The sequence below is a fragment of the Geodermatophilus africanus genome (assembly GCF_900107105.1).
Taxonomy (GTDB): domain Bacteria; phylum Actinomycetota; class Actinomycetes; order Mycobacteriales; family Geodermatophilaceae; genus Geodermatophilus; species Geodermatophilus africanus.
The window spans coordinates 227,953-283,447 of the sequence record NZ_FNOT01000006.1; the positions used below are offsets into that span (position 1 = coordinate 227,953).

General features: G+C 76.0%; 62 protein-coding genes (2 of these 62 running past the window's edge). 21 read left to right on the top strand and 41 right to left on the bottom strand.

Annotation, left to right across the window (positions count from 1 at the left end; all coding sequences use genetic code 11):
- Positions 1–234, bottom strand: partial view of a demethylmenaquinone methyltransferase gene (locus tag BLW63_RS13475; protein ID WP_091156877.1) — the beginning only. It extends 492 nt beyond the left edge of the window; the window shows 234 of its 726 coding nt (coding positions 1–234); its start codon is at positions 232–234; its stop codon lies off the left edge, out of view.
- A gap of 35 nt (positions 235–269) precedes the next feature.
- Here BLW63_RS13475 and BLW63_RS13480 point away from each other — a divergent pair, with 35 nt between their 5' ends.
- Positions 270–1,544 (top strand): isochorismate synthase, encoded by a 1,275-nt coding sequence (locus tag BLW63_RS13480; protein WP_170856756.1) that lies wholly within the window; start codon positions 270–272, stop codon positions 1,542–1,544.
- 458 nt (positions 1,545–2,002) lie between these two features.
- On the opposite strand, the gene menD is transcribed toward BLW63_RS13480, so the two are convergent.
- Both menD and BLW63_RS13490 read right to left on the bottom strand, forming a co-directional pair.
- Positions 2,003–3,703 (bottom strand): 2-succinyl-5-enolpyruvyl-6-hydroxy-3-cyclohexene-1-carboxylic-acid synthase, encoded by a 1,701-nt coding sequence (gene menD, locus BLW63_RS13485; RefSeq protein ID WP_091156881.1) that lies wholly within the window; start codon positions 3,701–3,703, stop codon positions 2,003–2,005.
- The gene (locus BLW63_RS13490) at positions 3,700–4,635 is read right to left on the bottom strand and encodes an o-succinylbenzoate synthase (RefSeq protein WP_091156885.1); all 936 of its coding nucleotides are present in this window, start codon (positions 4,633–4,635) and stop codon (positions 3,700–3,702) included. The genes menD and BLW63_RS13490 overlap by 4 nt, the downstream gene beginning before the upstream one ends.
- Positions 4,636–4,782: 147 nt before the next feature.
- On the opposite strand from BLW63_RS13490, the gene menE reads away from it, so the two are divergent.
- Both menE and BLW63_RS13500 read left to right on the top strand, forming a co-directional pair.
- Positions 4,783–5,916: an o-succinylbenzoate--CoA ligase gene (gene menE, locus BLW63_RS13495; protein ID WP_091156889.1), complete on the top strand. Its 1,134-nt coding sequence runs from the start codon at positions 4,783–4,785 to the stop codon at positions 5,914–5,916.
- A gap of 3 nt (positions 5,917–5,919) precedes the next feature.
- Positions 5,920–6,792, top strand: a complete 873-nt coding sequence (locus BLW63_RS13500; protein ID WP_091156895.1) for a 1,4-dihydroxy-2-naphthoate polyprenyltransferase — start codon at positions 5,920–5,922, stop codon at positions 6,790–6,792.
- Positions 6,793–6,893: 101 nt separating this feature from the next.
- Here the strand turns inward: BLW63_RS13500 and BLW63_RS13505 are convergent, their stop codons facing one another.
- Both BLW63_RS13505 and BLW63_RS13510 read right to left on the bottom strand, forming a co-directional pair.
- Positions 6,894–7,208, bottom strand: a complete 315-nt coding sequence (locus BLW63_RS13505; RefSeq protein WP_091156898.1) for a DUF4229 domain-containing protein — start codon at positions 7,206–7,208, stop codon at positions 6,894–6,896.
- On the bottom strand, positions 7,192–7,617 hold the full coding sequence (locus BLW63_RS13510; protein WP_244522553.1) for an Lrp/AsnC family transcriptional regulator: 426 nt from the start codon (positions 7,615–7,617) through the stop codon (positions 7,192–7,194). The genes BLW63_RS13505 and BLW63_RS13510 overlap by 17 nt, the downstream gene beginning before the upstream one ends.
- 110 nt (positions 7,618–7,727) lie before the next feature.
- Here BLW63_RS13510 and BLW63_RS13515 point away from each other — a divergent pair, with 110 nt between their 5' ends.
- A complete protein-coding gene (locus BLW63_RS13515) occupies positions 7,728–7,934 on the top strand; it encodes a hypothetical protein (protein WP_091157245.1) in 207 nt (68 codons plus the stop codon).
- A gap of 62 nt (positions 7,935–7,996) precedes the next feature.
- Here BLW63_RS13515 and BLW63_RS13520 read toward each other — a convergent pair whose 3' ends face one another.
- The 16 genes from BLW63_RS13520 to BLW63_RS13595 form a co-directional block, all read right to left on the bottom strand.
- Positions 7,997–8,233, bottom strand: coding sequence for a hypothetical protein (locus BLW63_RS13520; RefSeq protein ID WP_139263538.1), 237 nt, complete (start codon positions 8,231–8,233; stop codon positions 7,997–7,999).
- Between the two features lie 179 nt (positions 8,234–8,412).
- A complete protein-coding gene (locus BLW63_RS13525) occupies positions 8,413–8,949 on the bottom strand; it encodes a DUF6653 family protein (protein WP_091156910.1) in 537 nt (178 codons plus the stop codon).
- 452 nt (positions 8,950–9,401) lie between these two features.
- Positions 9,402–10,337 (bottom strand): c-type cytochrome biogenesis protein CcsB, encoded by a 936-nt coding sequence (gene ccsB / locus BLW63_RS13530; RefSeq protein WP_091156914.1) that lies wholly within the window; start codon positions 10,335–10,337, stop codon positions 9,402–9,404.
- On the bottom strand, positions 10,327–12,003 hold the full coding sequence (gene resB / locus BLW63_RS13535) for a cytochrome c biogenesis protein ResB (RefSeq protein WP_091156918.1): 1,677 nt from the start codon (positions 12,001–12,003) through the stop codon (positions 10,327–10,329). Before resB ends, ccsB begins: the two co-directional genes overlap by 11 nt.
- A gap of 151 nt (positions 12,004–12,154) precedes the next feature.
- The gene (locus BLW63_RS13540) at positions 12,155–12,973 is read right to left on the bottom strand and encodes a cytochrome c biogenesis CcdA family protein (protein ID WP_091156921.1); all 819 of its coding nucleotides are present in this window, start codon (positions 12,971–12,973) and stop codon (positions 12,155–12,157) included.
- Positions 12,973–13,548, bottom strand: a complete 576-nt coding sequence (locus BLW63_RS13545) for a TlpA family protein disulfide reductase (RefSeq protein ID WP_091156925.1) — start codon at positions 13,546–13,548, stop codon at positions 12,973–12,975. Before BLW63_RS13545 ends, BLW63_RS13540 begins: the two co-directional genes overlap by 1 nt.
- Entirely contained in the window at positions 13,545–14,180 is a 636-nt protein-coding gene (locus BLW63_RS13550; RefSeq protein WP_091156930.1) for a histidine phosphatase family protein, read from the bottom strand. Before BLW63_RS13550 ends, BLW63_RS13545 begins: the two co-directional genes overlap by 4 nt.
- On the bottom strand, positions 14,180–15,565 hold the full coding sequence (gene hemL / locus BLW63_RS13555; RefSeq protein ID WP_091156933.1) for a glutamate-1-semialdehyde 2,1-aminomutase: 1,386 nt from the start codon (positions 15,563–15,565) through the stop codon (positions 14,180–14,182). The genes BLW63_RS13550 and hemL overlap by 1 nt, the downstream gene beginning before the upstream one ends.
- Positions 15,562–16,065, bottom strand: coding sequence for a hypothetical protein (locus BLW63_RS13560; protein ID WP_091156936.1), 504 nt, complete (start codon positions 16,063–16,065; stop codon positions 15,562–15,564). The genes hemL and BLW63_RS13560 overlap by 4 nt, the downstream gene beginning before the upstream one ends.
- Positions 16,062–17,051 (bottom strand): porphobilinogen synthase, encoded by a 990-nt coding sequence (hemB, locus tag BLW63_RS13565; RefSeq protein WP_091156940.1) that lies wholly within the window; start codon positions 17,049–17,051, stop codon positions 16,062–16,064. The genes BLW63_RS13560 and hemB overlap by 4 nt, the downstream gene beginning before the upstream one ends.
- On the bottom strand, positions 17,048–18,586 hold the full coding sequence (locus BLW63_RS13570; protein ID WP_091156943.1) for a uroporphyrinogen-III synthase: 1,539 nt from the start codon (positions 18,584–18,586) through the stop codon (positions 17,048–17,050). The genes hemB and BLW63_RS13570 overlap by 4 nt, the downstream gene beginning before the upstream one ends.
- Before the next feature lie 85 nt (positions 18,587–18,671).
- Positions 18,672–19,610 (bottom strand): hydroxymethylbilane synthase, encoded by a 939-nt coding sequence (hemC, locus tag BLW63_RS13575; protein WP_091156945.1) that lies wholly within the window; start codon positions 19,608–19,610, stop codon positions 18,672–18,674.
- On the bottom strand, positions 19,607–20,983 hold the full coding sequence (locus BLW63_RS13580) for a glutamyl-tRNA reductase (protein WP_091156949.1): 1,377 nt from the start codon (positions 20,981–20,983) through the stop codon (positions 19,607–19,609). Before BLW63_RS13580 ends, hemC begins: the two co-directional genes overlap by 4 nt.
- A 73-nt stretch (positions 20,984–21,056) precedes the next feature.
- Positions 21,057–21,722: a redox-sensing transcriptional repressor Rex gene (locus BLW63_RS13585; protein ID WP_091156954.1), complete on the bottom strand. Its 666-nt coding sequence runs from the start codon at positions 21,720–21,722 to the stop codon at positions 21,057–21,059.
- Between the two features lie 398 nt (positions 21,723–22,120).
- A complete protein-coding gene (locus BLW63_RS13590) occupies positions 22,121–22,369 on the bottom strand; it encodes a glutaredoxin family protein (RefSeq protein WP_091157249.1) in 249 nt (82 codons plus the stop codon).
- Positions 22,359–23,900 (bottom strand): AMP-binding protein, encoded by a 1,542-nt coding sequence (locus BLW63_RS13595; RefSeq protein WP_091156958.1) that lies wholly within the window; start codon positions 23,898–23,900, stop codon positions 22,359–22,361. The genes BLW63_RS13590 and BLW63_RS13595 overlap by 11 nt, the downstream gene beginning before the upstream one ends.
- 478 nt (positions 23,901–24,378) lie before the next feature.
- Between BLW63_RS13595 and BLW63_RS27975 the strand changes: the two genes are divergently transcribed.
- The 3 genes from BLW63_RS27975 to BLW63_RS13610 all read left to right on the top strand — a co-directional run bounded on the left by BLW63_RS27975 (position 24,379) and on the right by BLW63_RS13610 (position 27,226).
- Positions 24,379–24,894: a sigma-70 family RNA polymerase sigma factor gene (locus BLW63_RS27975; RefSeq protein ID WP_244522554.1), complete on the top strand. Its 516-nt coding sequence runs from the start codon at positions 24,379–24,381 to the stop codon at positions 24,892–24,894.
- A gap of 121 nt (positions 24,895–25,015) precedes the next feature.
- Positions 25,016–26,200, top strand: coding sequence for a hypothetical protein (locus BLW63_RS13605; protein WP_091156966.1), 1,185 nt, complete (start codon positions 25,016–25,018; stop codon positions 26,198–26,200).
- Between the two features lie 120 nt (positions 26,201–26,320).
- Positions 26,321–27,226, top strand: a complete 906-nt coding sequence (locus BLW63_RS13610; RefSeq protein ID WP_091156970.1) for an HAD family hydrolase — start codon at positions 26,321–26,323, stop codon at positions 27,224–27,226.
- 156 nt (positions 27,227–27,382) lie between these two features.
- Here BLW63_RS13610 and BLW63_RS13615 read toward each other — a convergent pair whose 3' ends face one another.
- The 6 genes from BLW63_RS13615 to BLW63_RS13640 all read right to left on the bottom strand — a co-directional run bounded on the left by BLW63_RS13615 (position 27,383) and on the right by BLW63_RS13640 (position 31,993).
- Positions 27,383–28,291, bottom strand: a complete 909-nt coding sequence (locus tag BLW63_RS13615; protein ID WP_091156973.1) for a lysophospholipid acyltransferase family protein — start codon at positions 28,289–28,291, stop codon at positions 27,383–27,385.
- Positions 28,284–29,390, bottom strand: a complete 1,107-nt coding sequence (locus BLW63_RS13620; protein ID WP_091156976.1) for an NAD-dependent epimerase/dehydratase family protein — start codon at positions 29,388–29,390, stop codon at positions 28,284–28,286. The genes BLW63_RS13615 and BLW63_RS13620 overlap by 8 nt, the downstream gene beginning before the upstream one ends.
- Before the next feature lie 10 nt (positions 29,391–29,400).
- Entirely contained in the window at positions 29,401–29,499 is a 99-nt protein-coding gene (locus tag BLW63_RS13625; RefSeq protein WP_012854759.1) for a 30S ribosomal protein bS22, read from the bottom strand.
- 348 nt (positions 29,500–29,847) lie between these two features.
- Positions 29,848–30,195: a helix-turn-helix domain-containing protein gene (locus BLW63_RS27980; RefSeq protein ID WP_244522555.1), complete on the bottom strand. Its 348-nt coding sequence runs from the start codon at positions 30,193–30,195 to the stop codon at positions 29,848–29,850.
- 251 nt (positions 30,196–30,446) lie between these two features.
- Positions 30,447–31,277, bottom strand: coding sequence for a pyrroline-5-carboxylate reductase (gene proC / locus BLW63_RS13635; protein WP_091156980.1), 831 nt, complete (start codon positions 31,275–31,277; stop codon positions 30,447–30,449).
- Positions 31,274–31,993 carry a hypothetical protein gene (locus tag BLW63_RS13640; RefSeq protein ID WP_091156983.1) on the bottom strand — a complete coding sequence of 240 codons (720 nt, stop codon included), beginning with the start codon at positions 31,991–31,993 and terminating at the stop codon, positions 31,274–31,276. The genes proC and BLW63_RS13640 overlap by 4 nt, the downstream gene beginning before the upstream one ends.
- A 59-nt stretch (positions 31,994–32,052) precedes the next feature.
- Between BLW63_RS13640 and BLW63_RS13645 the strand changes: the two genes are divergently transcribed.
- On the top strand, positions 32,053–32,619 hold the full coding sequence (locus tag BLW63_RS13645; RefSeq protein ID WP_091156987.1) for a type 1 glutamine amidotransferase domain-containing protein: 567 nt from the start codon (positions 32,053–32,055) through the stop codon (positions 32,617–32,619).
- 144 nt (positions 32,620–32,763) lie between these two features.
- Here the strand turns inward: BLW63_RS13645 and BLW63_RS13650 are convergent, their stop codons facing one another.
- On the bottom strand, positions 32,764–33,558 hold the full coding sequence (locus tag BLW63_RS13650; RefSeq protein ID WP_091156990.1) for a hypothetical protein: 795 nt from the start codon (positions 33,556–33,558) through the stop codon (positions 32,764–32,766).
- Positions 33,555–34,502, bottom strand: coding sequence for a Ppx/GppA family phosphatase (locus tag BLW63_RS13655; RefSeq protein WP_170856757.1), 948 nt, complete (start codon positions 34,500–34,502; stop codon positions 33,555–33,557). Before BLW63_RS13655 ends, BLW63_RS13650 begins: the two co-directional genes overlap by 4 nt.
- Before the next feature lie 88 nt (positions 34,503–34,590).
- On the opposite strand from BLW63_RS13655, the gene BLW63_RS13660 reads away from it, so the two are divergent.
- The 3 genes from BLW63_RS13660 to BLW63_RS13670 all read left to right on the top strand — a co-directional run bounded on the left by BLW63_RS13660 (position 34,591) and on the right by BLW63_RS13670 (position 38,594).
- Positions 34,591–35,391, top strand: a complete 801-nt coding sequence (locus tag BLW63_RS13660) for a DUF3109 family protein (protein WP_091156997.1) — start codon at positions 34,591–34,593, stop codon at positions 35,389–35,391.
- A 93-nt stretch (positions 35,392–35,484) separates the two neighbouring features.
- A complete protein-coding gene (locus tag BLW63_RS13665) occupies positions 35,485–37,668 on the top strand; it encodes a bifunctional MFS transporter/dTMP kinase (RefSeq protein WP_091157001.1) in 2,184 nt (727 codons plus the stop codon).
- An 80-nt stretch (positions 37,669–37,748) separates the two neighbouring features.
- Positions 37,749–38,594: a class I SAM-dependent methyltransferase gene (locus tag BLW63_RS13670; RefSeq protein WP_091157003.1), complete on the top strand. Its 846-nt coding sequence runs from the start codon at positions 37,749–37,751 to the stop codon at positions 38,592–38,594.
- A gap of 73 nt (positions 38,595–38,667) precedes the next feature.
- Here BLW63_RS13670 and BLW63_RS13675 read toward each other — a convergent pair whose 3' ends face one another.
- A complete protein-coding gene (locus BLW63_RS13675) occupies positions 38,668–39,663 on the bottom strand; it encodes a helix-turn-helix domain-containing protein (RefSeq protein WP_244522556.1) in 996 nt (331 codons plus the stop codon).
- A gap of 103 nt (positions 39,664–39,766) precedes the next feature.
- Here BLW63_RS13675 and BLW63_RS13680 point away from each other — a divergent pair, with 103 nt between their 5' ends.
- On the top strand, positions 39,767–39,952 hold the full coding sequence (locus BLW63_RS13680; RefSeq protein ID WP_244522557.1) for a hypothetical protein: 186 nt from the start codon (positions 39,767–39,769) through the stop codon (positions 39,950–39,952).
- A 10-nt stretch (positions 39,953–39,962) separates the two neighbouring features.
- On the top strand, positions 39,963–40,172 hold the full coding sequence (locus BLW63_RS13685; RefSeq protein WP_091157013.1) for a DUF3072 domain-containing protein: 210 nt from the start codon (positions 39,963–39,965) through the stop codon (positions 40,170–40,172).
- A 146-nt stretch (positions 40,173–40,318) separates the two neighbouring features.
- Here BLW63_RS13685 and BLW63_RS13690 read toward each other — a convergent pair whose 3' ends face one another.
- Complete coding sequence (locus BLW63_RS13690; protein ID WP_091157016.1) at positions 40,319–40,999, bottom strand: response regulator transcription factor; 681 nt, start codon at positions 40,997–40,999, stop codon at positions 40,319–40,321.
- A complete protein-coding gene (locus BLW63_RS13695; protein WP_091157019.1) occupies positions 40,996–42,225 on the bottom strand; it encodes a sensor histidine kinase in 1,230 nt (409 codons plus the stop codon). Before BLW63_RS13695 ends, BLW63_RS13690 begins: the two co-directional genes overlap by 4 nt.
- A 223-nt stretch (positions 42,226–42,448) precedes the next feature.
- Between BLW63_RS13695 and phoU the strand changes: the two genes are divergently transcribed.
- On the top strand, positions 42,449–43,108 hold the full coding sequence (phoU, locus tag BLW63_RS13700; RefSeq protein ID WP_091157023.1) for a phosphate signaling complex protein PhoU: 660 nt from the start codon (positions 42,449–42,451) through the stop codon (positions 43,106–43,108).
- Between the two features lie 66 nt (positions 43,109–43,174).
- On the opposite strand, the gene BLW63_RS13705 is transcribed toward phoU, so the two are convergent.
- From BLW63_RS13705 to mshA, 4 genes are all read right to left on the bottom strand, one after another.
- Positions 43,175–43,924: a phosphoglyceromutase gene (locus BLW63_RS13705; protein WP_091157026.1), complete on the bottom strand. Its 750-nt coding sequence runs from the start codon at positions 43,922–43,924 to the stop codon at positions 43,175–43,177.
- A gap of 138 nt (positions 43,925–44,062) precedes the next feature.
- Entirely contained in the window at positions 44,063–44,572 is a 510-nt protein-coding gene (locus tag BLW63_RS13710) for a hypothetical protein (RefSeq protein ID WP_091157030.1), read from the bottom strand.
- Positions 44,541–45,083 (bottom strand): type III secretion system chaperone family protein, encoded by a 543-nt coding sequence (locus BLW63_RS13715; RefSeq protein WP_170856758.1) that lies wholly within the window; start codon positions 45,081–45,083, stop codon positions 44,541–44,543. The genes BLW63_RS13710 and BLW63_RS13715 overlap by 32 nt, the downstream gene beginning before the upstream one ends.
- Entirely contained in the window at positions 45,080–46,429 is a 1,350-nt protein-coding gene (gene mshA / locus BLW63_RS13720) for a D-inositol-3-phosphate glycosyltransferase (protein WP_091157035.1), read from the bottom strand. The genes BLW63_RS13715 and mshA overlap by 4 nt, the downstream gene beginning before the upstream one ends.
- Before the next feature lie 81 nt (positions 46,430–46,510).
- Between mshA and BLW63_RS13725 the strand changes: the two genes are divergently transcribed.
- Entirely contained in the window at positions 46,511–47,293 is a 783-nt protein-coding gene (locus BLW63_RS13725; protein WP_091157037.1) for an SDR family oxidoreductase, read from the top strand.
- A gap of 185 nt (positions 47,294–47,478) precedes the next feature.
- Positions 47,479–47,967: a GNAT family N-acetyltransferase gene (locus tag BLW63_RS13730; protein ID WP_091157042.1), complete on the top strand. Its 489-nt coding sequence runs from the start codon at positions 47,479–47,481 to the stop codon at positions 47,965–47,967.
- Positions 47,968–48,045: 78 nt separating this feature from the next.
- On the opposite strand, the gene BLW63_RS13735 is transcribed toward BLW63_RS13730, so the two are convergent.
- Positions 48,046–49,101, bottom strand: coding sequence for a UDP-N-acetylmuramate dehydrogenase (locus BLW63_RS13735; RefSeq protein ID WP_091157046.1), 1,056 nt, complete (start codon positions 49,099–49,101; stop codon positions 48,046–48,048).
- 296 nt (positions 49,102–49,397) lie between these two features.
- Here BLW63_RS13735 and BLW63_RS13740 point away from each other — a divergent pair, with 296 nt between their 5' ends.
- The 5 genes from BLW63_RS13740 to BLW63_RS13760 all read left to right on the top strand — a co-directional run bounded on the left by BLW63_RS13740 (position 49,398) and on the right by BLW63_RS13760 (position 53,041).
- Complete coding sequence (locus BLW63_RS13740; protein WP_244522558.1) at positions 49,398–50,090, top strand: class I SAM-dependent methyltransferase; 693 nt, start codon at positions 49,398–49,400, stop codon at positions 50,088–50,090.
- A 232-nt stretch (positions 50,091–50,322) separates the two neighbouring features.
- Positions 50,323–51,459, top strand: a complete 1,137-nt coding sequence (locus BLW63_RS13745) for an EAL domain-containing protein (RefSeq protein ID WP_091157051.1) — start codon at positions 50,323–50,325, stop codon at positions 51,457–51,459.
- A gap of 132 nt (positions 51,460–51,591) precedes the next feature.
- Positions 51,592–51,768, top strand: coding sequence for a DUF1059 domain-containing protein (locus BLW63_RS13750; protein ID WP_091157053.1), 177 nt, complete (start codon positions 51,592–51,594; stop codon positions 51,766–51,768).
- A 147-nt stretch (positions 51,769–51,915) separates the two neighbouring features.
- Positions 51,916–52,779 carry a spermidine synthase gene (locus BLW63_RS13755; RefSeq protein WP_091157055.1) on the top strand — a complete coding sequence of 288 codons (864 nt, stop codon included), beginning with the start codon at positions 51,916–51,918 and terminating at the stop codon, positions 52,777–52,779.
- Between the two features lie 55 nt (positions 52,780–52,834).
- Entirely contained in the window at positions 52,835–53,041 is a 207-nt protein-coding gene (locus BLW63_RS13760) for a PspC domain-containing protein (RefSeq protein WP_091157057.1), read from the top strand.
- 13 nt (positions 53,042–53,054) lie between these two features.
- Here BLW63_RS13760 and BLW63_RS13765 read toward each other — a convergent pair whose 3' ends face one another.
- The 4 genes from BLW63_RS13765 to BLW63_RS13780 form a co-directional block, all read right to left on the bottom strand.
- Positions 53,055–53,342 (bottom strand): DUF2516 family protein, encoded by a 288-nt coding sequence (locus BLW63_RS13765; protein ID WP_091157061.1) that lies wholly within the window; start codon positions 53,340–53,342, stop codon positions 53,055–53,057.
- Between the two features lie 213 nt (positions 53,343–53,555).
- Positions 53,556–54,293: a hypothetical protein gene (locus tag BLW63_RS13770; protein WP_091157064.1), complete on the bottom strand. Its 738-nt coding sequence runs from the start codon at positions 54,291–54,293 to the stop codon at positions 53,556–53,558.
- Positions 54,290–54,796, bottom strand: a complete 507-nt coding sequence (locus BLW63_RS13775; RefSeq protein ID WP_091157067.1) for a helix-turn-helix domain-containing protein — start codon at positions 54,794–54,796, stop codon at positions 54,290–54,292. Before BLW63_RS13775 ends, BLW63_RS13770 begins: the two co-directional genes overlap by 4 nt.
- An 87-nt stretch (positions 54,797–54,883) precedes the next feature.
- Positions 54,884–55,495, bottom strand: the 3' portion of a protein-coding gene (locus BLW63_RS13780) for an asparaginase (protein WP_244522560.1). Its footprint extends 333 nt past the window's final position; the window shows 612 of its 945 coding nt (coding positions 334–945); its start codon lies off the right edge, out of view — the gene reads right to left on this strand; it ends in the stop codon at positions 54,884–54,886.

A 55,495-nucleotide genomic window follows, 5' to 3' on the forward strand; every position in this document is an offset into this window, starting at 1 on the left:
CACCGTCGACACCGCCGTCCCGGCGGCGACGTCGAGCACGGTCTGCCCGGGGCGGGCACCCAGGGCCTCGCGGGTGGCCCGGCGCCACGAGGCGTCCAGCCCGCCGGAGAGCACCGTGTTGGTGACGTCGTAGCGCGCCGCCACCCGGTCGAACATGGCCGCGACGTCGGCCGGCCGCTTGTCCAGACCGGCCCGGACCCCCGCGGTGTGTGCGCTGTCTCGCCGGTCTGCCACGACGGGCGACGCTACCGGCTGCCTACGCTGGGACCGTGACCGTGGCAGCCGTGACCACCCCGGATGCGGTCACGGCCGTCGTCACCACGACCCCGCTGGTCGAGATCCCCACCCTGCTGGACCTGCTGCCGGGCGCCGGCGCAGTGTCCTGGGTGCGCCGCGGCGAGGGCCTGGTCGGCTGGGGCGAGGCCGCCCGGCTCGAGGTCACGGGCCCGCGGGCCCTGGCCGAGGCGGCCGAGTGGTGGGCGACCCTCAGTGCCGGCCTCGACGTCGACGACCGGGCGGAGGTCCCCGGCTCCGGGCCGGTCGTGTTCGCCAGCATCGCCTTCGACCCGGCCGTCGGGACGTCGGTGTTCGTCGTCCCCCAGGTCGTCGTGGGCCGGCGCGACGGCGCCGCCTGGGTGACCACCACCGGGGACGTCGACCCCGCCGACGTGCTGGCCACCGCGCCCGCGCCCATCCCGTCGCCGGTCGGCCGGCTGCGCTACGCCGACGGCGCCCTTGACCCCGCGTCGTGGTGCACGACGGTGGCCACCGCGGTGGCGCGGATCGACGCCGGCGAGCTGGCCAAGGTGGTGCTGGCCCGCGACCTGCTGGTCACGGCCGACGCACCGCTCGACGCCCGCGCCCTGCTGGCGAGGCTGGCCGCCCGCTTCCCCGACTGCTGGACCTTCGCCGTGGACGGCCTGCTCGGAGCGACGCCGGAGCTGCTGCTGCGCCGGACCGGCCGCGAGCTGTCCTCCCGCGTGCTGGCCGGCACCGCACCGCGCGGCGCGGGCGCCGACGACGAGCGGCTCGCCGCGGACCTGCTCGCCTCGGCCAAGGACCGCGCCGAGCACGCGCTGGCCGTCGAGTCCCTGGTCCGGGCGCTGGAGCCGTACTGCACGACGCTCACCGCGCCGGAGGAGCCCGGGCTGCTGACGCTGGCCAACGTGCGCCACCTGGCCACCGACGTCACCGGCGTCCAGCGGCGCACCGGCGCCCGCGGTCGGGCCGGGCTGCTCGAGCTGGTCGGGGCGGTGCACCCGACGGCGGCCGTGTGCGGCACCCCGACCGGCGCCGCGGCCGCGCTGATCGGCGAGCTGGAGGGCATGGACCGCGGCCGCTACGCCGGCCCGGTGGGCTGGATCGACGCCCGCGGGGACGGCGAGTTCGGCCTGGCACTGCGGTGCGCCGAGCTCTCCGACCGGGACCCGGCCTCCGCGCGGCTGTTCGCCGGCTGCGGCATCGTCGCCGGCTCCGACCCGGCCGCGGAGCTCGCCGAGACGCAGGCGAAGTTCGCCGCCGTCCAGGCCGCGCTGGAGAGCTGACCCGGGAACCCGCGCGCGGCGGCGGGTGCCAGGGTGCCGTTCCAGCGGCACACCGCCTGGGACCGCCGGGGCGGGCTGGCCGACCGGTCCGGCTGGGGCGCCAGGGCGTCGAGCTGCTCACGACGGGCTGGTCGCCCTGCAGGAGCCCCGCCGTGCCGCCGGAGCCGGACGCCGCCTGGGTCGACGGATGGCTGCACCGCTCCCACCTGGCGTACTGGTCGATGGGCTGTGGGGGCGGCCCGGCAGCAGGTGGTCTCGACCACCGGGCCTGGGACGGTGGGGTGGCCGGCCACCCCACCGACCGTGGTGTCCCTCTGCCCCGATGACCACCGGGTCAACCGGTCCCGGGCACCGAGCCGGTCCGCGTCAGGTCGTCGGCGACGCCGCCCGGGCTGAGCGGTCGGCGCGCCGTGGCTCGTCGTCGCCCCTGTCCGGCACCGGAGCCGCGCATCCACCGGTCACCCGGCGTCGAGGGCCGCGGTGGCGGCCGACCTCAGGTGGACGGCGAGCTCGGCCTCGGCGCGCTGGTCCGTGCCGACGACGACCACCCGGGGCCCACCGGCGCCCAGGGCGTCCCGCAGCCCGGCCGGCGACGTCACTCGCTCCGCCGGCCAGCCCAGCGACTCGGCCACGGCGACCAGGTCCCGGCCGTGCGGCGTGCCGAACACCCGCCGGTAGCCGGACTCGTACCGCGGCTGCCCGGGCTCGAGCTGGGCGAAGATCCCGCCGCCGTCGTTGTCCGGGACGACGAGGGTGAGGTCCGGCCGCGGCTCCCCCTCGCCCACCAGGAGGCCCTGCAGGTCGTGCAGGAACGTGAGGTCGCCGAGCAGCGCGAACCCCCGGCGATTTCCGTGGAGATCGCCGGGGGAGTGGACGAGGGCCGCGCCGACCGCCGTGGACACCGTGCCGTCGATGCCGGCGACGCCGCGGTTGGCCAGCACGGTGAGCCCCGCCCGCGGGACGGCCAGCCGGTCGACGTCGCGCACGGGGGTCGACGAGCCGAGCACCAGCAGCGCCCCGTCGGGCAGGGCGACGACCAGGTCGCGCGCGAGCACCCCCGCGGTCAGCGCGGGCAGCGCGTCGAGGACGCCGTCGACCGCCGTACCCACCCGGGCCGCGGCGTGGCACCAGGCCGCCCGCCAGGCCGGGTCGGCCGGGGCGCCGGGCGACGGCAGCGCCCCCACCCACGTCGTCGACCGGCCGGCGTCGGGCCAGCGCGGAGCGGCGGCGACCGTCTCCACCCGGACGGCGGGGTCGGCCAGCAGCCTCGACACCGGCCGCGACAGCGTCGGCCGGCCCACCACCAGCACCCGGTCGGGCCGGTGCGCGGCCAGCCAGCCGGGCACCCCGAGCAGCAGCGCGCCGCCGCGCACGGAGCCCGCCCAGGCGCCGCTGGGCGGCTCGGCGACCACCGGCCAGCCCTGCCCCGCGGCCAGCTCGGCGGCGGCCCGGCCCAGGGCGGGAGGCCCGTCGCCGACGACGACGAGGGTGCGGGCGGGGCCGGCGTCGGCGGGCCGGGCCGGGGCGGGCACCGAGCCGGACGTCCACGGGGCGCCGCCCGGCCGTCCGGCCCAGGGGCCGACCGTCCGCACGTCGGCGTCCTCGGGCAGCAGCGGCTCGCGGAACGGCAGGTTGAGGTGCACCGGGCCCGGGTCGCCGGAGAGCGCGCCGCAGGCGGTGAGCAGCGCCTTGGCCACCAGCGAGCGCCAGTACCGGTTCTGCGCCTCGTCTCGGCCGGCCTCGGGCACGCCGACGTCGACCGCCGCCCGCACCGCGCCGCCGTAGAGCCCGGGCTGGGCGATGGTCTGGTTGGCGCCGGTGTCGCGCAGCTCCGGCGGCCGGTCGGCGGTCAGCGCGAGCAACGGCACCCCGGCGGCGTCGGCCTCGAGGACGGCGGCGTGCAGGTGCGCGGTCGCCGTCCCGGACGTGGTCAGCACCGGCACCGGCCGCCCGGACGCCTTGGCCAGGCCGAGGGCGAGGAAGGCCGCGGTCCGCTCGTCGATGCGCACGTGCAGCGTCAGCCGGCCGTCGCGCTCGGCGTCGGCGAGGGCCAGCGCGACCGGCGCCGAGCGGGAGCCGGGCGCCACCACGGCGTGGGTGACCCCGCCGCGGACCAGCTCGTCGACGAGCACCCGGGCGAGGGCGGTCGAGGGGTTCACCCGCGCACCGCGTCCAGCCGGGCCCGCCAGCGCGCCTCGACCTCGGGGTCCGCGGCGACGTCGGCCAGCCGGTCGGGCGTCACCGTGCGCACCCGCAGCGCGCCGTCGACCGGGAGCAGCGGGTCGCTGGTGACGTCCCCGCCGAGGAGTGCCACGGTGGCCAGCCCGCAGGCGAACGGCAGCTCGGGCAGCGCGGCGGCCAGCGCCACCCCGGCGGCGATGCCGACCGAGGACTCCAGCGCCGAGGAGACGACGCACGGCAGGCAGTGCGCCCCTGCCACCTCGAGCGCCGCCCGGACCCCGCCGAGCGGCTGCACCTTGAGGACGACGACGTCGGCGGCGTCCCGCAGGTCGACGCGCAGCGGGTCGGCCGCCCGCCGGACGACCTCGTCCGCGGCGATCCGCACGTCGACCCGCCGGCGCAGTGCGGTGAGCTCCGCGAGAGACGCGCACGGCTGCTCGACGTACTCCAGGCCCACCCGGTCGAGCTCGCGGATACGCGTGGTGGCGGTGTCGACGTCCCAGGCGGCGTTGGCGTCGACGCGGATCGCGCCGTCCGGGCCGAGGGCGTCGCGCACCGCCTCGACGCGAGCGAGGTCGTCGGCGGGGGTCTGGCCGGGCTCGGCGACCTTCACCTTCGCCGTCCGGCAGCCCGAGGCGGCCACGATCGTGTGCGCCCGCTCGGGGCCGACCGCGGGGACGGTCACGTTGACCGGCACGGCGTCGCGCACCGGTGTCGGCCAGCCGTCGCGGGCGGCCTCGACCGCAGCCGCCCACCAGCGGCGGCTGTGCGGGAGGTCGTGGTCCCAGAACGGGGAGAACTCGCCCCACCCGGCCGGGCCGCGCACCAGCACGCCGTCGCGGACGTCGATGCCGCGGAAACGGGTCCGCATCGGCACCGACCAGACCCGCACGTCGTCGGTGTCGATCACGGCAGCAAGCCTAGGAGAAGGACCCCCTGCCCCCCTTGAAGGACCCCCTTGCCCCCCGCCACTCGCAGGCTCGCGGCGGGACCCTGCAAGCGGGTTGTCAGTGCTCGCGGCAGGTCCCTGCAGGGGGCCGAAGTACCGTGTGGCCTCGTGGCCAGGCACCTGACCGCCGTGCCCGCGCCGGCCGACCCCCTCGCGCTCCTGCCGCAGCTGCGCGCCGCCCTCGACGGCGCGGCGCCGTTCGCGGTGCTGCCCGCGGGTCCCCCGGCCGCCGTCGAGGCTGCCGCGGCGGTGCTGCGGCCCGAGCAGCCGCTGGAGGACGGCGCCGACCTCGTCGTCGTCACCTCCGGCTCGACCGGCGGCGGCCGCGGCGTGCTGCTGTCGGCCGGTGCGGTGCGCGCCTCGGCCGAGGCCACGCTGCGCCGGCTCGGCGGACCCGGCGCCTGGCTGCTCGCGCTGCCCGTCTCGGCCGTCGCCGGCCTCCAGGTGCTGTGCCGCTCGATCGTCGGCGGCACCGACCCGACCGCGCCGGCCCCCGGGGAGTCGCTGGCGGCCGCCGTCGCCCGCATGCCTGCGGGCCGGCGCTACACCGCGCTGGTGCCCACCCAGCTGCGGCGGCACCTGGACGCCGAGCCGGCCGCGCTGCGGGCGTTGGACGCGGTGCTGGTCGGCGGCGCGGCCACCGACCCCGGCCTGCTCGCCCGTGCCCGCGAGGAGCGCGTCGCCGTCGTGACCACGTACGGGATGACCGAGACCGCCGGCGGCTGCGTGTACGACGGCGAGCCGCTGGAGGGCGTGCGGGTGCGGGTGACCGACGGCGGGATCGAGCTCGCCGGGCCGGTGCTGGCGACCGGCTACCGGCTCGATCCCGAGGGCACGGTCGCGGCCTTCGTCGACGGCTGGTTCCGGACCCGCGACGCCGGCGTCCTCGACGAGGCCGGCCGGCTGACCGTGCACGGCCGGCTGGACGACGTCGTCGTCACCGGCGGGGTCAACGTCGCGCCGCAGGCGGTGGAGGCCGTGCTGCGGCAGCACCCGGACGTCGTGGACGCCGTCGTCTTCGGCCGGCCGGACGACGAGTGGGGCCAGCGGGTGGTCGCCGCCGTCGTCCCGATGCCCGGCGCGGAGCCCGACCTCGCGACGCTGCGCCCGTGGGTGGCCGAACGGCTGGGCGGGCCCGCCGCGCCGCGCGAGCTGCACCGGGTCGACGCCGTCCCGACCCTGCACACCGGCAAGCCGGACCGCCGCGGTGTCGCTGCCGTCGTGACCCACCGGAGGTCCTGACCCGTGGCCACCCCCGTGCAGTGGCTGGCCGGCGCCCGGCCCCGCACGCTGCCCGCCGCTCTCGCCCCGGTGCTCGTGGGCACCGGCGCCGCCGCGGCCCTCGGCGGGTTCCGGCCGCTGACCGCGCTGCTGGCCCTGCTGGTCGCGCTCGCGCTGCAGGTGGCGGTCAACTACGCCAACGACTACTCCGACGGGGTGCGCGGCAGCGACGCGGTCCGGGTGGGCCCGATGCGGCTGGTCGGCTCCGGCGCGGCGACCCCGCGGCAGGTGCTGGGCGCGGCGCTGGCCTCCTTCGCCGTCGCCGCGCTCGCCGGGCTGGCGCTGGCCGCGCTGTCGAGCTGGTGGCTGGTCGCCGTCGGCGCGGCCTGCATCGCGGCGGCCTGGACGTACACCGGCGGCCCGCTCCCCTACGGCTACCGGGCGCTGGGCGAGGTCTTCGTCTTCGTGTTCTTCGGCCTGGTCGCCGTCGTGGGGACGACGTTCGTGCAAACCGGCGCGGTCGACGGGCTGGCCGTGGCCGCCTCGGTGCCGATCGGCCTGCTGTCGGTGGCGCTGCTGGTGGTGAACAACCTGCGCGACATCGAGGGCGACGCCGCGGTCGGCAAGCGCACGCTGGCCGTGCTGCTCGGCGACCGCGGCACCCGGGTGGCGTTCGCGCTGCTGCCCGCGGTGGCGTTCGCGGTCGTCGTCGCCATCGGGGTGACCCGGCCGTGGGCGCTGCTGGGGCTGCTCGCCGTCCCGCTGGCCGTGCCGCCGGTGCGCACCGTGCTCTCCGGCGGGCGTGGGCCGGCGCTGATCGCCGCGCTGCAGGGCACCGGCCTGCTGACCCTGGTCACCGGCGTGCTGCTCGGCGCCGGGCTCGCGCTGAGCGGTTGAGGCGCCGACCGCCCGCGGTGTGCACGCATGGTGGTCTCAGGAGGCTCCGAGACCACCGTGCGTGCACAAACGGCGAGGACGCCGAGGAAGCCGGGGGCCGCTCAGCCCTCGCCGGTGAGGCGGGCCTCCCGCGCGGCCTTCGCCTGCTGGCGGGCGACGCTGCGCGCGGCCAGCCCCTCGGTGAGCCGCTCGCGGGAGGGCCGCAGCAGCAGGTACGAGACCGGCATCGACAGCAGCAGGCCGAACAGCGCGCCGGACCAGAAGTCCAGCCCGAGCACCCACAGCAACAGGACCAGCGCGGCCGCGATGGCCAGCCGCCCCACCGTGTACACGAACAGCCAGGGTGCGATCCGCGGCGGCGCCGCCGGACCACCGGTCGGCGCGCCCGGCACCGCCGGCTCAGCCCTCTCCGCCATGACGGCCCTCCCACTTGGTGCTCAACACGACCGTCGTCCGCGTGCGGGCGACGCCTCTGACCCGGTTCAACGCGCTGATGGTGGTCTCCAGTGCCGGGATGTCGGTCACGCGGACCTTGAGCACGTAAGCCTCGCTGCCGGCGACCCGCCAGCAGTCCTCGACCTCGGGCATCGCGGCCAGCGCCTCCTCGATGCCGGTCTCGTCGACCGAGTCGCTCTCGATGACGCCCACCAGCGCGGTGACCCCCAGGCCCACCGCTGCGGGGTCCACGATCGCCCGGTAGGCGGTGATGACCCCGGCGGCCTCCAGCTTGCCGACCCGCTCGTGCACCGCGGGCGAGGAGAGGCCCACGCGCCGGGCCAGTTCGGCGTAGCTCGCCCGCCCGTTGGCACGCAGCAGGTCGATCAACTCCTGGTCGACGGCGTCGATGGCGCACTCCTCTCACCGTGTGCGCGGTCGAGTATCGCCCGCGGACGTACTGTGGAGGACACTCGGGCTGGATCGAGGGGGTGGCCGCGATGGCCTTCGTGGTGGTGCTGGTGGTGGCGGTCGTCGTCGTGGTCCTGGTGCTGCGGGCGGCGGAGAAGGGCGGCACCGGCGGGGTGCGTGCGCCGAAGCGGCCCCGGCCGCCGCGCGCCGTCCGCCCGATCGCGCCCGACGACGACCCGGAGTTCCTGCGCGAGCTCGAGCGCCGCACCCGCCGCGACGACGGCTCCCCCGCCTGAAGGACCCCTCCCGGGTCCCCTCGCACGCTCGGGGACGCCCTGGAGGGGCCGGTGAGAAAGCCCTAGGCGGCGCGGAAGAGGCGCCGCCAGCCGCGGCGGCGCTTCGGCGGCTCGGCGGCCGGCGCGACCGCGGCCACCCTGTCGCTCATCCCGCCGGGCCAGCCCAGGCCCTCGCGCGTCGTCGACGTCCCCGGCCAGCCCAGGCCGCTCTCGGTCCCCTCGGCGCGCAGGTCGCCGTGCCGGCCGGCCGGCGCGTCCACGGGCCGCTGCGCGAGCGCGGCGGCCACCACGGGGTCCACCGCGGCCCCCTCGGAAGCAGAGTGCCTACCCACGGGGCGTCCCCCTCCGGCGCGACATGGGGGCATGGAAGCACGCCGCGTCCGGCGTGTCACCGACACGCCGCCCGTACGGGAGACCCGTGTCACCTCGTGTGACGAACGGGACGGGCGCAGGACCCCTGGCCCCGCGGATACCTGGATCAGTACTCCCAGGAGGCGTACTGCGGGTCCCGCTCGGCCATCGTCCGGAAGAGCAGCACCATCCGGTCGAGGAACCAGGCCTTGGCGCACTGCACGAGCAGGAGGCCCCCGAGGACGGACCTCAGGTCGAACACGGCCAGGCCGCGGGCCATGGCGGCCAGCCCGGCGAACTGGAACGCGTAGGTGGTGTTCGGGACGGCGGTCGACCGGAACTGCTCCGGGAGGTCGACCGCGTTTCGGTCGGTCCAGATGCGCTCACCGAACACGGCTCTCGACGCCCAGTTCCGGGTCGACTGCGGCGGGGGGAACAGCAGCGGCTCGACCACCGTGAAGACCAGCGACGCGCCGAGGGCCAGCAGCGACCGCCGACCGATCCACCGCCGGCTCCAGACCGACAGGAGGATCAGCGGCAGGACGGCGAACCGGACCCAGACGCTCACCGGGTTGGCGTGCCGCAGCCAGGCGTCGTCGCGCAGACCGAACAGCCTCGCCAGCCGGGCGTCGCTGGTGACGGCGTCGGGCGACGGGCTGGTCACGGCCGCTCCGTCCCCTGACGTGGCACCGCTCCCCGGCCGGCCGGCCACCGGACCTCGAGGAGGCGGGGCCCCGGGAGCACTACCCGACGTCGTGCCGCTGTGCCTGCTCGTCCTGGCCATGGCGCTGCCTTCCTCCATCGAGCACCCGGCTTCCGGTGCCGTGCCTCGTCGGCGGACGCGCACGTACGAGCCGGTGGGGTGTCGCGCGGAGGAGATGTTCCGCCGGTGCCGCCGGGCGGGGAACCCCCGGCGGGGGCCCGGAGGCGCGGAGCGTGTGCCCGTGGCACTCCGTCCGGAAGGCCATCCACCCCGTCCCGGGCCTCAGCCTGGTGACGTGCTGGAACGGCCACCCCTCAGGGGCCCGCCGCCGGCCCTGTCCAGAGGCTCGTCCCGAGCCTGCGAGGGATGAGGAGGACGGGGTCCTTCCACGGTGGGGGAAGGGTGGTCCTTCGTCAGTCCAGCCCGCCGTAGCTGTGCAGGCCGATCGACACCATGTTCACGTACAGCAGGTTGAACACCATGACGGCCAGGCCGACGACATTGACCCACGCCGCGGGCCGACCCCGCCAGCCGGCCGTCGTCCGCGCGTGCAGGTAGCCGGCGTAGACCACCCAGGCGATGAACGCCCAGGTCTCCTTGGGGTCCCAGCCCCAGTACCGGCCCCAGGCGCTCTCGGCCCAGATGGCGCCGGCGATGACGGCGAATGTCCAGATCGGGAAGCCGAAGACGGCGGTGCGGTGGGCGACCCGGTCCAGCGCGACCGCGTTCGGCAGCCGGGAGAGGAACGAGCCCCCGGCCTCGGCGCCGCGGGCGTCGGAGCGCAGCCGCAGCAGGTACAGGACGCTGGCGATCCCGCTGACGAAGAAGATGCCGAAGCCGAGGATCGCCGTGGAGACGTGCACGGCCAGCCAGCTCGACCGCAGCGCGGCGACCAGCGGCCCGGTCTCGGTGTAGAGGAACAGCCCGGTAGCGACGAGCGCGAGCACGACCGGCGCGAGGACGAAGGCGCCGATGTCCCGGACGGCCGGCGCGCGGACGGCCAGCACCAGGTAGACCACCACGGCGACGAGGACGACGGCGGTGGCGAACTCGTACATGTTGCCCCAGGGCAGCCGGTCGGCGGCCATCCCGCGGGTGACGAGCACGGCGGTGTGCACCACGGCGCCCACGGCGGTGACCGCGAGCCCGGCCAGACCCCAGCGGTCGGTGCGCGACGGCGCGGCGGGCGCCTCGGCCCCCGCCCCGGCCCCCGCGGGCACCGGCTGCCGGGCCGGGCGGCGGCCGAACGCCAGCTGCGCGGAAAACGCCACGACGGCGACCGAGTACAGCGCGACGGCGATCGAGAACAGCGTGTCCGACAGCTCGGCCAGCGACGGGTCAACGGTCACGCGGGGGGACCTCCGGATCAGGTGCGGCCCCGCCGGACGGCGGGGCGGAGGGGGTCGGGGACCGCTCGTCGAGCGCGGCCCGTAGCCGCCCGGTCAGCTCGGCGAAGGACGTGGCGCTCTCGCCGCCGCCCCGCGTCAACGAGCCGACCGAGAGCACGGTACCGCCGCCGTCGGGGTCGGCGCCGACGCGGGCGAAGACGCGCTCCCGCCGCAGCAGGAGCAGCGCGAGCAGGCCGGCCAGCAGCGCGATCGCCGCGGCGAGCACCCACACCTGCCCGGGGTCGTGCGAGAACTGCAGCGCGGCGAACTGGTCGACGCCCGTGAAGGTGACCGCCGTCCCGTCGGGCAGCGTGAGGGTCTCCCCGACCGCCAGGTTGGCCCGGCCCACCTCGGCGAGCCGGCCGCGCTCGATCTGGCTCCGGTCCAGCGAGTAGACCGACTGCGGCAGGCCGGAGTCCAGCCCCAGGTAGCCCTGGTAGGCCAGGACCGCCACCTGCGGGTTGAGCGGCCGCGGGTCGATCGAGGTGAGGACGCCGCCCTGCATGAGCCCGGTCGGCGCGAAGAAGCCCTCGAGCGCCAGCTGGTCCTCGACGCCGGCGCCCAGGTCGGGCAGCTTGAGCGCGCCCTCGCTGGACATCGTCGCCTGGTCCGAGGGCAGGAACGGCGCCGAGACGTCGGTGAACGCCGTCCCGTCGGGGAGGGTGACGGTGAACCGCGGCGCGTAGCCGTGGCCGGTCACGTAGACCCGGTCGCCGTCCACCCGCAGGGGGTCGTTGACGCCGATCGTCGTCGGCCGCCCCTCCTCGCCCGGCCCGCCGTAGCGGATGTCGGCGGTGTAGGAGGCCGCGGTCAGGTCCTCCTCGTACTCCGCGCGGAAGTCCTCCAGGTCGACGCAGATCGGGGTGAGGTCCCCCCCGTCGACCAGCGCGCCGGAGGAGTGGGTGTCGTACTGCTGGAAGGAGTTGCAGAAGCCCTGCCCCTCGGTGACCAGGATGCTGCCCTCGTAGCCCCACAGCTTGCCGCCGGCCAGGCCGAGCAGCAGCGCCACCAGCGAGAGGTGGAACAGCAGGTTCCCGGTCTCCTTCCAGGAGCCCTTCTCGGCCGAGAGCTCGTCGCCGGATGCCGCAGGACCCGGCGGAGTCGACTCAGCCCCGGCGCGGCGGACGACGCGGAAGCGGCGCACCCGCAGCTCCTCCTCGACCACGTCGAGGGCGGCCGGGCCGGGCAGCGGGGTGGCCAGCTCGGCGGAGTCGGGCAGCCGCTGGAGCCGGCGCGGCGCCGGTGGCGGCGCCGCGCGCAGGGCGCGGACGTGCTCGGCCAGCCGCGGGACGACGCAGCCGATGAGCGAGACGAACAGCAGCAGGTACACCGCGGCGAACCACGGCGAGCCGAAGACGTCGAAGGCGTAGAGCCGGTCGAGCACCGGCGCCAGCGTCGGGTGGTCGGCGACGTACTGCCGGACGGCGTTCTGGTTCAGCGAGCGCTGCGGCAGCAGCGACCCGGGGATCGCCGCCAGCGCCAGCAGGAACAGCAGGATGATCGCCGTCCGCATGGCGGTCAGCCGGCGCCACCAGCGCAGCCACAGGGCCAGGGCGCGGGCGCCGAGGGAGGGCCGGGCGGGAGGCGGCGGCGCCGGAGCCGGCCGCGGCGGGGCGACGGTGCTCACAACACCTCCTCGCTGGCGCTCGTCGATGCTGTCAGCAGTGCTGCTGTGCCCATCGGTGACCTCGCGAGCTCGGTCACTCCGTTCCCTCGCTGACGCTCGTCCGCGTCGTGCCCGGCGGTGCTCCACCCATGCTGTGACCTCGCCAGCTCGGTCACAGTGACGTCTCCGCGAAGCCGTTGGCGGCCAGCCAGCCCTGCAGCCAGCGCATCATCTCGGTCCAGGCGCCGGTGACCAGCAGCAGGCCGACGACCACGAGGACGGCGCCGCCGAACCGGGTGACCGCCCGCGCGTGCCGGCGCAGGAACGACGTGGCGCCCATCGCCCACCGAGCGCCGAGCGCGACCAGCACGAACGGCACGCCCAGGCCCAGGCAGTAGGCCAGCCCGAGCAGCGCGCCGCGGCCGGCGGTGGCCTGCTGGAAGGCGAGGTTCTGCACCGCGGCGAGCGTCGGGCCCAGGCACGGCGTCCAGCCCAGCCCGAACACCACGCCGAGCAGCGGGGCCCCGGCCAGCCCGGTCGCCGGCCGGAAGGCCACCCGCCTGGTGCGCTGCAGCAGCGGCAGCCACCCCAGGAAGCCCAGCCCGACCAGGACGGTGACGACGCCGAGCACGCGGGTGATCTCGTCGTTGTACTGCAGCAGCAGCCGGCCGAGGCCGCCGACAGCGGTGCTGATGGTGACGAAGACGGCGGTGAAACCGAGCACGAACAGGACGGCGCCGAGCACCATCCGCCCGCGGGGCGAGCGCTCGTCGGTGCGGACCGCCACCGCCGTGGCGCCGCCGGCGACGGTCGCCGCCGGGGCCGTCGTCGGGGCACCGGAGCCGACCAGCCCGGTGACGTAGGAGAGGTAGCCGGGCACCAGGGGCAGCACGCAGGGTGAGGCGAAGCTGACCAGCCCGACCAGGGCGGCGACCGCGGCGGCCACGAGCAGCGGCCCGTCGGTCACCAGGCCGCTGAACGTCTCCCCCATCAGCCCTCCTCGGCCATCAGCAGGTCGAGCACCGCGCGCAGGTCCTCCTGCGCGACCGCGCCGGTGTAGACGGCGGCCACCCGCCCCTGCGCGTCCAGCACGATCGTCGACGGGATCGCGTTGGCCGGGTAGTCCCGGAACGCCAGCGCCACCTCGCCACGCGGGTCGTGCAGCGAGGGGAACTGGATGCCGAAGCTGTCCTCGAAGGCGCGGGCGAGCTGGTCGGTGTCCTTGACGTTGACGCCGAGGAACTGCACGCCCTGGTCGCGCACCTCGGCGTAGACCGCCTGGAACTCCGGCGACTCCACCCGGCACGGCGCGCACCAGGAGCCCCAGAAGTTGAGGACGGCGACCCCGCCGTCGAGCTCGCCGGAGTCGAAGCCGCCGCCGTCGAGCAGGGTGCCGGAGAACTCCGGTGCCGCGGCCCGCTCGTCAGGGGCGATGACCTCGCCGGCCGGGGTCCCCTGCACGAAGCGGAACTCGCCGCCGTTGTTGACGTCGACGGCGTCGGCGCCGGTGGAGCAGCCGGTGAGCAGGAGCGCCCCGGCCAGGGCGCCGAGCAGCCCTCGTCTCATGCCCCGGGCACCGCGTCGGGGGGTGTGGCGCCGGCGGGCTCCGCGTAGGACAGCCCCACGAAGTGGTCGCCGTCGTAGGTCAGCGAGGTCACGCTGGCCAGGCCGCACTGCCGGCGGCGGGGGTCGTGCGCGTAGCGGCGTCCCTCCAGGTGCAGCCGCAGCGTCCAGATTGGCAGCTGGTGGCTGACGCACACGACCGCGGCGCCGCGGGCGGTGTCCCGGGCGGCCTCGACCGCGGCCAGCATCCGCGCGGCGATCTCGACGTAAGGCTCGCCCCACGAGGGGCGCATCGGGTTGCGCAGCTTCCACCAGTGCTGGGGGGAGCGCAGCGCGCCGTCCCCCACGCCGACCCGCAGCCCCTCGAAGGCGTTGCCGGCCTCGATGAGCCGGTCGTCGGTCTCGATCGGCAGGTCGAGCTTGCCGGCGATCGGCGCGGCGGTCTGCTGCGCGCGCTCGAGCGGGCTGGAGACGACGTGGGTGAGGCCCTTGTCGCTGAGCCACTCCGCGGCGGCGAGCGCCATCGCCTCGCCGGTCTCCGACAGCCGGTAGCCCGGCAGCCGGCCGTAGAGCACCTTCTCGGGGTTGAACACCTCGCCGTGGCGCAGCAGGTGGACGACGGTGGTCTCGGCCATCAGGTGCTCATCCCGGTGGAGGCGTCGGCCGGCTCCTCGGCCGGCGGGGCGGACGACGGGTCGACGGCCGCCGCGGCGCGGGCGGCCGCCGGGAGGGCCTCCAGCACCCGCTCGACGGCCTCGTCGTCGAGCGCGGCGCTGACGAACCACGACTCGAACGCCGAGGGCGGCAGGTACACCCCGCGGGCGAGCATCGCGTGGAAGAAGGCGGTGTAGCGAGCGGCGTCCTGCGAACGGGCGTCGTCGTAGTCGCGTACCTGCCGGTCGTCGGGCACGAAGAAGACCGAGAACATCGAGCCGGCCTGCTGCACCCGGTGCGGGACGCCGGCGGCGAACAGCGCCGCGCTGGCCGCCCCGCGCAGGGTGACCGCGACCTGGTCGCAGCGTTCGTAGACCTCGTCGGTGCAGCGCCGCAGCGTGGTCAGGCCCGCGGCGACCGCGACCGGGTTCCCCGACAGCGTGCCCGCCTGGTACACCGGCCCGGCCGGGGCCAGGTGCTCCATGAGGTCGGCGCGGCCGCCGAAGGCCGCGGCCGGCAGCCCGCCGCCCATGACCTTGCCGAAGGTCATCAGGTCGGCGTCCACCGGGTCCAGGCCGTACCAGCCGGAGCGGGAGACGCGGAACCCGGTCATCACCTCGTCGACGATCAGCAGCGCGCCGTGCGCGGCGGTGACCCGGCGCAGCGCCTGGTTGAAGCCGTCCAGCGGGGGGACGACGCCCATGTTGCCGACCGCGGCCTCGGTGATGACCGCGGCGATCTCGCCGCCCCGCTCGGCGAAGACGGCCTCGACCGCGGCCGCGTCGTTGTAGGGCAGGACGACGGTGTCGGCGGCGGCACCGGTCGTGACGCCGGGGGTGTCGGGCAGGCCGAGGGTGGCGACGCCGGAGCCGGCCGAGGCCAGCAGCGCGTCGACGTGGCCGTGGTAGCAGCCGGCGAACTTCACGACGACCCGGCGTCCGGTGACGCCGCGGGCCAGCCGGACCGCCGAGAGCACCGCCTCGGTGCCGGAGTTGACCAGCCGCACCTCCTCCACCGGCGGCATCCGGCGGACGATCTCCTCGGCCAGCTCCACCTCGCCCTCGGTCGGGGCGCCGAAGGTCAGGCCGCGGCGGGCGGCGGCGGTGACCGCCTCGACGACGGCCGGGTGGGCGTGGCCGAGGATCAGCGGCCCCCACGAGGCGACGAGGTCGACGTAGCGGCGGCCGTCGGCGTCGGTGAGGTACGCGCCCTGGCCCTGGGCCATGAAGCGCGGGGTGCCGCCGACGGCGCCGAAGGCGCGCACGGGGGAGTTCACCCCGCCCGGGGTGACCCGCTGCGCGCGGCCGAACAGGTCGGCCGATGCGGGGGCCTCGTAGGCGTACGGGCGGCTGTCCAGCGAGGTCACGCCTCCAGTGTCCCCTCCCTCCCCGGCGGGCCGCCGGGGACGTCCGACACAGCCGCGAGCAGAGCCCGCGACAGCGCCACCGGGTCGCGGGTGGGCACCAGCACGGTGCGCCCGTCGGTGGTCCGCAGCGGCAGCCCGGACCGGCCGCGGGGCAGCGACCAGCCGCCGCCGAGCACCGGGGCGCCGGCGTCCACCCCCGCCGTCCCGGCGCCGACCGCGCGCAGGTGCGCGGCGTCGACCGCGGCCAGCGGCACCCGCTCGGGGCCGACCGACAGCGCCGGCTCGTCGCCGACGGCGTCGACCCGCACCGTCCAAGCCCGGCGGGCCGAGACGACGCCGGCCGCCACCACGCCCGGGACGGCGACCACCGCCAGCACCCACACGAGCCGCGGCAGGTCGGGGCCGGGCAGGACGGCGGCCAGGACGGCGACGAGCCCGAGGACCCCGGCGGCCAGCCCGAGCGGCCGCCAGGAGCCCCCGGGCTCGACGTACGGGCTCACCGGAGCCAGCGCGCCGCCTCCACCGCCCAGTAGGTGAGCACGGTGCCCGCGCCCGCCCGCCGGATGGCCGTCAGCGTCTCCAGGACCGCGCGCTGCCGGTCCACCCAGCCGTTGGCGGCGGCCGCCTCGAGCATCGCGTACTCGCCGCTGACCTGGTACGCGCTGACCGGGACGTCGACGGCGTCGGCCACCCGGGCCACGATGTCGAGGTAGGGCAGCGCGGGCTTGACCATGACCGCGTCGGCGCCCTCGGCCAGGTCCTGCGCGACCTCGCGCAGCGCCTCGTCGGCGTTGGGCGGGTCCATCTGGTAGGTCGAGCGGTCGCCGAACTGCGGTGCGCCCTCGGCGGCCTCGCGGAACGGGCCGTAGAAGCCCGAGGCGTACTTCGCGGCGTAGGCCAGGATCGGCGTCTCCTGGAACGCGGCGCCGTCCAGCGCCCGCCGGATCGCCGCGACCTGGCCGTCCATCATCCCGCTGGGCGCGATGACGTGGGCCCCGGCCCGGGCCTGGGCGATCGCGACGGCGGCGTAGCGGTCCAGCGTCGGGTCGTTGTCAACGACGCCGGCCGGGGTGACCAGCCCGCAGTGGCCGTGGTCGGTGTACTCGCACAGGCACAGGTCGGCCATGAGCACCAGCTCGTCGCCGAGGTCGGCGCGCAGCTGCTGCAGCGCGACGTTGACGATCCCGTCGGCGGCGTCCGCCTGGGAGCCGACGGCGTCCTTCTCCGCCGGGATGCCGAACAGGATCAGCCCGCCGATGCCGGCCTCGGCCGCCTCGTGCGCGGCCTTCCGCAGCGAGTCGGGGGTGTGCTGGACGACGCCGGGCATCGAGCTGATCGGCTGCGGCTCGTCGATGCCCTCCTTGACGAACACCGGCAGCACCAGGTCGGCCGGGGATAGCCGGGTCTGCGCGGTGAGCCGCCGCAGCGCGGGCGTCGACCGCAGCCGACGCCCGCGCGCGAAGCCGGGACCGGCGCCGCCGATCACCTCGGCTCGCCGCCCTCCGCCTCGCGGAGCGACCGGGCGTGCTCGGCCAGCGCGTCGACCAGCGGGCCGACGGCGGCGGTCTCGGGCTGGACGTCGACCCGCAGGCCGAACTCCTGCGCCGTGGCCGCGGTCTGCGGACCGATCACCGCGACGACGGTCCTGGCGTGCGGCTTGCCGGCGATGCCGACGAGGTTGCGCACGGTGCTCGACGAGGTGAAGCACACCGCGTCGAAGCCGCCGCCCTTGATCGCCTCGCGGACCGGGGCGGGCGGCGGGGCGGCCCGGACGGTGCGGTAGGCGGTGACGTCGTCGATCTCCCAGCCGCGCTCCTTGAGGCCCGCGGCGAGGGTCTCGGTGGCGATGTCGGCGCGCGGCAGCAGCACGCGGTCGATCGGGTCGAGCACGTCGTCGTACTCGGGGAAGTCGGTCAGCAGGCCCTCGCTGGACTGCTGCCCGGTGGGCACCAGCTCGGGCACGATGCCGAAGGCGCGGACCGCATCGGCGGTGGACTCGCCGACGCAGGCGACCTTGACGCCGGCGAAGGCGCGGGCGTCCAGGCCCAGCTCGACGAACTTCTCCCGGACGGCCCTCACCGCGTTGACGGAGGTGAAGACGATCCAGCCGTAGCGGCCGGTGACCAGGCCCTTGATCGCGCGGTCCATCTGCGCGGGGCTGCGCGGCGGCTCGACGGCGATCGTCGGGACCTCGACCGGGACGGCGCCGTAGGCCCGCAGCCGGTCGCTCATCCCGCCGGCCTGGTCCTTGGTGCGGGGCACCAGCACCCGCCAGCCGAACAGCGGCCGGCTCTCCCACCAGGACAGTTTGGCGCGCTTGTCGACGGCCGAGCCCACCGTGGCCACGACCGGTCCGCTGACCGCGTCCAGCCCGGCGGTCTTCTCCGCGACGGCGGCGAGCCTGGCGACCACGCTCTTCTGCCCGGTGCCCGAGCCGCCGGTGGTGACCACCACCGGGGTGGCGCCGGTCAGGCCGCCCTCGACCAGCCGTGCGGCCGCGTCGGGGAGGTCCTCGGCGTTGCCCCGCAGCACCAGCGGCGCGTCCAGGCTCCTCGCCGCGGCGGCGAGCGCCGCCACGTCGGCCTCGCCGCCGCGCAGGTCGGCCGACAGCGAGGTGCCCCCGAGGGCGACACCGGCGAAGGCGGGCACGGCGGTCGCGAAGGCGACTCCCGGGACGACGTCGAAGCCGACCGCGGTGCGGCCGACGGCCAGCACCTCCTTGACCACCGAGTCGGAGGTGAACGGGTCGCCGGCGACCAGCCGGACGACGGTGCCGCCGGACCGGGCGGCGGCCACGGCGGCCTTGGCGACCTCGGCCGGCTCACCGGTGGCCGGGGTGAACTCCAGCTCCGGCCGGTCGGCGCGGACGGCCTCGGCGATCGCCGGCGGGACGTCGGGGTCGACGAGGACGGTGTCGGCCGAGGCGAGCGCCGCGGTGGCCCGGGCGGTCAGCATCCCGGGGTCGCCCGGGCCGGCGCCGACGAAGACGACCCTGCCGGCCGCGCCGTTCTTGCGCGTCATGTCCTGCTCCTGGTTCTGGCCCCGGAGGGCTCGTGTGCGGGGGTACGGGGGTGCCGGGGCTGCTGCCCGGCCGCGGGGGAAGTGGTCATCGGGAAGCCGCCATCAGCTCGGCGGCGCCGCGGTCGAGCAGTTCCGCGGCCAGCCCCCGGCCCAGCCGCTCGGCCTCGGCGGGCGGCCCGGTGAGCGAGCCGCGCACGCCGTCGCTGCCGTCGAGTGCGGTGACCGAGGCGCGCAGGAACAGCTCGGGGCCGTCCTCGCCCTCGGCGAGTTCGGCGTACGCGGCGACCGGCGCGCTGCACCCGGCCTCCAGCGCCGACAACGTCGTCCGCTCGGCGACGACGCAGCACCGTGTGCCGGCGTCGTCGAGGGCGGCCAGCAGCTCCCGGGTGCGCTCGTCGTCGCCGCGGCACTCCACGGCCAGCGCGCCCTGCGCCGGCGCGGGGAGGACCTGCAGCGGGTCGAGGGTCTCGGTGACGGCGGACAGCCGGCCGAGCCGGGTCAGCCCGGCGCGGGCGAGCACGACGGCGTCCAGGTCACCCGGCACCACGCGGGCCAGGCGGGTGTCGACGTTGCCGCGGATCGGCACCACCTCGAGGCCCAGCCCGAGCGCGCGCAGCTGGGCGACCCGGCGCGGCGCGCCGGTGCCGACCCGCGAGCCCGGTGGGAGCTCGCCCAGGGTCAGGCCGTCGCGGGCGACCAGCGCGTCCCGCGGGTCCTCCCGGGGTGGGACGGCGGCGATGGTCAGCCCCGGCTCGGGCAGCGTGGGCAGGTCCTTGTAGCTGTGGACGGCGACGTCGACGGTGCCCTCGAGCAGCGCCTCCCGGATCGCGGTCACGAAGACGCCGGTGCCGCCGAGCTGCGCGATCGCGGCCGAGGAGCGGTCGCCCTCGGTGCTGATGGGCACCAGCTCGACGGGGACGCCGCTGGCCGCGGTGATCGCGTCGGCGACCGCCTGCGACTGGGTCGTCGCCAGCCGGCTGGCGCGGGTGCCGAGCCGGATGGTCCCCGTGGACAGGACCGTCATGCCGTACCCCCGGGGCGCAGCTCGTCGGGGTCGACGGTGACGGCCTCGGCCAGGTTGGTCCGCGCCGGCAGGACCTCCGCGTCGATGCCCAACCCGAACAGCGCCCGCAGTGCGTCGGCGTAGTCCACGCCGCCAGGGGCGCTGGCCAGCTCCTTGACCCGCACCGTCGGCTCGTGCAGCAGCTTGTCGACGACGCGGCGCACGGTGCGGGCCACCTCGGTGCGGGCGCGGGCGTCCAGGTCGGGCAGCCGGGCCGCGAGCCGCAGCAGCTCGGCGTCGACCACCTCGGCGGCCTGGCTGCGCAGCGCGGAGACCGTCGGCGCGACCGCGGCGGCCTGCCGCTCGGCGCGCAGCAGCGCGGTCTCGGCCTCGATGAGGGCGTGCGCCGCGGCGACGTCGTCGGCCGCCACCGGGCTCGCGGACGCGTGCCCGTCGGCACCGCGCTCGCCCTGCAGGAGGGCCAGGTCGACCACGTGCACGCCGGGCAGCGCGGCCACGCCGGGGTCGACGTCGCGCGGCAGGGCCAGGTCGATGACGACCAGCGGCCGGTCCGGGCGGGCGGCCCCGATCCTGGACCGCATCGCGCCGGCCACCACGTCGGTGCCGACGACGATGCCCCGTGCGCCGGTGCAGGTGACGAGCACGTCGGCGGCGGCGACCTCGGCGGGCAGGTCGGGGAGGTCGACGGCCCGGCCTTCGACGGAGGCCGCCAGTCGCTCGGCGTGCGCGGGCGTGCGGCTGCTCACGGTCACGGCGGCGCCGCGGCGGGCCAGCGTGGTCGCGGCCAGGGCGCCCATGGAGCCGGCGCCCACCACGAGCACCGGCCGGCCGGCGAGCTCGCCGATCCGCTCCTCGGCGCGGTCCAAGGACACCGACACCAGCGAGGCGCCGGCCTTGTCGATGCCGGTCTCGGCGTGCACCCGCTTGCCGACCCGCAGCGCCCGCTGCGCCACCGGGTGCATCGCCCGGCCGACGGTGCCCTGCTCGCGGGCGAGGGCGTAGGCGTGGCGGAGCTGGCCGAGGACCTGCGTCTCCCCCACGACCATCGAGTCCAGGCCGGCGGCGACGGTGAACAGGTGCGCGACCGCCTGGTCCTCGTAGTGGACGGTGACGTACGGCGACAGCTCCTCCACCGTGGCACCGGCCTGGCGGGCCAGCACCCGGCTGACCTCGGTGACGCCGCCGTGGAACCGGTCCACCTCGGCGAAGACCTCGACCCTGTTGCAGGTCGCCAGCACCATCGCCTCGCTGACGTGGTCGCTGCCGACCAGCTCGTGCAGCGCCTTGACGGTGTCGTCGGCGCCCATCGCGAACTGCTCGAGCAGCGCCACGGGGGCGGTCTGGTGGCTCACCCCGACGGCCAGGAGGCTCACGAGTCCCCCTCGCCGGCGCTCGTCGGACGCGTTCGCCGGACTGCTGTGCTCAAGGGTGAGCTCGCGAGCTCGCTCACGCCGTCACCTCCACGCTCGACGCCGCGGCGCCGCGCTGCTGACCGAGGAAGGCGAGCACCTGCAGTTCGACGGAGAGGTCGACCTGGCGGACGTCGACCCCCGCGGGCGCGTTCAGCGCCACCGGCGCGAAGTTCAAGATGCTCCTCACCCCGGCCGCGGTCAGCCGGTCGCAGACCGGCTGGGCGACGTCGGCCGGGGTCGCGATGACCCCGATCGTCGCCGCCGTCGCGGCCACCACCTCGTCGAGCTCGGCCATCGGGCGCACCGGCTGGCCGCCGATCCGCCGGCCGACGCGGTCGGGGGCGGCGTCGAAGAGCCCGACGAAGCGGAACCCGCGGCTGCCGAACCCGGCGTAGTCGGCCAGGGCGGTGCCCAGGTTGCCGATCCCCACCAGCACGCAGGGGCGGGACCGCTCGACGCCGAGGACGCGGGCGATGCGGTCGCGCAGCGTGGCCACCTCGTAGCCCACCCCGCGGACCCCGCAGGGGCCCAGGTGGGAGAGGTCCTTTCGCAGCCCGGCCGGGTTCACGCCCGCCGCCGAGGCGAGCTCACCCGAGGAGACGTTGCTGCGCCCGCCGTCGGCCAGGCCGGTGAGCACGCGCAGGTACACGGCCAGGCGGGCGACGGTGGCCTCCGGGATCCGGGGCCGGGGTGAGGACACGCGGCACTCCACAGACGGTCGCGCCCGGGGTTCCGGCGGGTGCCGGATGCGGTCGAACGACATCGGGGACCCGGGCGGTCGACCGCCCGGCGACCGCCACGGTAACCGCTTGTGAACGCAGGAACAAAGTCGCCGGGGGCCAGGAGGCCGCTCCCCAGCGCAGACGTGCCCTGCTGTGGTGGAGACCATACCCCGCGCCCCCCGACCGACCCGCCCGGGCGGGCCGCGAGCCCTCCGCGGGCCGGCGTTCCGGCGCACTCCCGCGCGGTTCCACCCGCGACCGCGCCGTTGCAGCAGCGCGGGGGCGTCAGGAACGGCGCAGGAGTGCGAGGACTCGGCACATCGGCGAGGTCGGCGGCCGGCCCGGCGGCTCCGGTGGGGCCCCACCAGCCCGGTCCCTACAGGTCGAGGTCGCGCCGCAACCGGGGGACGTCGACGGTGAAGTAGGAGTGCTCCCGCCCGTCGAGCAGCACGACCGGGACCCGGTCGCCGTACTCGGCCTGCAGCTGTGGGTCGGCGTCCACGTCGACCTCCGCGACCGCCAGCCCGGCCTCGGCCGCGAGCCGGTCGAGCGTCTCCGCGGCCACCGCGCAGAGGTGGCAGCCGGCCCGGGTCAGCAGCTGCAGCCGGGGCGCGTCACCGGTCACCGTCGCCCCCGTCGACGCGGGCCAGGCCCAGCTCGCGCAGCCGGGCACGGCTGACCTTGCCCGTCAGCGAGTGCGGGAGCGCGGCGAGCACCTGCACCGAGGTCGGCACCTTGTACCGGGCGAGGGAGGCCGCGGCGTGCTCGCGCAGCTCCTCGAGACCGACCTGCCGCCCCGGCCGCAGGGCGACCACGGCCCGCACCGCGGCGCCGGTGCGCGGGTCGGGCACCCCGATGACCGCGCTCTCCGCGACGGCCGGGTGTGTGTCGAGCACCCGCTCCACCTCCGCGGGGTAGACGTTGAAGCCGCTGACCAGGATGAGGTCGCTGCGGCGGTCGACCAGGTGCAGGTCGCCGTCCTCGTCGGCGTAGGCGAGGTCGCCGGTGGCCAGCCACCCGTCGGCGTCGGGCCCGTCGACCCCGTCGGGCCAGTACCCGGAGAACAGATTGGCGCCGCGCACCCAGATCTCGCCCGGGCCGTCCTCGGCGAGGTCACCGGGCGCCGAGACCTCGTCCTCCGCCACCTGCTCGTGCAGCGCGGTGTCGCGCAGCTGCAGCTCCACCCCCGGGACCGGGCCGCCGATGCAGTTCGGCTTGGCCCGCCCGGTCGCCAGGGTGCTGGCCACCACCGGGCAGGCCTCGGTGAGCCCGTAGCCCTCCCACACGGTGACCCCGGCCCGCTCGCGCACCGCCGTCCAGACCCGCTCGGGCAGCGGCGCGGCCCCGGAGGAGGCGATGCGGACAGCGGCGAACGCGCGGCGCAGCAGCGCGTCGGACCCCCCGGCACCGGCGGCGGCCAGCCAGGCCTGGAACAACGGCGGGGCGCCCGGGACGGCGGTGACCTCTTCCCGGGCCATGACCTCGAGGGAGGCGACCGGGTCGAAGGACTCCAGCAGCACCGCGCAGGCACCCGTGGCCGCGACCAGACCGAAGCCGGCGTTGAGCCCGTAGACGTGGAACAGCGGCAGCACCAGCAGCACCCGGTCGTCGGGCCGGACCGGCTGCGGGTCCATCCGCAGGCACTGCTCCTGGTTGGCCCGCAGCGCCGTGGCCGACAGCATCGCGCCGCGCGGCCGGCCGGTGGTCCCGCTGGTGTAGGCCAGGAAGGCCAGGTCGTCCGGAGCCGCGGACACCCCTGGCGGCTCGGCGTCGTCCGCGGGTGGCCCGGCGACCACCGGCACGCCAGCCACCGCGGACCGGTCCCCGGCCGCGACGAGCAACGCCGCCCCGGAGTCGGTGAGCACGTCCTCCAGTTCCGGGTCGGTGTAGGCGGTGTTGACCGGGACGACGACCAGCCCGGCGCGCAACGCGCCCAGCGTCGCCCGCAGCCAGTCGGCGCCGTTGGGCAGCTGCACGGCCACCCGCTCGCCCGGCGTCAGTCCGCGGGCGGCGTAGCCGGCGGCCGCACGGTCCACCTGCGCGTCCAGCTCCCCCCAGCTCAGCCGCTGCTCGCCGGCCACGACGGCCGGCGCGTCCGCGCGGTCCCGGGCCGCCGCGCGCACCAGCACGGACAGCGAGCTACCGACGTCGGTCATGCGCATCTCCTCCGGTGGAGCGCTTCCGGCCACCGGGCACCGCGCACCGGAGTCTGACGGGGTGTCGTGGACGGAACGCAGTGATGTTGTCACCATGAGTCCGGACCCGCAGCACCGCGACCCCCGCTGCCGGGCGTCTCGGGCCGAGGACGGAGACCGCGGCGGGCCGACGAGGAGGACGCACGCATGGGACGGTCGCGCCCGGCGGCGGAGCGCGTGCCCGCAGCCGCGCCCGCCACGCGCGGCCCCGTCCGCGGCCCACGCCGGGCCCGCGACCGACCTCCTACCCGCGCACGGCCGGCGGCACACCGCCGGCCGTGCAGCCCCTGCCCGGCACCGTCCGGGAGGCCCCCGGAGCGGATCTCGCGGGGAGGACGGACGAACCCGGCCCCTCCGCCCAGCAGGTCGCCGAGGAGCTCGCCGCCCTCGGCGGGGCGCTCCCGCCTCCGGTCGTCGACGTCTGGGGCTGGTCCGGGAGGTGCAGAACGGCGACGCGGAGGCGTTCGGCCGCCTCTACGACCACTACGTGACGATGGTCCACCGCTACCTGCTGCACCGGGTCGGCGACCGGGCCCAGGCCGAGGACTTCACCAGCGAGACGTTCGTCCGCGCGTTGCGCCGGATCGACTTGCTGTCCTTCCAGGGCCGCGACGTCGGCGCCTGGCTGATGACGATCGCCCGCAACATCGTGCGCGACCACGTGAAGAGCAGCCGGTTCCGGCTCGAGGTCAGCACCGCCGACATGCGCGACGCCGACCGGGTCACCGACGGGCCGGAGGACGCCGTCGTGCAGGCGCTGACCAACGAGCAGCTGCTCGCCTGCATCCGGCAGCTGGGCGGCGAGCCGCAGGAGTGCATCTCGCTGCGCTTCCTGCAGGGCCTCTCGGTCGCCGAGACCGCGGCGGTGATGGGCAAGAAGGACGGCGCGATCAAGGCGCTGCAGCACAGCGCCGTCCGCCGGCTGGCGACCCTGGTGCCGGAGGGACTCCGGTGACGCGCCCCGTCGTCGCCCACCGGTACCCCGTGACCGCCGCGTCTCCGGCATCGTTCCCGGGATGGCGGCGCTCCACCGGGGAGCGCGCCCGCCCGACCGGCCGATCCCTCGGAGGCACCTGGTGACCACGCGCGACGGCGCCGGACCGCCGGGCGGCCGGCGGACCGTCGTGCGCGAGCGGGAGGACGCCGTCGTCGCCCGCCTGCGGCGCCTGGCGGCCGACCTCGACGACGCACCGGACGCACGGTTCCAGGCGGCGACCCGCGACCGGCTGGTCGCGCTGGCCGCGGTCAGCACCCCGCGGCCAGCGCCGCGCTCGGGCCTGCGGCGGCTGCTGGCCGCGCGCGCCGACTCGGGGCCGCCCGCGGCGTGGCACACCCGGCTGACCGCCGGCCTGGCCGGTGCGGCAGGAACCGTCACCGTCCTCGGGACGCTGGTGGCGCTGTCCACCGGGGCCGGCCCGGGTGACGTCCTCTACGGCGTCAAGCGCAGCACCGAGCAGACCCAGCTCACCCTGGCCGGAGACGACCGCGGCCTGACGCTGCTCGAGTTCGCCCGGACCCGCCTCGACGAGCTCGCCGGTGTGCGCGACCCGGCGCCCGGGGACGTGGTCGGGCTGCTGGACACGATGAACGCCCAGACCCGGGAGGGCGCCGCGGTGCTGGCGACCCAGGCGGTCGCCGGCCGGGACACCGCGCCCGTGGCCGAGCTGGCCGACTGGGCCGGACGGCAGACCGCGGAGCTGACCGCGCTGCGGGCCGGCCTGCCCGCGGGCGCGACGGCCGCGTCGCAGGAGTCGCTCGCGCTGCTGGCCAGCGTGTCCGGCCGGGCGACCGGGCTGCAGGCCGCCCTCACCTGCGCCGACGGTCCGGCCACGGCGGGTACCGACCGGCTGGGTCCGGTGCCCGGGGCGTGCCCGGCCGACGCGCCGGAGGCCGGCACCCCCGCGGACGGGACCCCGGCCGTGGACCCAGGTCAGGAGGACGGCGCGGTCCCCGGCGACGCGCCCGGCTCCGACGGCGGCGACCCGGAGGCCGACCTCCCGGCGGGGTCCCCGGTCCCGGCTCCGCAGCCGGCCCCCGCGCTCGGGCGGTCCGCCCCGGGGGGCGGGAGCGGCACCGTCCCGTCGTCCCCGTCCGGCGACGACGGCGGGACGGCGCCGGGTGTCCCGGAATCCCCGGCGGCGGAGTCGCCGCTGCCAGTGCCCGACCCGCCGCTGTCCACGCCGGCGGCGCCTCCCGCGCCCGACGCCGAGCCGCTGCTGGACGCCCCGCTGCCCATCTGCATCCGGCCGCTGGTCTGCTGACCCGCGCGGCCGGTCGGCGCCCCGGGCCCCCGGCTGCACCGCCGCGGGACGCCACTAGGGTCGGGGACCGACATCCACGGGCCCTCGCGAGGGCGGTGGAGGAGCGACAGGGAGGTCGTCGTGCCGGGACTGCCCTTCCGCGGCCGCCGCGCCCGCCGGGCGGACGTACCGGACGAGGAAACGCGGGCCCACGTCGCCGGCGTCGCCTCGGCCGCGGCCGCCGAGGTCGAGCCGGCGCCGGCCGCCGTCCCGGACCTGACCGCGGCGGCGTTCTTCGACGTCGACAACACGATGATGGTCGGCGCCTCGATCTTCTGGTTCGCCCGCGGCCTGGCCGCCCGCAAGTACCTCACCACCCGTGACATGTCGCGCTTCGTGTGGCAGCAGGCGAAGTTCCGGATCGCCGGCAACGAGAGCGCCGACGACATGCACACCATCCGCGAGAGCGCCCTGGCCTTCGTGGCCGGGCGGCCGGTCGCCGAGATCGTGCAGGCCGGCGAGGAGATCTACGACGAGCTGATGGCCGACCGCATCTGGGCCGGCACCCGGGTGCTCGCCCAGCAGCACCTCGACGCCGGCCAGCGGGTCTGGCTCGTGACCGCGACCCCGGTGGAGCTGGCCAGCATCATCGCCCACCGGCTCGGGCTCACCGGCGCCCTCGGCACCGTCTCCGAGGTCGTCGACGGGCACTACACCGGCCGGCTGGTCGGCGAGCTCATGCACGGCGAGGCCAAGGCCGAGGCGGTCCGGGCGCTGGCCCAGCGGGAGGGCCTGGACCTCTCCCGCTGCACCGCCTACAGCGACAGCTCCAACGACCTGCCGATGCTCACGCTCGCCGGCCGTGCGATCGCGGTGAACCCCGACACCGAGTTGCGCGCCGTGGCCCACTCCCGCGGCTGGGAGGTCAGGGACTTCCGCACCGGCCGCAAGGCCGCGAAGACCGTCGTGCCGACCGTGGCGGCCGCCGCCCTCTCCGGGGGTCTGATCGGCGGCGCGCTCGCGCTGCGCCGCCGCAAGCTCTCCTGACTGCGGTCCTCCGGACCGCACCGCGGCCAGATGCCGTCCCCCGGTCGAGCGGAGCCCCTGCGTCCCTCGATCCCGGAGACCCTCCGGGCCCCCACTCCTCACGACAACACCGCGGCCAGATGCCGTCCCCCCGGTCGAGCGGAGCCTCGTCGAAGCTCAGCTGAAGACCGACTTGCGCTGCAGGAGCAGCTGGTAGATCGCCTGCTGGATGGTCTCGCGCACCTGGTCGGTGAGGTTGAAGACCAGCATGGGGTCCTCGGCGGCGGCCGGACCGTAGGACGCCGTCTCGATCGGCTCGCCGAAGGCGATCAGCCACTTCGACGGCAGCGGCACCAGTCCCAGCGGGCCGAGCGCCGGGAAGGTCGGCGTCACCGGGAAGTAGGGCAGGCCCAGCAACCGGGCGAGGGTCTTGGCGTTGCCGATCATCGGGTAGGTCTCCTCCGCCCCGACGATCGCGCACGGGATGATCGGCGCCCCGGTGCGCAGTGCGGCCGTGACGAAACCCCCGCGGCCGAAGCGCTGCAGCGTGTACCGCTCGCGGAACGGCTTGCCGATCCCCTTGAAGCCCTCGGGGAACACCCCGACCAGCTCGCCGCCGGTGAGCAGTCGCTCGGCGTCCTCGTTGCAGGCCAGCGTGGAGCCGAGCTTGCGCGACAGCGAGCCGATGAAGGGCAGGTCGAAGACCAGGTCGGCGCCGAGCAGCCGCAGGCGCCGCCGGGCCGGGTGGTCGTCGTGCAGCGAGACGGTGGCCATCATCGCGTCGAGCGGCAGTGTCCCCGAGTGGTTGGCCACGACCAGGCCGCCACCGGTGTCGGGCACGTTCTCCACGCCGTGGGTCTCCACCCGGAACCAGCGGGAGAACAGCGGCCGCAACGCCGGCAGCAGCACGTGGTCGGTGAGGTCGGGGTCGAAGCCGAACTCGTCGGTGGCGTAGTCGCCGGTGACCCGTCGGCGGAGGAACTCCAGACCACCGGCGACCTGCTCCTCCCACGAGGCGGATCCCGGCGGCGGGACCCGCGGCTCCTCGTCGTCGGGCCGCAGCGGGATGACCCGGGCCTCAGGCATCGCGCACCGCCCGCAGACCGGGGGGCGGCGGCGTCGGCCGCAACCGCTCCCCCACTGAGCCGGCCGTGGCGCCGATCCGGGCGACGAGTCCCTGGGCCCGCCCGGTGAGGCCGGCGACCACCTCCGGCGGGATGACCGGGGTGACGGTGGCCGCGTAGTCGGCCAGCGCCTGCTCGGTGGTAAAGCGCGGCGTGTAGCCGAACTCCTCGCGCAGCACGGTGGTGTCCACGACCCGGCCGAAGTTGAGGAAGCGCATCTGTTCCGGGGAGTAGTCGACGTACCCGAACCGGCGGGTGAACCGGCCCAGCGAGCCCAGGGCGGGCGAGGGCAGCGGCACCTGCAGCCGGCCGAGCCGGCGGATCACCTGCGACAGCAGCAGCGTGCCCTCTCCGCCGACGTTGACGGTGCCCGCGAAGTCGCCGGTGGTGGCCCGCGTCAGCACGGCGAGGGCGTCGTCCTCGTGCAGCAGCTGCACGCGTGCGTCGTACCCCAGCGCCGTGGGGACCAGCGGCATGCGCAGGAAGGAGGTGAGCACCGAGTCGATGCGCGGGCCGATGAAGTTGGTGAACCGCAGGGCGGCCACCCCGACGTCGGGACGGCGCCGCGCGAAGGACCGCACGTAGCCCTCGATGTCGAGGCTGTCCCGGGCGAAGCCGCCGGAAGGCACCCGCCGAGCCTGCATCGCCTCGGTGAAGACGGCGGGGTCGCGGGAGGACGCGCCGTACACGGCGCTGCTCGACTTGAGCACGAGCCGGCGGACCGACGCCGCCCGCTGGCAGGCGGCCAGCAGCTGCATCGTCCCGATGACGTTGAGCTCCTTCATCGGCCCCCGCCCACCGGAGCCGGCGGGCGTGGAGCTGATGTTCATGTGCACGACCGTGTCGACCGCGGCCGTCGCGATGACCTTGCCGATCATCGGGTTGCGGATGTCGGCCCGCACGAACTCCGTGCGGCCCAGCCGGCGGAGCATCTCCGGCGACGGGGGGACGGTGTCCACCCCGATGACGCGGTCGATGGCGCGGTCACGAGCGAGCTCGGCCGCCAGCGCACCCCCGAGCCACCGGCTGACACCGGTGACCAGGACGACGGCGGGCGGCACGAGCGTCAGCTCACTTCTTGTTGCGGCGCTGGACGCGGGTCTTCTTCAGCAGCTTGCGGTGCTTCTTCTTCGCCATCCGCTTGCGGCGCTTCTTGATGACCGAACCCATGTGCATGCTCCCGACGTCGTCGCGGCGCGGCGGCCACCGTCGACCGGGAGGTCGCACCGGGCGCCGCGCGAGGTGATCAGCTCGTGTACGACGACCCGGACCGGAACCAGCCCCGGCGTCGCTCGGCGTCCGAGCGTACCCGGCGGTCCCGCGGCGACGCTGCCGCGTGGACCTGCCGGCGATCCGGACCCACCCGCAGGGGGTGGGATGGTGCAGGGACCTCCGCCTCCGTCGACGCCGGAGCGGCGACCACGGCCCGCGAGGTGGGGGACCTCGCCCCTCTCAGCCCTCGCGAGCTCGGGCCGAGCCTCCGGGCGAGGCCAGCTCGCCAACGGTGAGGGGGCGCCTTCAGGCAATGTCGGTGTAGGCGTCGCGCAGGTAGTCCTGCACGGCGCGCTCGGGGACGCGGAAGGAGCGGCCGACGCGGACGGCGGCGAGCTCACCGGCGTGCACGAGGCGGTACACCGTCATCTTGGAGACGCGCATCATGCTGGCGACCTCGGCGACCGTCAGGAAGGTGACGGCGGCGCGGGGGGCCGGGACCGGCGGGCGGCCGACGGGCATGGCGGCCGGGTGCTGCGGCGGGACGGGGCGGGCCATGGTGGCGGCCTGGATGGGCCGGCCGACGGGGCGCGGGCCGGGGACGCCCGGGCGGGCGTAGGCGGCGGCGGGAACGGTGCGCTGGGGCATGGTCATCTCTTCATCTCCGGACCTAGCACGCGTCGGGCGTCGGCTTCCCCACCGACTACGGGGCACGCACGTGCTGACACAGAGAGTAGGGGGACATGCGTGACAGAAGCGATGGAAGAAACGAACAGGGGGAACGGTCCGTCCTGGGCAGAACTACACCTATGTAGCCGTGTCGACATGTGCCCGGGCGCGTCGTAGGCGACACGTGGCCACATAGTCACGCTGAGTCGACACGTCGATGCTCTGTCGCGGTATGGTCACCGGTCCCGCGCGGCCCGGCCCAGCTCCACCGAGCGGGCGTGGGCCGCCTCGATGGCCGCGATCAGCGCCGCCCGCACGCTGTGCCGCTCCAGTTCCCGGATGGCGGCGATCGTCGTCCCGCCCGGGCTGGTGACCGCCTCGCGCAGCTGCACCGGGTGCTCGCCGGAGTCCCGCAGCATCACCGCCGAGCCCAGCGCCGTCTGCACGATGAGGTCGGCGGCGAGGTCGCGCGGCAGGCCCAGCAGGATGCCGGCGTCGACCATCGCCTCCACCAGGTAGAAGAAGTAGGCCGGCCCGCTGCCCGACAGCGCCGTCACGGCGTCCTGCTGGGTCTCGGGCACCCGGCGCACCCGCCCGACGGCAGCCAGCAGCGCCTCGGCCTCGTCCAGGTGCCCCTCGTCCGCGTGCGCACCGGCCGAGAGCACGCTCATCCCCTCGTCGACCAGCGCGGGGGTGTTGGGCATGACCCGGACGACGGGGACGCCCTCGGGCAGCGCCGCCTCGATCGTCGAGGTCGGCACCCCGGCGGCGACCGACACCACGAGGTGCCCGCCGTCCACCGAGCCCGCCAGCGACCCGAGCAGCGTGCCGATGTCCTGCGGCTTGACCGCGAGCAGCAGCACCCGCGCACGCGCAGCGGCCTCGGCCAGCCCCAGCACCGGGACGCCGTACCGGTCCGAGAGCTGGGCGGCACGCTCGGGGCTGCGCTCGCAGACGACGATCCCGCCGGACCCGCTGCGACGGACCAGGCCGGAGAGCAGCGCCTCGCCGATCTTCCCGCCGCCGATGATCGCCAGGCCGGAGCGGCCGGCCTCCCCCGCGCTCACGACCGGCCCGCCGGACGGCGGGGGGCGGCGGAGGCCGGACCCGAGCGCAGGACCACCCGCACCCGGTACCCGCCGGCCACCAGCCGGCGTTGCTGCTCGCTGCGGACCTGCCACGGCATGACGTACTCCCAGCTGTCGGGTGCTCGGTCGTTCCAGGCGGCACGCTCACCGGCGATGGCGACCAGCCGCGGGTCGGCGGTGCCGACGCCCGGGCGCCCGGCCCCGCTCATCAGCACGTTCAGGCAGCGCACGAACGCGAGGTCGGCGACCGCACCGCGCCGCCCGGACTCGGTCAACCGGACCCGGCCCCCGACCAGCGCGCGGCAGCGCTCCTCGGCCCCGGGTCCGGCGGCACGGACCAGCACGGTGACCGGCCCGGTCTCCGCCGCGAGGGCGTCCACCGCGGCAGGGGCACCGTCCAGCGCGACGTCCAGCCCGGCGTCGGCGGCGGCACGGGCCACGCCGGCCGCCGCGTCGCCCAGCCGGTGGACAGGGACGGTGAGCGCGCAATGGCCCGCCAGCCCGGCGGCGGCCACCCGGGCGACGAGGTCGCGCAGCTCGGCGGGGTCGTCCGCGGTGGGCGTGTGCTCGAGGGCGACCGCGCAGCCGGCCGCCGCGGCGTCGGCGGCGGCTGCCACCGGGTCGTCGACCCGCGGGCCGGCCCCGGAGAGGGCGTCGAGCAGGTGGCGCACCGGGGCTGTGATCTGCGCGCGCACGGGGCCGAACCTAGTGCTCGCCGGGTGTGTCCCCGCCGGGGCGGGGTAGCCGCCGTCGCATGGCTGATGAGCTGAACGGGATGAAGGTGGCCGTCCTCGCGACCGACGGCGTGGAGCAGGTCGAGCTCGACCGGCCGTGGCAGGCGCTCGAGGAGGCCGGCGCCCAGCCGGAGCTGGTGTCCTTGGCGGCCGGCGAGATCACCGCCTACGAGCACATCGACAAGGGCGAGAGCAAGAAGGTGGACGCGGTCGTCAGCTCGGCCGACCCCGACGAGTACGGCGCGCTGGTGCTGCCCGGTGGCGTGATCAACGGCGACTTCATCCGCGCCGACGCCGACGCCGTGGCCTTCGTGAAGGCCTTCTTCGAGGCGGGCAAGCCGGTGGCGGCGATCTGCCACGCCCCCTGGGTGCTGGCCGAGGCCGACGTCGTCCGCGGTCGGCGGATGACCTCCTGGCCCTCGCTGCAGACCGACCTGCGCAACGCCGGCGCCGACTGGGTCGACGAGGAGGTCGTGGTCGACGGCAACCTCGTCACCAGCCGCAAGCCCGACGACCTCGACGCGTTCGACGCCGCGATCGTCGAGCAGTTCGCCGCCGCCGCCGACCAGACCGACGACGAGGACTGAGGACGGCGGCCCCGTCCCGAGGCTCACCCCGAGCGTGCGAGGGGTGAGGAGGACGGGGCCCTCATCTGGCGGGGCAGGGGGTCCTTCGACGGAGGGTGGGAGGACGGGGTCCTGCTCCTGCGAGGCCTGCGGGAAGGGTGGTCCTCACGCCGTGGCGAGCAGGCCGGCGGCCGGCGCGATGGTCAGCATCGTCCCGGCGAAGACCAGGACCGCCACCAGCCGCACGCCGGCCGGCTCCCGGTCCTGGCGCTGCCGCCACGCGCTGACGCCGCCGACCAGCCCGGCCACCGCGACCGGGGCCAGCAGGACGGCGACGTAGGGCAGCTGCTGCCACAGCACGGTGAACAGGAAGTAGATGCCGACGCCGGCGGCAAGCGCGAGCACCAGCTCGCCGCCGAAGCGCAGCCAGGCCAGCGCGCCCTCGCGGGGCCCGAGGGCGTCCTCGAGCAGCGGCGGGTCGTCGGTCCGGACGACGGGGATCGGGCCGGTCCGCGGCCCGGGGTCGGGCGCGGCCGTCCGCACCCGCGGCGCCCGCTCGCGCACCGTCTCCTCCTGCGCGGCCCGGGCAACAGCCGGGACACCGGGCTTGCGGGAGGGCCGCAGACCGGGGATGGCCGCGGTGGAGGGGTCGGGCTGCCGGCGTCCGGCCCGCCGCTCGGGCACCGGCGGGGCGGCGTCCTCGATGCGCTCCCGGACGCGGTCCCCGGGCCGGCTGCCGCTCCGGTCGCTCGCGCGCCGGCCGAACTCCGACCGGTCGGCCACCCGCCCGGTGTCCCCCGTCCCGCGCTGGCGGACGCCGGTGTCCTCGAGCTCGTCCCCTCGACGGCGCCGGCCGCGGGTCGGCGACTCGACCCCCGCCTCGCGCAGGATGTCCGCCAGCGGACGGCCGCCGGTCTCCGGGTCGCGGCGCTCACCGTGGCTGCCGGGAGGAGTGCTCATCTGTCTTCCTCCAACGAGTCCAGTCGCCGGAGGATGACGCCCTCACGCAGCGCCCACGGGCAGATCCGGACGGACGGTACGTCCAGGGCCCGCATCGCGGCCCGCGCCACGACGGCGCCGCCGGGGATCTGGTGGGCGCGGTCGGGTGAGACGCCCTGCAGCTCGGCCAGCGCGGAGGACTCGATGCGCGCGACGAACCCGAGCAGCTGCACCAACCCCTCCTGGGTCAGCTGGCGCGGCGCGCGCAGCCCGGCGGAGTAGGGCGCCGCACCGGTCAGCCGGGCCAGCGTCCGGAACGTCTTGGAGGTCGCGGCCACCAGGTCGGGTGGCCCGTCGGAGAGCAGCTTCTTCGCCGCCGGCTCGAGCAGGTACGCGGCGTGCTCGTCGAGCGCGGCCAGGGCGCGCAGGTCCGGCCGGCCACCGTTGCGCGCCTCGGGGAGGAAGCGCCGGGTCATCCGGCCGCCCCCCAGCGGGAGCGACAGCGCGACGTCGGGGTCCTCGTCCAGGCCGCTGGCAAGCTCGAGCGACCCGCCGCCGATGTCGAGCACGAGCAGCCGGCCGGCGCTCCACCCGAACCACCGGCGGACGGCGAGGAAGGTCAGCCGCGCCTCGTCCTCGCCGCTGGTCACCTGCAGCTGCACGCCGGTCCGCTGCCGGACCCGCTCCAGGACCTCCATGCCGTTGCCGGCCTCGCGGATGGCCGAGGTGACCAGCGCCAGCACCTCGTCGCAGCCCTGCTTCTCGGCCTGCTCGCACGCCTTGCGCACGGCCTTGATCAGCGCCTTCTCGCCGTCCTTGGACAGCAGGTCGTCGTCCCCGACGTGCTCGGCGAGGCGCAGCAGCCAGCGGTCGTCGTGCTGCGGGGTCGGCTGGCCGCCGCGATGGGCGTCGACCACGAGCAGGTGCACGGTGTTCGAGCCGACGTCCAGCACCCCGAGCCTCATGCGGTCAGTCTGCATGGCCCCCTCCAGAGGCTCGCGGCGAGCGGAGCGAGGCGTCAGGGGGAGGGGGTCCTTTCACTAGGCTGGCCGGGTGCACGACGTCCCGCCCGAGGTGCCGCTCGACTTCGCGCGGGAGTGGGTGGAGTTCCCCGATCCGGCCGATCCGCACCACCTCGTCCGCGCCGACCTGACCTGGCTGTCGTCGGCCTGGACGTGCGTCTTCGGCCGCGGCTGCGCCGGCGTCGTCGAGGGCCGTCCCGACGACGGCTGCTGCAGCCACGGCGCCTTCTTCACCGACGAGGACGACCTGGCCCGGGTGACCGCCGCCGTCGCCGACCTGGCCGACGAGGACTGGCAGCTCGCGCCGGTCGGCCGCGGCGCCTGGACCGAGGACGACGACAGCGACGAGGCGACCGGCGTGCGCTCACTGCGCACCCGGCTGGTCGACGGCGCCTGCGTCTTCCTCAACCGGCCCGGTTTCCCCGGCGGCACCGGCTGTGCGCTGCACCGCATGGCGCTGCGCGAGGGTCTGCACCCGCTGCTGACCAAGCCCGACGTCTGCTGGCAGCTGCCGGTGCGCCGCGAGCAGCAGGAGGTCGAGCGCCCCGACGGCACGACGGTGCTGGTGTCGAGCATCGGCGAGTTCGACCGGCGCGGCTGGGGCCCCGGCGGGCACGACCTGCACTGGTGGTGCACCGGCTCACCGGCGGCGCACATCTCCGCCGAGCCGCTCGTGGTCACCTACGCCGGCGAGCTCACCGCGCTCCTCGGGGCGGCGGCCTACGAGGAGCTGCGCCGGCTGACCGAGGAGCGGCTGGACCGCGGACTGGTCGCCCCGCACCCGGCCAGCCCGCCGCCCGTCCCGGTGACGCTGCACCGCCGCCGTCCCTGACCCGCCCGCCGCGCGGGGGTCCGACGACACCGACCGGTCAACTCTCGCCACTACCCTTCCCCCCGACGGGACGACGAGCGGACGGCGGGGACTGTGACGGAGGAGCGCGCGACGGCGGGCCCTGCCCCGGACCGGGGCCGGCCCGACAACGCCTTCCTCGCGCTCGTCCGGATCCCGGTGTTCCGCCGGCTGTGGGCCGCGATCGCCGTCTCCAGCCTCGGCGACTGGCTGGGGCTGTTGGCCACCACGGCGATGGCCCAGCAGCTCACCCGCGGTGAGTCGCTGGCCGTGCAGGGCGCGGCGATCTCCGGCGTCATCCTCACCCGGTTGCTGCCCGACCTGCTGCTGGGCCCGCTGGCCGGGGCGCTGGCCGACCGGTTGGACCGGCGGACGACGGTCGTCGTCGGCGAGCTGCTGGCGCTGACGCTGTACCTGTCGATCGCGGTCACCTACGAGCTGACCTGGCTCTACGTCGCCCAGTTCCTCGTCGAGGCGGTCGGGCTGTTCACCAACCCGGCCAAGCAGGCGATGTGGGTGTCGATCGTGCCCCGGGAACGGCTGGCCGTCGCCAACCAGGTGTCGCTGTTCTCCGTGTACGGCGCGGTCCCCGTCGCCGCCCTGCTGTTCGCCCTGCTGTCGACGGCGAGCCGGCTCATCGGCGAGGGCGACGGCAGCGAGGCCCGGACGGCGATCGTCGTCGCCCTCGTGTTCAACGCCGGCAGTTTCGGGCTGAGCGCCGCCACCGTGCTGTTCTCCCGGCGGTTGATCCCCGGCACGCCGGTCGACCGGGACGGCGGCCAGCGCAACGTCTTCTCGCTGGTCGTGGAGGGCGTCGCCTTCCTCCGCGGGCAACCGTTCATGCGCGCTCTCTACGTCGGCGTGATCGGCGCGTTCGGCGCCGGCGGGCTCACCGTCGGCGTCGCCCAGTTGTACGTGGCCACGCTGCGCGCCGGTGCCGCCGGCTACTCGGTGGTCTTCGGCGTGGTCTTCACCGGCCTGGCCATCGGCATGCTGGCCGGCCCGCGGATCCTGCCGACGGTGCCGCGGCGCAGCGTCTTCACCCACGCCATCGGACTGGCCGGCGTCGCGCTACTGGTGATGTCGGTGCTGCGGGACTTCGTCCTGGCCACCGCGGCGGCGTTCTGCGTGGGCCTGTTCGCCGGCGTCAGCTGGATCATCGGCTACACCCTCATCGGGTTCGAGGTGGAGGACCGGCTGCGCGGCCGCGTCTTCGCCTTCGTCATCTCCTCGGTGCGCATCGTGCTGCTGCTCGCCGTGGCAGTCGGTCCCGGCCTCGCCGGGCTCCTGGGCACCCACGACGTCCGCCTCGGCGACCTGGTGCTCACCCTCACCGGCCCCGGCCTGACGCTGCTGGTCGGCGGTGTGCTCGCCCTGGGGGTCAGCGCGTACGCCACCCGGCAGGTGGTGCCGGCCCGTTCGCGCACCCGCGTCCGCGATGTACTGCGGCTGCTGTGGGGCCGCTCGGACCTGTTCTCGGCCGCGTCCCACGGGACCGGGCTGTTCGTCGTCGTCGAGGGGGCCGACCGCGAGCTCACCCGGCGCTACACCGCGGACCTGGCGCAGGTGCTGCGCGACTTCGGCTGCCCGGTCGAGGTCACCGCCGAGCCCAGCGACACCCGGCTGGGCCGGCAGGTCCGCGGCCTGCTCTTCCCGGCCCTGCCCGGCTCGGGCACCGGCTTCCCGGAGCCGGAGCCCACCGTCGACGACACCGGCCGCCCGGTCACCGTGCACACCGCCGCGCTGCTGGCCGCCGCCGACCGCGCCCAGCACGTCGCGACGGTCGTCCGCCCCGCCCTGGAGCGCAACCGGGTGGTCGTCAACACCCACTACGTGGACACCTCGATCGCCTTCCACGGCGCCGGCCAGGGCCTCGACGGCGACCGCATCTTCCGGACGTCGCTGTGGGCCACCCGCGGGCTGCTGCCCGACCTGACCGTCGTCGTCGACTCCCCCGTCACCTCGGCCCCCGCGGGTGCGGACGCCGAGGCGGTGCGGCGCGCCTTCCTCGCCCTGGCCGAGGCCGCACCCGACCGCTACGTCGTCGTCCCCGGGGAGCTGCTGGGCAGCGGCGACACGGAGGGGCTGGTCTCCCCCGTCGTCCGCCGGCGGCTGGCCACCCTCGTGGCCACGCGCTACCCGGCCGCCGAGAGCGCCGCGTCAGCCCCCCACCCCCCCACCGACGTGCCGACGGGACCGGAGACGCCGGGCGCGGCCTCTCCCGCTGCCGCGGAGCGGACCGGCCGCTCCGTAGGCTGACCACGTGACCGAGCGTGCGAGGTCACCCAGCAGCACAGCACGGTCGGCACGGGTCCGACGAGCGCCGGCGAGGAGGACACGTGACGGAGCCCGCGCGCTGGACGGCCGAGGACACCGAGGACGCCATCTGCTGCCTGTGCCGGGTGCCGGGCACGCTGGTGCACGATGTCGCCCCGTTCGGGGTGGTCCGCTGCCCGCAGTGCGAGCTGGTCTTCATCAGCCCGCGGCTGCGCCTGGAGGCGCTGCAGCAGCTCTACGACGACGTGGGCTACTTCGAGGGCGGCGTCTACGGGTCGGGGGTGTCCTCGGACGACGGCGTCCCCTCGGCGGAGGGCCGCTGGTCGCCGGCGATGCTGCTGCAGCGCACCTGGACGGCGGGCCGGCTCGCCCTGGTCGACCGCGAGCGCGGCGGCGCACCGGGCGGGCGGCTGCTCGAGGTCGGCGCCGGCTACGGCCTGTTCCTCGCCGCGGCGCGGGAGGCCGGGTGGGCGACGTCCGGCGTCGAGCTCTCCCGCACCGGCGCCAAGCACGCGCAGGACACCCTCGGGCTCGACGTCTTCTGCGGCCAGCTCGAGGACGCGCCGCTGGAGCCCGGCTTCGACGTCGTCTGCGCCTGGGACACCGCCGAGCACGTGCCCGACCCGGTGTCGTTCTGGCGGTCGGTGCGCTCGCTGGTCGCCGAGGACGGCGTCGTCGCGTTCTCGACGCCCTACGTCTCCTCGCTGCCCGCGCGACTCCTGGGCACCCGGTGGTGGACGCTCAAGCCAACCGAGCACATCTGGCACTTCACGCCGCGCACCCACGCGCTGCTGCTGGCCCGGGCCGGGCTGGCGCTCACCCGGGTGGTGCGCAGCCCGCTGGCCCCGGCCAACGCCGGGCGCCTGGACTCGCTGGTGGGCGTCGCCCGGCCCATCCCCGGCAGCTAGTCCCGGGTCCTGCCGGCCCCCTGCAGGGTCCCGCCGCGAGCCTGCGAGCGGTGGGGGGCAGGGGGCCCTCCCACTAGGCCGCCTGGTCGTCGTCCGCCGCGGCGAGCGCGGCCCGGAACGTCTGCCGGTAGGCCCGCGGGGACACCCCACGCCGGCGGGCGAACTGCTCGCGGAAGCCGGCCGCGGTGCCGAAGCCCACCAGCCGCGCGATCTCCTCGACCGGGGCGTCGCTCTGCTCCAGCAGCGCCTCGGCGGCCGCGAGGCGGCGGCCGAGCAGCCAGGCGTGCGGCGTCGTGCCGGTCGTCGCCTTGAACCGGCGGGCGAAGCTGCGCGGGCTCATGAGCGCGCGCCGGGCCAGCGCCTCGACGCTGATGTCGGCGGCGAGGTGCTGCTGCGCCCACTCCAGGACCGTGCCGAGCAGGTCGTCCTGGCACTCGGCGACGGGGGCGTCGATGAACTGCGCCTGCCCGCCGTCGCGGTGCGGCGGCACCACCATCTCGCGCGCCAGCGCGTTGGCGGCCGCGGCGCCCCACTCGCGACGCACGAGGTGCAGCAGGGTGTCGACGCCGGCCGCCGTCCCGGCACCCGTGAGGATCCGGCCGTTGTCGACGTAGAGCACCGAGGGGTCCACGTCGACGGCGGGGTAGCGGGCGGCCAGCTCGCCGGCCCACTTCCAGTGCGTGGTGACCCGCTTGCCGTCGAGCAGCCCGGCCTCGGCGAGCACGAAGGCGCCCGTGCAGTGGCTGACGATGATCGCACCCCGGTCGTGGGCCTCGCGGACGGCGTCGAGCAGCACCGGGGAGGGCACGCGGTCGAACAACTCCCACGCGGTGATCGAGACGATGTCGGAGCGGGCCAGCCGCTCCAGGCCGTGCTCCACCGTGATGGGGATGCCGGTGTCGGTGCGCATCACGCCGGGCGCCTCGCCGACCAGCGCGAAGTCGAACCGGGGCAGCCCCATGTGCTGGCGGTCGTAGCCGAAGACCTCGGCGCAGACGCCCAGCCCGAAGCTGCCGACGAGCCCGTCGGCGACGACGACGCTCACCACGAGGGGACGGTCGGCTGTCATGCCGGACAGCATGGCAGAAAAGCTGCGATAGCGGTCACTTCTGCCACTCGTGCGATGCATGGGGCGGGAGCACGCTCATCCTGTGTTGCTGATCACCTGCCCCGTGACGAGGACCGACGAGCTGGTCGCCGACCGGCGCATCCGCTCGGTGGTCAACCACCCGACCCACATCGCACTGCACGTGGAGTGCCCCTGCGGCCGCGTGCACGTGTACCGCACCGGCCGCCGGTGGGCGGCCGCGTCCCGCCCGGCCCCGGCTCGACCTGCGGCGGAGCTCACCCCGGCCTAGACTCGAACACATGAGCGAACCCACTGCGAACGACGACCGCAGCGCCGAGAAGGACCCGTCGGACTGGGTAACCGGCGACGAGCCCGCGACCGGCGCACAGAAGAGCTACCTGCACACGCTGGCGCGCGAGGCCGGCGAGGACGTGCCTGACGACATCACCAAGGCAGACGCGTCGCGCAAGATCGACGAACTGCAGGACGAGACCGGCCGGGGCCAGTAGCCCCCGGCCGGTGCGCCGGGGGCTACCTGGCCGCGGTGCCGTCGACGAGTGGGCCCCGGAGGGGTCCACGAGGAGGCGGCGGCCGGGCTCCGCTCCGCTGGGGGACGGCACCTGGCCGCGGTGTCGGCCGGTAGGCCGACCGATAGCTAAGCCTCGAGCTTGTAGCCCAGCCCCCGGACGGTCACCAGGTACTTGGGATTGGCCGGGTCCGGCTCGATCTTGGCGCGCAGCCGCTTGACGTGGACGTCGAGGGTCTTGGTGTCGCCCACGTAGTCCGCGCCCCACACCCGGTCGATCAGCTGGACCCGGGTGAGCACCCGCCCGGCGTTGCGCATGAGCAGCTCGAGCAGGTCGAACTCCTTGAGGGGCAGCGCGACCGGCTCGCCGTCCACCGAGACGACGTGCCGCTCGACGTCCATGCGCACCGGGCCGGCCTCCAGGGCCGCCTCGACCGGCGCCTCGACGTGGCCGCGGCGGCGCAGCACCGCGCGGATGCGGGCCACCAGCTCGCGGGCCGAGTAGGGCTTGGTGACGTAGTCGTCGGCGCCGAGCTCCAGGCCGACGACCTTGTCGACCTCGGCGTCCTTCGCGGTCAGCATGATGATCGGCACGCTGCTGCGGGTCCGCAGCTGGCGGCAGACCTCGGTGCCGGGCAGCCCCGGCAGCATGAGGTCGAGCAGCACGATGTCGGCGCCGCCGCGGTCGAACTCGGCCAGCGCGTCCGGCCCGGTGCCGGCCACCACCGGCTCGAACCCCTCCTTCCGCAGCATGTAGGACAGCGCGTCGGAGAAGGACTCCTCGTCCTCCACGACCAGCACTCGGGTCATGACCGTCCTTCCGTGGCGTTCCCGGCGGACGGACCGCCGGCCAGGTCGTGCTCGACCGGCGCGTCGCCGGGGGGTGTGGGGGGCGCGTCGGCCAGCGGGATCCGCAGCGTGAAGGTGGAGCCGAGGCCCTCCTCGCTCCACACGGTCACCGAGCCGCCGTGGTTGGTCGCGACATGCTTCACGATGGCCAGCCCGAGGCCCGTGCCGCCGGTGCGCGTGGCCCGGGACTGGTCGACCCGGTAGAAGCGCTCGAACACCCGCGAACGGTCCTCGCGCGGGATGCCGATGCCGCTGTCGGTCACGGTGATCTCGGCAAAGCCGGCCCGGGCCCGGGCGCCGACGGCGATCCGGGTGCGCTCGGGGCTGTAGGCGACGGCGTTGGCCAGCAGGTTGGTGACCGCCGTGGCCAGCTGCGACTCCACGCCGCGCACCACGAGTCCACGCTCTCCGCCGGAGACGATGGCGATGTGCTTGGCGGTCGCGGCCAACTTGGTGCGGTCGACCGCCTCGGCGATGACCGTGTCGACGCCGACCGGCACCAGCTCGGGCAGCGGCTCGCCACCCTGCAACCGGGACAGGTCGATGAGCTCGCGGACCAGGCGGGCCAGCCGATCGGCCTCGTGCGTCATGCGGCTGGCGAAGCGGCGCACGGTCTCCGGGTCGTCGGCGGCGTCCTCGACGGCCTCGGCGAGCAGCGACAGCGCCCCGACCGGGGTCTTCAGCTCGTGGCCGACGTTGGCGACGAAGTCCCGGCGGACCGCCTCCACCCGGCGGGCCTCGGTCACGTCCTGCAGCACCAGCGCCACCGGCCCGGGTGCGGGGCCGGAGCCGCGTTCCAGCCGGACGCCGAGCACCCCGACCTGCCGTGGGCCGCCGCGGACGACCGAGCCGGACAGCGACACCTCGGCACGGCGCCGGCCGCCGTCGCGCACCGTGCGAGCCAGCTCCAGCAGCTCGGGGACCAGCAGCCGGGTGTCGCGCACGATGCCGAGGGAGCGGGCCGCCGGGTTGGCCAGCAGGACCACGTCGTCCGCGTCGAGCAGGACGACGGCGGGGTCGATCAGGTCGAGCAGCCGGCGGGACAGCACCGCCTCGGGGGCCGCGCCGTCGGACGGGGCGGCGCGCTCGAGCTCGAGGCGGCGGGGACGCAGGACGAGGGAGGCGACCACGACGCCACCCACCACACCGACGACGAGGCCGACCAGCAGGGCGACCGACGAGCTCACGCGCCGATGCTAGGCCGCACGACGCGCCGGACACCCCCCCGTCCGGGTGACAGCGACACCTCGGACCGTGACTGTTCATGCTCCCGTGCCCGCGAGTTCACCGCCGGGGCCGGAGGAGGTGGACGGACGGTCCTACCCTCGGGGTCCAGAGACCGTCGGGGCCTCGAGCAGCGGGTACCCCGAGCGTGCGCCACGGCCAGCAGGGCCGACGAGGAGGACGACGGTGCGGCAGCACTACCACGAGGAACTCGACGACATCAACAACTGCCTCGTCGAGATGGCGAACACGGTCGGGTCGGCCATGAGCAAGGCGACGACGGCACTGCTCGACGCGGACATCGAGCTGGCGAACCTGGTGATCCAGGGTGACGACCACATCGACGCGACGCGGGAGAGCATCGAGCAGCGGTGCTTCACCCTGCTGGCCCGCCAGGCGCCGGTCGCCACGGACCTGCGCACCGTCACCGCGGCGATGCGGATCATCAGCGACCTCGAGCGCATGGGGGACCTCGCCGTCCACGTCGCCAAGCTGGCGCGGATGCGCTTCCCCGAGCACGCGGTCCCGCAGGAACTGCGGCCGATCTTCCTCGAGGCGGGGCACGTCGCCGAGAGCCTGGTGAGCCAGACGGCGGTCGTCATCGCCAAGCTCGACGTCGAGGCGGCCGTCGCACTGGAGGCGGAGGACGACCTGATGGACCAGCTGCACCGGCAGCTGTTCAGCGAGCTGCTCAGCAAGGAGTGGCCGCACGGGATGGAGGCGGCCATCGACATCACCCTGCTCGGTCGCTACTACGAGCGCTTCGCCGACCACGCGGTCAGCGTCGCCCGGCGGGTCGTCTATCTGGTCACCGGCGAGCGGGAGATGCACGCCTCCGCCGACTAGGCGTCCCACGACACGACGGTGGCCCCCTCCCCCGGCTCAGGAGGGGGCCACCGTCGTGTCGTGGGGCTACTTCTTGCCCTGGTTCCTGACCGCCTCGATCGCGGCGGCCGCGGCCTCGGGGTCGAGGTACTCGCCACCGGGCTTCGTCGGGCGCAGGTCGTCGTCCAGGTCGTAGCGCAGCGGGACGCCGGTGGGGATGTTGAGCCCCACGACCTCGTCCTCGCCCATCCCGTCGAGGTGCTTCACCAGCGCTCGCAGGCTGTTGCCGTGCGCGGCGACGAGCACGGTCAGGCCCGCGCGCAGGTCCGGCACGATCGCGTCGTACCAGTACGGCAGCATCCGGACGACGACGTCGGCCAGGCACTCGGTCTGCGGTCGGACCTCCGGCGGCAGCACCGCGTAGCGCGGGTCGCCGTCCTGGGAGTACTCGCTGCCGGCCTCGATGGGCGGCGGCGGGGTGCTGTACGACCGGCGCCAGACGGTGAACTGCTCCTCGCCGTACTCGGCGAGCGTCGCGGCCTTGTCCTTGCCCTGCAGCGCGCCGTAGTGCCGCTCGTTGAGGCGCCACGAGCGCTTGACCGGGATCCACTGCCGGTCGGCGGCGGCGAGCGCGAGCTCGGCGGTGGAGATCGCGCGCTTGAGCACCGACGTGTGCGCCACGTCGGGCAGCAGGCCCTGCTCGGCGAGGAGCTCACCGCCCCGGGCGGCCTCGCCGCGGCCCTTCTCCGACAGCGGCACGTCCACCCAGCCGGTGAACAGGTTGGCCTTGTTCCACTCGCTCTCGCCGTGGCGGAGCAGCACCAGGGTGTGCGTCACGCCGCCATCCTGCCCGACCGGTGAGGTGGTGGAACAAGGCCAACCCGCAGGGTCCCGCCGCCGGCTCCGTCCAGGGCGCCCCGGGCGTGCGAGGGGTGGGGAGGACGGAGTCCTCTCATGGCAGGGGCGGGAGGTCCCTCACCCGACGAGCAGCGGCCACAGCAGCCAGGCCTCGAACCCCACCGGCGGCAGCAGGCCGGTGAGCAGCCACGGACTGCGCACGGGGCGGTCGACGCCCCAGCGCAGCGCCGCGACGGCGGCCACGCTGCAGGCCGCACCGGCGGCCAGCCAGAGCAGGGTGCCGCGGAGGTCGACGGCGAGCAGTTGGGCGAAGGTCAGCCGCACCGCGCAGAGCAGCAGCGGGTACACCAGCGCGGTCGCGCCGAGCAGGCCCACGAGGGCCCGGACCTGCCGCTGCTGCTGCCCGGAACCCTCCTGCACCACCGCCACGCTAACCGCTGGCAGGGTCGTCAGCTCCCGGGCCGGCAGCCGGACCGGGACGACGACCGCGGCCGGGGCCTTGGCCGGCGCCGTCCCCTGGGCGGTGGGGTGCACCGCCGCCACGAACGGCGGGCGCGGCCGGGTCGCACCTCGGCGGGCGACGGTCCGGGCGCGGTCACGCCCCGTCGTCCCGGGTCCCGGCGGCACGCGACCTCCGGCCCGGGTCGACGAAGTCGGCGAAGGCCTCCAGGTTGCGCAGGGACTCCCCCCGCTTGACCCGCCACTCCCACTCCCGCCGGATCGACGTGCCGAAGCCGATCTCGAGCATCGTGTTGAAGTGGTCGTCGGCGTAGCTGAGCACCGCGCCGAGCACGCGGTCGAGCTCGTCGGCGGTGACCGCCGCGTGCGGCAGCCGGCCGGTCAGGTAGACGTCGCCGACGCTGTCGATCGAGTACGCGACGCCGTACATGCGGGCGTTGTGCTGCAGCAGGTAGGTCCACAGCTGCTCGCGGTTCTCGTCGGGCTGGCGGCAGACGAAGGCCTCCACCCGCAGCGCGTGCTCGCCGACGATCAGCCCGCAGACGGTCTTGAGCTTCTTGGTGCCGGGCAGGTCGACCAGCCAGCGGCCGGGCGCGGCGTGCTCGTGCACCAGCTGGCTGTCGCGCAGGGTCTGCTCGATGACCGCGTCGAGCTCGGCGACGGTCCGCTCGCGGCTCACCGGGCCACCTGCGCACCGAGCGCGCGCACCCCGCCCAGCGCCCAGACCGGGCGCCGCAGCAGACCGGGGGCCGCTGCCTGGACCACGGCCATCTCCTCGGCGGCGGCGGTGTACGCCGCGACCAGGCTGTCGACGGTGCGCTCCCACGAGAAGGAGGCGGCGTGCCGGCGCGCGCCGGCCGACAGCAGCTCCCGGCGGGCGAGCACCGAGCGGATGGCGGCGGCGTAGTCGGCGGGGTCGCGGCCCTCGACCAGCACCCCCGAGACACCGTCCCGGACGGCGGTGCGCAGGCCACCGACGGCAGCCGCGACCACCGGCGTCCCGCAGGCCTGCGCCTCCAGGGCGACCAGGCCGAAGGACTCGTTGTGGCTGGGGACGACGGCGACGTCGGCGGCCCGGTAGTGCTCGGCGAGCAGCTCGGCGTGCACCGGCGGCAGGAAGCGGACCAGGTCGGCCACGCCGAGCCCGGCGGCGAGCTGCTCGAGCTGGCGGGGGGCCTCCAGGCCGGTGCCGCTGGGCGCGCCGACGACGTGCACCCGCAGCCGGTCGCGCAGGCCCGGGTCGTCGGCGAGCATCCGCGCGGCCGCCTCGAGCAGCAGGTCGGGGGCCTTGAGCGGCTGGATGCGGCCGACGAAGAGCAACACGACGGCGTCCTCGGGGACGCCGAGCCGGCGGCGGGCCGCCGTCCGGTCGCTGGGGGTGAACCGGTCGAGGTCCACCCCGGGCGGGACGACGAGGGTGCGCCGCGGGTCGGCCCCGTAGTGCTCGACCAGCTGGCGGGCCTCGTCGTCGGTGTTGGCGACCAGCCGATCGGCCTCGGCGACGACCTGCTCCTCGCCGATGACGCGGGCCCGCGGCTCGGGCCGGTCGCCGGTGGCCAGCGCGGCGTTCTTCACCTTGGCGAGGGTGTGCGCGGTGTGGATGAGCGGCACGCTCCACCGGTCGCGGGCCAGCCAGCCGACCTGGCCGGAGAGCCAGTAGTGCGAGTGGACGACGTCGTAGTGGCCCGGCTCGTGCTGCGCCTCCTCGCGCAGCACGGCCGCGGTGAAGGCGCACAGCTGCGCGGGCAGCTCCTCCTTGCCCAGGCCCTCGAACGGGCCGGCGCTGACGTGCCGCACGGTGACCCCGGGGCTCATCTCGACCACGGGCGGGAGGTCGCTGGAGGTGGCGCGGGTGAAGACGTCGACGGCGATGCCGCGGTCGGCCAGCCGCCGGGAGACCTCGACGACGTAGACGTTCATGCCGCCCGCGTCGCCGGCGCCGGGCTGGTCGAGCGGGCTGGTGTGCACCGAGAGGGTGGCCACGCGCCGGGGCGCGGCGGGGCGCGGACGGCGTCGAGCAGCCACGCCTGACCTCCCGCCTCGCTCCAGGGCGCCGGGAGGCACCCGCTCGACATCGCAGTCTGCAACAGCGCCAGGATGAGTCTCATGCCCGGCCCCTCCCCCCATCCTGCATCCGCTCCCCGCGAGCTGCCCGGCGCGGGCCGGACCGCCGTCGTCACCGGCGCCTCCAGCGGCATCGGCGCGGCCACCGCCCGGCGGCTGATGGCCGAGGGCTTCGACGTCGTGCTCGGCGCCCGGCGGATGGACCGGCTGACCGAGCTGGCCGCCGCCATCGGCGCCCGCGCGCTGCCCCTGGACCTCACCGACCCCGACTCGGTGGCCGGGTTCGCCGGCGCCCTGGACCGGGTCGACGTGCTGGTCAACAACGCCGGCGGCGCGTTCGACGCCCTGCCCGTGGCCGAGGCGGACCTGGACTCGTGGGCGCGCACCTGGGAGGTCAACGTGCTGGGCACCGTCCGGCTGACGAGGGCGCTGCTGCCGGCGCTGATCGCCTCGGGCGCCGGCGACCTGCTGTTCGTGGGCTCGACCGCCGGGCTAGTCAGCTACGAGGGTGGCGCCTCCTACACGGCGGCCAAGCACGCGGTGCACACGCTGGCCGAGACGCTGCGCCTGGAGCTGGTGTACGACCCGGTCCGGGTGATCGAGATCGCGCCCGGGATGGTGCGGACCGAGGAGTTCGCGCTCAACCGGGTCGGCGACCCGGCGAAGGCCGACGCCGTCTACCGCGGGGTGCGCGAGCCGCTGCTCGCCGAGGACGTCGCCGACTGCATCGCCTGGACGCTGACCCGCCCGCACCACGTCAACGTCGACCTGCTCGTCGTCCGCCCGCGGGCGCAGGCCGCCCAGCACAAGGTCGCCCGCGAGTAGGAGGACCTCCTGCCGCCCTGGAAGGGCCCCCTCGCCCCCCGCCACTCGCAAGCTCGCGACGGGCCCCTGCGAGGGGGCCGTCCGGGCTCGCGGCGGGACACTGCAGGGGCCGGCGGAGCCCGGGACGGGACCGCCGGCCCCGGGGTGGCTGGCAGCACCGGCCCACCCGCTCCTACGGTCGGCCGGTGCTGATCCGCGAGGCGACCGACGGGGACTGGCCCGCCCTCCACCCGGTCTTCCGGTCCGTGGTCGACGCCGGGCGGACCTACGCCTACCCGGAGGGGCTCTACCTGGCGGACGCGCGGCCGCTCTGGATGGAGCAGCCGCCGGGGCGGACGGTGGTCGCGGTCGACGGGAACACGGTGCTCGGCAGCGCCAAGATGGGCCCGAACCGGCCGGGTCGCGGCTCGCACGTCGCGACCGCGAGCTTCCTGGTCGACCCGGCCGTGCAGGGGCGCGGGGTGGGGCGTGCGCTCGGCGAGCACGTGGTCGGCTGGGCCCGCGACGCCGGCTACCGCGGCATCCAGTTCAACGCCGTCGTCGAGACCAACACCCCCGCCGTCTCGCTGTGGCGGTCACTCGGCTTCGTCGTCGTCGGCACGGTGCCCGGCGCGTTCCGCCACCCCGAGCACGGCTACGTCGGCCTGCATGTGATGTACCTCGACCTGACCTGAGCACCCAGGACGGCAGCCGGCCGCGGTGTCGTGAGGAGCGGGGGCCCGGAGGGTCCCCCGACGAACGACGGTCGGGGCTCAGCGCCTGTCGGGGACGGCAGCTGGCCGCGGTGTCGCCCGGCAGGGCGACGGTGTGATCGTCGTCGGCTCGCGCTCCATGGTGACGCCGAACCGCTCCTGCACAGCGGCGATGATCTTCTCGGAGAAGGCGAGCAGCTCCTCGGCGGTCGCGCCGGGCTCGGTGGTCAGCGCGAGGCTGTGGCGGGGGGAGGTCCCCACGCGCCCGTGCCGCGTGCCGCGCCCGAAGCCGGCGTGCTGCACCAGCCAGGCGGCGCTGAGCTTGACCGTGCCGTCGCCGGCGGGCCAGCTCGGGCAGCCCTCGACCGCCTGCCGCACCGGGACGACCGGGTTGGTGAAGAACGACCCCGCGCTGCGGCTGGTGGGGTCGGCGAGGTCCCAGACCATGCCCTTGCTGCGGCGCAGCTCCAGCACCGCCGCGCGCACGTCGGCCAGCGGGGCGCGCTCCCCCAGCTCGACGCCGAGGGTGCGCGCCAGCTCCGCGTAGCCCACCGGCCGGGACAGCTCCCCGGGCTCCAGCTCGAAGGACACGGTGAGGACGACGAACCGGCCGGGCTCGCGCTTGAGCCGGCTGTCCCGGTAGGCGAACCCGCAGTCCGCCGCGGCGAGCACCTGCTCGGCCGACCGCGCGCGGTCCCAGACGCGGACGGCGGTGACGACCTGGCCGACCTCCTGGCCGTAGGCGCCGACGTTCTGCACCGGCGTCGCCCCGGTCGAGCCCGGGATGCCCGACATCGCCTCCATGCCGGCCAGCCGCTGCTCGACGGTGTACGCGACGAGGTCGTCCCAGGGCTCGCCGGCCTGCACGACCAGCCGGCCACCGTCCCGCTCGACGCCGCGACTGCGGACTACGACCACGTCACCGGGCCACCCGCCGTCCGGGGCGATCAGGTTCGAGCCGCCGCCGAGGACCAGCAGCGGCCGCCCGCCCGCGTCGGCGTCGCGGACCGCGGCGACCAGCTCGTCGGCGTCGGTGACCTCGACCAGCCGGTCGATGGGGCCTCCCACGCCGAGGGTCGTCAGCTCCGCGAGGCGGGCGTTCCGTCGGACCTGCACGGCACTACGCTAGCCGCGACTACGCTCTGGACCGTGAAAGGACCCCGTCCTGCCCACCCCTCGGAGAAGGACCCCGTCCCCCTCACCACTCGCAAGCTCGCGGTGAGCCTCTGAACGGGGCCGGCGGGACCGGGGACGGGGCCGCGGCAGGTGAGCACAAGGACCGCGCCAGCCTCCCGAGGAAGACCGACCCGCGGCTGGCCGCCGGACGGGCCCGCGCCCTGGGGCTGCCGACCCGCGGCACCACCAACGCCAACCGGCTGCGCCGCGTCGACCGCTGGCTGCTGGCCACGCAGGTGCCCCGGCTGCGCGACGCCGCCCGGCCGCTCGTGGTCGACCTGGGCTACGGCTCGTCGGCGGTCACCACGCTGGAGCTGGCCGACCGGCTGGGCCCGGAGGTGCACGGCCTCGAGGTGGTCGGCCTGGAGATCGACCCCGACCGGGTGGCCGCCGTCGCCGCCGACCGGGACCCGCCACGGGTCGACTTCCGGGTGGGCGGCTTCGAACTCGCCGGGCTGCGGCCGGTGCTGGTGCGGGCGTTCAACGTGCTGCGTCAGTACGACGAGGAGTCCGCCGCCCGGGCGTGGGAGACGATGTGCGCCGGCCTGGGCCCCGGCGGGCTGCTCGTGGAGGGCACCTGCGACGAGTGGGGACGGCGCTCGGCGTGGGTCGCCCTGGACGCCGACGGGCCGCTGACCCTGACCCTGGCGGCGCGCGTCTCGGACCTCGACCGGCCCTCCGACCTGGCCGAGCGGCTGCCGAAGGCGCTCATCCACCGCAACGTGCCGGGCCAGCCGGTGCACGAGTTCCTCCGCGCCCTGGACGTCGCGTGGGCCACGGCGGCGGGGCTGTCGACCTTCGGTCCGCGGCAGCGCTGGGCTGCCGCCGTCGAGTCGCTCGCCGAGCAGGGCTGGCCGTTCGTCGGCTCCAGCCGCCGCTGGCGCCACGGCGAGGTCACCGTGCGCTGGCCGGCCGTCGCCCCGGCCTGAGCACGGTCGCTCCCGGGGCCCGTCGCACGCGCCCCGGTGCTGTGAGGTAGAACACACGAGACTGACCTGCCGGTCCTCCCCGCGGCCCCGCCGAGGGCCGAACGGGGTGTCTGGGAGCAGGGGCGCGAGGGGTACCGATCCGCTACGGTCCGCACATGCGGGGCAACGGAGCCGGACTGCGGAGATAGGACTGCGGCACCACCATGCACCTGCTGATCTCCGGTGCCGCTCCATGACGCCCGCGCGGGCGTCGGCCGAGTGGCCGCGGCGGCTGGAGTCCGTCCTCGCCGACCCGTCGCGGCTGCGACTGCTGTTCCAGCCGATCGTCGACCTGCAGCGCGGCGTCGTCGCCGGCTACGAGACCCTGGCACGCTTCTCCGAGCCCGACGGGCGGCCGAGCCGGGTGTCCCCCGACCGGTGGTTCGCCGCTGCCGGCGTCCAGGGCGTCGGTGCGCGCCTGGAGGGCATGGTCGTCCGGCGTTGCCTGGACCTGTTGCCCACGGTGCCGCCCAACTGCTTCCTCACCGTCAACGTCAGCCCCCACCTGCTCACCGAACCCGAGCTGGCCGACGCCCTGCTGGCCGTCCCGGACCTCGCCCCGCTGGTCATCGAGCTGACCGAGCACCAGGACGTGACCCACCTGGACCCGCTCATCGAGCTGCGCGAGCGGCTGCGCAGCCGGGGCGCGCTCCTAGCGGTGGACGACGCCGGGTCCGGCTACTCCGGCCTGCAGCAGATCGCCGCCATCAAGCCGCAGCTGGTCAAGCTGGACCGCGCGATCGTGGCCGGGGTGGACGGCGACGAGGTCAAGCTGGCGCTCACCGAGCTGCTCGGCGAGTTCGCCGGCCGGATCGACGCATGGCTGCTGGCCGAGGGGATCGAGGCCTGGGGCGAGGTGGAGGCTCTGCTGCGCCTGGGTGTACCCCTCGGCCAGGGCTGGCTCTTCGGCCGGCCCGGTCCCGCGTGGCCCCGGCTCGACCCGGGGGTGGCCGCGCCGCTGCGGTTCCGGTCGGCGCGGGCGCACATGGTCGAGCACGTCGCCAGCCTGGTCGAGCAGGTGCCCGTCGAGGGCGGGCCGTCGGGGGGCGCCGTGCCCGGTGGCGAACCGGGACTGCGCGTCGACACCCTGGGCCGCCCCCTGGCGCTGCTGCTGCCGCACCGCCGGGGTGACGACGGGCCCGGCCACCGGATCGCCCCGGTGAGCCTGCGCGTCCCCGCGCTGGCGGGGGTCCGGGAGGTGGCCCGGCGCGCCGCGGCGCGCCCCGAGCACTCCCGCTTCGACCCGATCGTGTGCGTCGACGACGTCGGGGTGGCGATCGGCGTCGTCCGCATGGAGCGGCTCCTGCTCCGGCTCGCCGCCGACGACTAGGTCGGGGAGCCCGCGCCCGTCGGGACCGGCGTGGGACCGGGGTGGGCCCGGCCCTCTCCGGGGCGGTCGCCGCGGCGAAGGGAGCGGCGAGCATCATCGACCCGTACCGCCACCGATCCACTGGGGGAAGTCGTGAAGCAGTTCTCGTGTGGTGACGTCGTGCCCACGTGCACCCGCACCTTCGTCGCGCCCACCGACGAGGAGGTCCTGGCCGCCGTCGCCGAGCACGCCCGCGCCGAGCACGGCTTCACCGAGATCCCCCGGCACCTCGTGGACCAGGTCCGGCAGCGCATCCGCAGCGACGACTGACGGGGCGTACCGGGCCTGCCGCTGTCTGGCAGGTCCGGCGCCGGGTCCACCACTCCCCCGGGCGCGACCTGGCCGACCTCGATCCCGCTCGTCACCGCGCCGACCTGCCTCCGGGTCACCTGAGCGTGCCGGGCACGATGGCTGCCGATGAGGCGTCGCACGCAGGCCGGACCCGTCGTCCCGCCCGGTCCCGTACCCGTCGACGGCGGCACCGCCGAGCTGCTCGGGGACGCCGACCGCGACGGCTCGTGGGTCCTGCTGGTCGACGGGACGCCGCAGTCGCACGTCGACCTCGAGGACCCCACCCACCTGGAGTTCGAGTACGTGCGCCGGATGGGCCACGTGCTCGACCTCGCCGCCGGGAAGGGCCGGCCGATCGACGTCGTCCACCTGGGTGGCGGTGCGCTGACCCTGCCGCGCTACGTCGCCGCGACCCGCCCCGGGTCGCGGCAGCGGGTGGTCGAGCTCGACCGGCCGCTCACCGAGCTGGTCCGCGCCCACCTGCCCCTGCCGCGGGACGCCCGCGTCCGGGTGCGGGCCGCCGATGCGCGCCAGGGCCTGGCGGCCCTGCCGTCCGCGAGCGCCGACGTCGTGGTCAGCGACGTCTTCGCCGGCGCGCGCACGCCGGCGCACCTGACCAGCGTCGAGTACGCGCAGCAGGCGCACCGGGTGCTGCGCCCCGGCGGCTCGCTCGTCGTGAACGTCGCCGACGGCCCGCCGCTGCGCTTCGCCCGGACCCAGGTGGCCACGCTGCGCGCGGTCTTCCCGCACGTCTGCCTGCTGGCCGAGCCCGGCACGCTGCGCGGCCGCCGGTTCGGCAACCTCGTGGCGGTGGCCTCGGACGCCGAGCTGCCGGTATCGGCGCTGGTCCGCCGCTGCGCCGCCGACCCGATGCCGAGCCGGGTGGTCGAGGGTGCCGACCTGGACCGCTTCGCCGGCCGGGCCCGGCCGGTGCACGACGCCGACGCGGTCGCCTCGCCCGAGCCCCCCGAGGGCGTCTTTACCCGCTGAGCGGCGGCACCGCGGAGAGCCCCCACCAGCCCGGTCCCGGCCGTAGGGTCGGGGCATGACCTCGCCCGCCCGCCTCCCGCTCCGTCGCGACACGAGCCACCGGGTGGTCGCGGGCGTCTGTGCGGGGATCGCCCGGCGCTACGGCATCTCGCGGAGCGGCCTGCGCCTGGCGTTCGTGCTCTCGTGCATCCTGCCCGGCCCGCAGGTCGTCGCATACCTGCTGCTGTGGATCGTGATCCCGGCGGACACCCGGGGCCGGTGACCGCCGGGGCGGCTCACCAGTTGCTGCCACCCCTGCTCAGCCCACGGACGGCGGGCCGGACGTCGACGAGGTAGACGATGGTGGCGATCACGGCCGGGAGTCCGAGGAAGCTCATCGGGCCCATCAGCAGGACGACCAGCAGCGACAGGCCGAGGATGGCCGCCCAGCCGGGCTTGGTCAGCTTGCCCGCCGCGACGTAGCCGGCCCCCGGCCGGAGCAGCGCGTCGACGAGAGCCCACGCGGTGACTGCCAGAGCCGCGAAGAAGAGCACGTCGTAGACGAGACCCTGGAAGCTCAGCATGCCCGGCAGGGTACCCGCCGGGCGGCGTCCGGCCGCGGTGCGACGACCCCTCCAGGGGGAGTCCGGACGCGGCAGGGCCCCGGAGCGCGGTGTGCGGCTCCGGGGCCCTGGGACCGGGCGGCCTCCCTGCGAGGCCTGGTGACGTGCTGGAACGGCCCCCGTCCAGGGGCCCACCCCGAGCCTGCCGAGGGTGGGGAGGACGGGGGTCCTTCCTCAGTCGCGCTTGGCGGTGCGCGCGCGGGTGACCCGGGCGGAGGTGCCGGCCGGAGCCGACTTCCGCGCCGCGGAGGTCGTCTTGGCCGGGGCGCGCTTGCGGGCCGGCTTCGGGGCCTCGGGCTGCTCGGCCGACTCCAGGGTGGCCTTCGCCGACTCGGCGACCTCGTGCGTGGCCTCCTCGGCGGAGTCGATGGCCTTCTCGGCCTTCGCCGCGGTCTTCTGCGCGATCGAGGTGACCTCGTTGGACGCCTCGGCGACGGTCTCGGCCGTCTCCTCGAGCACCTCCTCGAGGGCGTCCTCGACCGCGTCCACCGCACGCTCGGCGCGGAAGACGACCTTGCGGACGGCGGGCTGGCGACGCAGCTCCTCGACGACCTCGGCGCCGCGGACGGCGAGGGTCTCGATGGTGGCGACCGTCTGCGTGCGGGCGGTGCTCACCAGGCCGGCCACCGTGCTCACCACGGCGTCGGGGCGGACGGCGGAGGCGACGTGCTGGGCCGACGTGCGCGCGGTCCGGACGGCCTCCTCGGCGCGGGTGCGGGCCTCCTTGGCGGCGAGGTCGACCTGCACCTGGGCCTCACCGGGCAGCGCCTCGGCGCGCGAGCGCAGCGTGCCGACCACGGCGCGGGCGCGCTCGACGGCCAGGTCACCGGCGCCGACGGCGGCCAGCAGGACCTGCTTGTTCTGGACGGCGACGGTCTCGCCGTACTTCTTCAACGTGTCGGTGGCGGTCATGCCGACTCCTTCGTGGGGCGGGGCGGGGTGGGGGTCTTCGGTGCGGCCGGGTCGCTCGCGACGTGCTCTCGGACGTAGGTCTCGTAGAGCTCGAGCAGGACCGCCTTGTGGCGCTCGGACAGCGACGGGTCGGCGCGGATAGCCGCCACGGTGTCCGGGTTGCCGGTGCGGCGGTCGAGGATGCCGGCCTGCTCGTACAGCGTCTCTGCCGAGATCTTCAGGCCTCTCGCGATCGAGGCCAGGATCTCCGCGGACGGCTTGCGCAGTCCCCGTTCCACCTGGGACAGGTACGGATTGCTCACGCCGGCCACGCGGGCGAGCTCCCGGAGGGACACACGGGCGGCGTTGCGCTGCTCCCGGATGAAATCCCCGACCTGGGACCCGGTCGCCGAGACCTTGGAGCGCTCGGCGGCGACGGTCTCCGCGACGCTGCCCGCGAGCTGGTCCACCTTCTCGCGGACGCTGGTCACCTGCTCGCGGACGAATTCGCCGGGGATCTGCACGCTCTCACGCTAGGCTCGAGTGCTAGCTCTTGCAAGCGGTAGAGCTAGCACCTGGGCGTGAGACGCCTCACACCCGGCGTGTCGCCGTCAGCCGGTCAGCGCCGCGGCGGCCCGGACCTCGCCGACCACGCCGTCCCCACCAGGGACGGGCGGCTGCGACCAGGGGGCCAGCTGCCCGGCGGGGACGCCGAGCCGGCGCAGCCCGGCGCACAGGGCGGGTGCGCGGCCGCGGTCCCCGCCGTCGTCGAGCTTGAGGGCGACCGCGCCGCGACCGGGCAGCGCCGCCACGTGCACGCCGTCCGCGCCGCCCTTGGCCAGCAGGCCGTCGACGGCCTGCATCAGCTCGGTGTCGTCCCGGCCGGTCCCTGCGACGAACCAGGGGTGCGCCCGCATGGCGTCGGCGACCGACCGCTCGGTCGTGCCGGCCGCCGCCTCGACCAGGGAGGCGACGCCCCGGGCCAGGCCGGTCAGCGGCAGCCCGTGCTGCGGGGCGCCGCAGCCGTCGACGACGACGGCGGCGACCGGCGTGCCCGCGGCCTCCCCGAGCCGCGCCTCGATCGCCTGCTGCAGCGGGTGCTCGCGCTCGAGGTAGCCGTCGGTGGGCCAGCCGGCGGCGACACACGCCGAGAGCATCGCCGCGTGCTTGCCCGAGCAGTTCATCGCCAGCCGCTCCGGCTCCCGGCCGGCGGCCAGCCAGGT

Coding starts and splice junctions, on each gene's coding strand:
- BLW63_RS13625 (WP_012854759.1), bottom strand. CDS start 29,499: ATGGGTTCGGTCATCAAGAAGCGCCGCAAGCGGATGGCGAAGAAGAAG.
- BLW63_RS13540 (WP_091156921.1), bottom strand. CDS start 12,973: ATGGGGGAGACGTTCAGCGGCCTGGTGACCGACGGGCCGCTGCTCGTG.
- BLW63_RS13505 (WP_091156898.1), bottom strand. CDS start 7,208: ATGGCGGAGAGGGCTGAGCCGGCGGTGCCGGGCGCGCCGACCGGTGGT.
- BLW63_RS13675 (WP_244522556.1), bottom strand. CDS start 39,663: ATGACAGCCGACCGTCCCCTCGTGGTGAGCGTCGTCGTCGCCGACGGG.
- BLW63_RS13770 (WP_091157064.1), bottom strand. CDS start 54,293: ATGACCGCCACCGACACGTTGAAGAAGTACGGCGAGACCGTCGCCGTC.
- BLW63_RS13595 (WP_091156958.1), bottom strand. CDS start 23,900: ATGACCGACGTCGGTAGCTCGCTGTCCGTGCTGGTGCGCGCGGCGGCC.
- BLW63_RS13545 (WP_091156925.1), bottom strand. CDS start 13,548: ATGAGACGAGGGCTGCTCGGCGCCCTGGCCGGGGCGCTCCTGCTCACC.
- BLW63_RS13765 (WP_091157061.1), bottom strand. CDS start 53,342: ATGCTGAGCTTCCAGGGTCTCGTCTACGACGTGCTCTTCTTCGCGGCT.
- hemC (WP_091156945.1), bottom strand. CDS start 19,610: ATGACGGTCCTGTCCACGGGGACCATCCGGCTCGGCACCCGCGCCAGC.
- BLW63_RS13690 (WP_091157016.1), bottom strand. CDS start 40,999: ATGACCCGAGTGCTGGTCGTGGAGGACGAGGAGTCCTTCTCCGACGCG.
- BLW63_RS13745 (WP_091157051.1), top strand. CDS start 50,323: ATGACGCCCGCGCGGGCGTCGGCCGAGTGGCCGCGGCGGCTGGAGTCC.
- BLW63_RS13615 (WP_091156973.1), bottom strand. CDS start 28,291: ATGCCTGAGGCCCGGGTCATCCCGCTGCGGCCCGACGACGAGGAGCCG.
- BLW63_RS13650 (WP_091156990.1), bottom strand. CDS start 33,558: ATGAGCACTCCTCCCGGCAGCCACGGTGAGCGCCGCGACCCGGAGACC.
- BLW63_RS13515 (WP_091157245.1), top strand. CDS start 7,728: ATGGCCTTCGTGGTGGTGCTGGTGGTGGCGGTCGTCGTCGTGGTCCTG.
- BLW63_RS13550 (WP_091156930.1), bottom strand. CDS start 14,180: ATGGCCGAGACCACCGTCGTCCACCTGCTGCGCCACGGCGAGGTGTTC.
- BLW63_RS27980 (WP_244522555.1), bottom strand. CDS start 30,195: ATGACCATGCCCCAGCGCACCGTTCCCGCCGCCGCCTACGCCCGCCCG.
- BLW63_RS13685 (WP_091157013.1), top strand. CDS start 39,963: ATGAGCGAACCCACTGCGAACGACGACCGCAGCGCCGAGAAGGACCCG.
- BLW63_RS13755 (WP_091157055.1), top strand. CDS start 51,916: ATGAGGCGTCGCACGCAGGCCGGACCCGTCGTCCCGCCCGGTCCCGTA.
- BLW63_RS13655 (WP_170856757.1), bottom strand. CDS start 34,502: ATGAGGCTCGGGGTGCTGGACGTCGGCTCGAACACCGTGCACCTGCTC.
- BLW63_RS13725 (WP_091157037.1), top strand. CDS start 46,511: ATGCCCGGCCCCTCCCCCCATCCTGCATCCGCTCCCCGCGAGCTGCCC.
- BLW63_RS13570 (WP_091156943.1), bottom strand. CDS start 18,586: ATGACGCGCAAGAACGGCGCGGCCGGCAGGGTCGTCTTCGTCGGCGCC.
- BLW63_RS13760 (WP_091157057.1), top strand. CDS start 52,835: ATGACCTCGCCCGCCCGCCTCCCGCTCCGTCGCGACACGAGCCACCGG.
- BLW63_RS13645 (WP_091156987.1), top strand. CDS start 32,053: ATGGCTGATGAGCTGAACGGGATGAAGGTGGCCGTCCTCGCGACCGAC.